This is a genomic window from Melissospora conviva, assembly GCF_049523535.1.
Lineage (GTDB): Bacteria > Actinomycetota > Actinomycetes > Mycobacteriales > Micromonosporaceae > Melissospora > Melissospora conviva.
The window spans coordinates 113,203-169,816 of the sequence record NZ_JBLLDT010000007.1; the positions used below are offsets into that span (position 1 = coordinate 113,203).

Consider the following 56,614-nt stretch of genomic DNA (forward strand, 5'->3'; position numbering starts at 1 on the left):
CCCCGGGCCCAGGCGACCGCACCGGTGGCGGCGACGGTACGTCCGCCCTGGGGGCCGTATTCGACGAAGGCCGTACCGATCGCGTCGGTGCTGACCTGGAGTACCTCGAGGAGCCGGCCGAGCACCGGTAGTCCCCATTCGCCGGCGTTGATCATATCGATCACCACGGTATGCCCGGCGATCAGCGAGTCGTAATCGGGGCGAGCGGCCACGGGTCGAGTCTGCCCTCTCGGTCGTGCTTTGGCATCAACCGGTCACGCCGCAACCGGTCACGCCGCAACCGGTCACGCCGCAACCGGTCGGCGGCCCAGCCGGTCGGCCCCGAGCCGGTCAGCGCCCCAGCCGGTCCAGGACCAGCCGCGGCCGGTCGGTGATGATCCCCTCGACGCCGCCGTCGAGGACCAGCTCCAGGTCGGCCGGGTCGTTGACGGTCCAGACGTAGACGTCGTTGCCGGCCTGCCGCACCGCGGGCAGCAGCTGCGGACGGGCGCGCAGCAGACCGATACCGGGTCCGGCGATGCGGGTGCCGAAGGGAAGCCGGCCCAGCTTGAGCCAGCGCGGCACGACCTCCAGCAGCAGCACCGTCGGCAGGGTGGGGGCCAGGGCGTGGACGCGGCGCAGGGCCAGCGGCGAGAAGGACATGACGGTGACGCGGAGCGGATCGCCGTCGCGCGGTTCGGCGAGTTCGTAGCGGCGCAGCAGCTTGACCAGTCGCTGCTCGACCTCGGCGCCGTACCGGGTGGGGTGTTTCGTCTCGATCAGCAGCCGCAGCGGGCGGTCGGCGGCGCGGACCGTGTCGAGCAGCCGGGCCAGGGTGAGCAGCCGGGTCCGGGCCGGGTCGACGGTGACGGGCACCTCGCCGCCGGCCTCCTCGGTGCAGCCGGGATGCCAGGAGCCGAAGTCGAGGGCGTCGAGTTCGGCGAGGGTACGGGCGCTGACCAGGCCCTGGCCGTTGCTGGTGCGGTTCAGGCGCCGGTCGTGGACGCAGACCAGGTGCCCGTCGCGGGTCAGCCGCACGTCGCACTCAAGCCCGTCGACGCCCTCGTCGAGGGCGCGTTCGTACGCGGCGAGGGTGTGCTCGGGCAGCGCCGCGGAGGAGCCGCGGTGTGCGAAGACCAGAGGTTCGGTCATGATCGGGTCGCGGTCAGAGCACGTGTGCGGGTTCGCCGCTCTCGCTGACCATCGGGCGTCCGGCGGCGGCCCAGGCGCGCATGCCACCGTCGACGTTGCGCACCTGCTCCCAGCCGTTGTTGAGCAGGTAGCCCACCACCTGTGCGGAGCGGCCGCCGGAGCGGCAGATGACCGCCACCTCGGCGTCGGCCGGCACTTCGGCGAGCCGGGCGGGCAGCTCCATCATCGGCAGGTGGTGCGCGCCGGGCGCGTGGCCGGCCGCCCACTCGTCGGGTTCGCGTACGTCGAGCAGGTACGCCTGGTCGTCAACGTCGGTGACGGCGATGCTGGGGATCTGGGGTCCGAACACGGTTACCAAGAGTAGAGCGTCGGCGGCGCGGTGGCGATCGACCCACCGTACGGGTCCAGAGACGATCGACCCACCGTGCGGGTTCAGAGGCGATTGACCCAGCGTGGGTTCGCCTCGGCCCATTCCCGCACCCGGTTCTCGCGCAGCGCCGCGAAGAGTCCGTCCCCGGACGGGTCCAGCCGCACGTACGAGATGCCGTACCCCTCCTCCGGGTAGGAGGGGAGCTGGACGCCGGAGATCTGGTCGGAGCGGAGTCCGCGCAGCGAGAAGGCGAGGCTCTCCACCGGTACGCCGTTGGTGTCGACGGTCAGCGCCGAGCCGGCGGCCCGGAGCACCTGGTCGAGCTTGACCGGGTTGCCGACCACGTCCGCGGCGCCGGCACGTTCCATGATCGCGCGGAGCAGCTGCTGCTGGTGGCGCTGGCGGTCGTAGTCGCCGCCGGGCAGGCCGTACCGCTGCCGGGCGAAGTCGAGCGCCTGGGCGCCGTTCATCTCGTGACAGCCGGGGGTGAAGACGGCGTTGGTGTGGATCGAGCGGACCTCGGTGTCGACGCACATCCGCACCCCGCCGAGGAGGTCGACGACCTTCTTGAAGCCCTCGAAGTTGATCAGAGCGGCGCCGTCGAAGCGGAGCCCGGTGAGGTTGGTCAGGGTGGCCGAGAGCAGCTGGGTGCCGCCCTGGTCGGTGCCGCCGGCCTGGAAGGCGGCGTTGATCTTGTCGGTGCCGCCGGGGTAGCCGTTCGGCGCCGAGGGGATCTGCACCAGCAGGTCGCGCGGCACCGAGACCAGGTACGCCCGGTCCATCCCCTTCGGTACGTGGGCGATGATGATCGTGTCGGAGCGCTGGTCGTCGCTGGTCTGACGGGGGCGCTCGTCGGAGCCGATCAGCAGGTAGTTGAGCGGCCCGGAGGCGGCGCTGGGCTTGCGGCGGGCCTCCGGGTTGAGCAGCTCCTCCTTGGTGAGGGCGCGGTCGTAGCGTTCGACGATCTGCCAGAAGCCGACCCCACCGAGCACGGCGAGAATCAGCAGGACGCCCCCGAGGCGGAGCAGTCGGCGCGGCCAGCGGGAACGCCGGTCCGGTGGCCCGGCGCCGGCCGGCGGACCGGCTGGGCCGGGCTGGCGCCCGCGTGCGGATCTGGACGTGGCGCACTCCCGAGGCCGGAGGGTGAGCACTTCTCACCTGAGGCTACGGGCGCGGCAGCCCGCACCGGCCCCGATCGCGCCGATTGGCGTCCGGGAACTGCCGCCTCGTGCACCGGCAGTGCAGTGGTGGACGCGGGCGGGGCGGTGCGTTATTTGCGGTCGGACAGCACGCTGGGGTTGTTGTAGACGTACTCGGCGAGGGTGTCGGACTTGATGGCCTGGAACATGCCCATGGTGGTCTCGTCCAGGAACTCGAAGGTGATGCCGTCGCCGTTGAAGTTGCCGCCGTTGGTGCGCAGCATGGTCATCTCGCCACCGCCGACGCCGCGCAGACCGTAGACGAAGTCCTCGATGGCGATGTTGCCGGTGTCGAGCACCAGGGACTCGCCGGCGGCCTTGAGTAGCGCCTGGACCTTCATCGGGTTGGAGACGACGCCGCTCTCGGTGGCCTTCTTGGCGATCGCCTTGATCACCTGCTGCTGGTTCTGCTGGCGGCCGTAGTCGGAGTTCTCCATTCCTTTGCGCTGCCGGGAGAAGTCCAGCGCCTGCCAGCCGTTCATCTTCTGGCAGCCCTTCTTGTAGCTCACCGGCTGGTAGGGCTTGCCGCTCTCCCGGGCCTTGGCCAGCGCCATGACGCCCTCGCCCTCCACCCGCATCATGTGCGCGGAGGTGATGGGCTGTTTGACGCAGACCTTGATCCCGTCGAGGGCGTTGACGATGCTGCGGAAGCCACCGAAGTTGATGATCGCGGCGCCGTCGAAGCTGACCCCGGTCAGACCCTTGATGGTCTTGGCCATCAGCTGGGCGCCCCCCTCCCAGCCGCCGCCGTTCTGGGCACCGAAGTGGAAGGCGGAGTTGATCTTGTCCGTGCCGTGGCCTGGGATGTCCGCCTTGGTGTCCCGCGGAATGGAGATCAGATACGCCGCGTCGTGGGTCGCCGGGATGTGCAGCACGATGATGGTGTCGGCCCGCACATCGGAGGCGTCCCAGTCGGCGCGGACATCGACGCCGAGCAGGAGCAGGTCGATCGGGCCCTTGAGGTCGTCACCGCCCTCGGCGCTGGACTTGCCGGCGTCGCCGATCAGGCTGCCGGTCTTGATGTCCTTGGTGGCCTGGTTGATCACCGTCTTGGCCCCGACGATGGAGGCGCCGCTGACCACCATCAGCACGGCGCCGAAGATCAGCAGGAGGCGGGCCCACATCGGGTCCTTGCCGCCCTTGGACTTCTTGCGCTTGCCACCGGCCGGGGGGCCGGGAGGGCCGCTCCGCTTCGATGCGGATCGCGGTTGCTGCGACACGCGGGCAGCGGCGGCCGTCGAGGTGCGCGACGAAGGGCGGGTCTGAACCGACATGCTGCTCCAGGGCGCGTTTGTCTTGGGGGGCGAACCAACCTTACGGAGCAGTCACACCAAATGGGAATTGTCCGGCCATCAACTGTTCGGACAGTTTTCCCCACCCTCCCCGGCAGTCTTTCTCAGGTTAACCACAGTCAGCGATGATGCCGCGACTAATTGGCGCCGGGGGTCGGGGACGACTTGGACTCTTCCTGACTGCGCATCCACTGCGCCATCTTGTCGCCGCCGATCGCCTGATACATGGTCAGGGCCTGTTCCCGGTCGGAGACCACCACCGATTCGCCATTGATCGTCTGACTGCCCAGGTGCGGGCTGGTGACGAAGTGCAGGTTGTCGCTGCGCAGATTGCGGAACTGCAGCGCCATGTCGGTCAGCGAGAAACCCTCGTCGACCGTCACCGCCGCCGTCACGGCCTTGAGGAACGAGTTCAGCCGGGCCGGGTTGGTCAGCGTGCCGGTGCTCGCCGCCTTGTCCATCAGCGCCTTGAGGAACTCCTGCTGGTGGCGCATCCGGGCGAAGTCGCCGTCCGGGAACTGCTTGCGCTGCCGGATCCAGTCCAGCGCCTCGGCGCCGTTCATGTTCCGGGTGCCCTTCTCGAAGGTGCGGTAGGGCTTGTGGATCGAGGTGATGGTCCGCTCGACCTTCAGCTCCACCCCGCCGAGCGCGTCGGTCACCTCCTTGAAGCCGCCGAAGTCGATCGCCGCGACGTGATCGATGCGCACGTCGGTGAAGCACTCGACGGTGCGTACCGCCAGCGGCAGGCCGCCCCACGCGAACGCCGCGTTGACCTTGGCCCGGTTGCCGGAGTCGCAGGTCGCGCCGGCATCGGCGGGAATCGGCACGTACAGGTCACGCGGGATCGAGACCAGGTACGCCGCCGAGTGGTCCGACGGGATGTGCATCAGGATGACGGTGTCGGCGCGCCACTGGCTCGACTCGTTGATCGGGGCGTCCGGGTCCCGCGAGTCGGTGCCGACCAGCAGGATGTTCAGCGAGCCCTCGACCGTTTTGGCGGGCCGCCCATCGGTGAGCCCGGCGAAGGGGTCGGTGCGGGCCAGATCGTCATTGAGACCCCGCGCGTAGAACCAGCCGCCGAGGCCGGCGACCAGCGCCAGCGCCAGCACGGCGACCAGGGCGATCCGCCCCCAGCGCGGCTTCGGGCCGCGGCGTCCGCCGTCCCCGGAGCCGCCCCGGCCACCGGGCCCGCCGGGGCCGCGGGGCCCACCGCCGTCGAAGTCCTCGTCGTACCGCTCGTCGGCGCGCTGGGCCGGCGCGGCGCCGCGGACGCGCCCGCGCCGCTCGTCGGCTCGCACGCTCGCCCGTCCGGCGGCGGCGTGGGGGCGCCGCCGGGAATCGTCGGCGTACGGCTGGTCGGACCTCGCGGCAGGCATGTCAATCAGGGTACGTAGCCCATGCCCGTCCCGCCTGTCGGCGAGGGTCGTGTCCGTTGCGGTTGTCGCGCCGCCCTGCTACGCCAAACGGGTACGGAAGTACTCGATGGTGCGGCGCAGGCCGTCTTCGGGCGCGACCTGCGGGGCGTATCCGAGCAGCTCACGGGCGAGAGTGAGATCCGGGCGACGCTTTTCGGGGTCGTCGGCGGTGCGGGTGACGAACTTAACCTCCGACGTGCTGCCGGTCAGCGACACGATCAGCTCGGCGAGCTCGCGCATGGTCAGCTCGTGCTCGGTGCCGCAGTTGACCGGTCCGGTCTCGCCGGAGTCGAGCAGCGCCAGGATGCCGCGGACCAGGTCGTCGACGTAGCAGATCGAGCGGGTCTGGGTGCCGGTGCCGTGCACGGTCAGCGGCTCGCCGCGCAGCGCCTGGCTGATGAAGGTCGGGATGGCCCGTCCGTCGTCGGGGCGCATCCGCGGGCCGTAGGTGTTGAAGATCCGCACGATGGCGGCGTCGAGGCCACGGTGGCGCTGGTACGCCATCGTCGCCGCCTCGGAGAAGCGCTTCGACTCGTCGTAGACGCTGCGGATGCCGATCGGGTTGACGTTGCCCCAGTAGCTCTCCGGCTGCGGGTGCACCAGCGGATCGCCGTACGCCTCGGAGGTCGAGGCCATCAGGAAGCGGGCGTTGTCGGCCAGTGCCCGGTCGAGCAGGTGGAGCGTGCCGAGCGAACCGACCCGCAGGATCTCGATCGGCAGCACGGCGAAGTCGGTGGGGCTGGCCGGGGAGGCCATGTGCAGGACGGCGTCGAAGCGCTCGGCGAGGGCCGGGTGGTGGACCGGCAGCCCTTCGGTGACGTCGGCCTCCACCAGCGTGAAGCGGGGGTTGTCGACGAGGTGGGCGACGTTCTCCTTCGAGCCGGTGACGAAGTTGTCGACCACCACGACGGTGCAGCCGCGTCCGATCAGTGAGTCCACCAGGTGTGAGGGGACGAAGCCGGCGCCGCCGGAGACCAGCACGCGGTGATCGGGACCGAATCGCGGGGTGACGTTCATGCCGTCAGCGTACCGAAGCGGGAGACCGGGACCGGCGGCACGACGGCCGCGGGCCCCCGATCGGCGGTACGCCGACGGGGGCCCGCGGTGACGCCGCGCGCGAGGAGTTCCCGCTCAGTGCGCTCCGGCGCCGGTCAGGGAGCGAACTTCCAGCTCGGCGTACTTGTCGGCGTCGTTCTCCTTGGAGATGATCGTGCCGATCCAGCCGCAGAGGAAGCCGACCGGGATCGAGATCAGACCGGGGTTCGACAGCGGGAACCACTGCCAGTCCGAGTCCGGGAACATGGACGTCGGCGCCCCGGAGACGACCGGGGAGAAGAAGACCAGGCCGACCGCGGCGATCAGGCCGCCGTAGATGGCCCAGACCGCGCCGCTGGTGTTGAACCGCCTCCAGAAGAGGCTGTAGAGGATCGCCGGCAGGTTGCCCGAGGCGGCGACCGCGAAGGCGAGCGCGACCAGGAACGCCACGTTCAGGCTCTGCGCGAAGATCGACAACACGATCGCGATCGCGCCGATGCCGAACGCCGAGATCCGGGCCACCCGGACCTCCTGCCGCTCCGAGGCCTGGCCCTTCTTGACCACGTTGGCGTAGAAGTCGTGCGCCAGGCTCGACGACGACGCCAGGGTCAGCCCGGCGACCACGGCGAGGATGGTGGCGAAGGCGACCGCGGCGATGATCGCCAGCATCGCGGCCCCGCCGATCTCCCCGCCGAAGAAGTCGAAGCCGAGCGCCTCGGCCAGCTGCGGGGCTGCGGTGTTGCCCGCCGTGTCCTGGGCGACGATCGCATCCCGTCCGACCAGCGCCGCCGCGCCGAAGCCCAGCGCCAGGGTGAAGAGGTAGAAGGTGCCGATGATGCCGATCGCCCAGAGCACGCTCTTGCGGGCGGCCTTCGCCGTGGGGACCGTGTAGAAGCGGATCAGGATGTGCGGCAGCCCGGCGGTGCCGAGCACCAGCGCGACACCGAGGGAGAGCAGGTCCATCTTGTTGTAGAAGGTCTGCTGGGCGTTGCCGGCGACCTCGACTCCGTACCGCAGCCCCGGCTCGAGGAAGGCGTCGCCCTTGCCGGAGGCGCCGGCGGCGTCGCCGAGCAGCGCCGAGAGGTTGAAGTCGTAGTGCGCCAGCACGAGCAGCGTCATCACCAGCGTGCCGCCCATCAGCAGCGCCGCCTTGATGATCTGCACGTAGGTGGTGCCCTTCATCCCGCCGACCGTGACGTAGATGATCATCAGGGCGCCGACCAGGATGATCGTGGCGACCTTGGCGGTGTCGGCGCTCATGCCGAGGAATGTGGTGTCGGGCTTGATGCCGAGCAGGAGCGCCACCAGCGCGCCCGCCCCCACCATCTGCGCCAGCAGATAGAAGATCGAAACGGTGATGGTGGAGACCGCCGCCGCTGTCCGCACCGGACGCTGCCGCATCCGGAACGCCAGCACGTCGGCCATCGTGTAGCGGCCCGAGTTGCGCAGCAGCTCCGCCACCAGCAGCAGCGCCACCAGCCAGGCGACCAGGAAGCCGATCGAGTAGAGGAAGCCGTCGTAACCGTAGAGGGCGATGATGCCGGCGATGCCGAGGAACGAGGCGGCCGACATGTAGTCGCCGCCGATCGCCATGCCGTTCTGGAAGCCGGAGAAGGAACGCCCGCCGGCGTAGAAGTCCGTCGCCGTCTTGGTCTGCCGGCTGGCCCAGATGGTCAGCCCGAGGGTGACGACGACCAGCAGGACGAAGAGGACGATCGTCAGCGTACGGGCGGTGTTGGCGTTCCCGGCCTCGGCCGCGAGCACCGCCGTGGCCTCAGCCGCGCGGACCGTGCTCATGGGTCACCTCCCCCATGTCGGCGCGGACCCGGTCCGCGAGCGGGTCGATCCTGCGCCCGGCGTAACGGGCGTAGACCCAGGCGATCAGGAAGGTGGAGACGAACTGCAGCAGCCCGAAGATCAGGGCCACGTTTATGTTGCCGATCAGCTTCGTGGCCATGAAGTCGCGCGCGTACGCCGACAGGATCACGTAGAGGGCGTACCAGCCGAAGAACGCCGCGGTCATCGGGAAGACGAACCGGCGCAGGGTACGGCGCAGCTGGACGAAGTCGTCCGAGCGTTGGGCGGCGACGTACCGCTGCGCGACCGACTCGGTCGGGGCGGGGGTATCCGTGGACATGCGTGAATCACCACCTTCATCTGGGAGGTGGGCGCACGGTATGGAGCCGCCGGGCCGGGCCGGAACGGGTGATCGCGCCCTCGGGCGGCAGCTGCGCCGAACGGCGTCCTGGCTGCGCCCACTGACGGCGCCCCGCCGTTCGGCGCATCGGTGGTGGCGGGACCGGGATGAGGGCGGGCCGGGGGTCGCGGCCGGGCCGGCCAGGACTCAGTCGGGCAGTTCCCGGTAACGGCCGCGGTGGTGCAGCAGCGGGACGGCCCGCTCCCCGACGGTGGCGTCGATGATGGTCGCCTCGACGAGCTGCGACCAGCCGAACTCGCGTACCGAGTCGAGGCGGCAGGCCGCCCAGGCGCTCGCGTCGGCGGGCACCGGCCCGTACGCGGTCTCGGTCCACTCGTCGAGGGCGAAGAGGCCGCCGGGCGAGGGGAAGAGCCCGGCGAACCGGTCGGCGAGCTGCCGGTGGGGCGGGCCGAGCACGCTCACCGCGAAGCAGCCGGCCGTGACCGCGGCGTCGAAGAAGTCCGACTCCGGGTCGACCAGGCCGAGCAACCGGTCCGGCTCACCCTGGGCGACCAGGGTGGATGAGACGGTCAGTCCGGCCGGGCCGGGTGCGGTCCAGAGCGTCACCGGGGCGGCGAGCCGCCCACGCAGCCGGCGGGCCGGGGAGCGCTCCTGCTGCGGCGTCGCGAAGGGATCGGTGTGATGGATCTGGGCGCCCGGCTCTGGATTCACGTGAAACATTGTGGCCCGCTCAGCGCCGGGGCGTCACGGCGTGCAGCAACTCCGGCATCCGCCGGTCCAGCCGGTCACCGGCGATGTACGCGCCGAGCAGCGCGCCCCCGACGCCGTACGTCAGCCCGGCCGGCAGGGCCAGCCAGAGCCAGAAGCCGGGGAGCAGGACATTCGCCAGCAGCAGCGGCACTGTGGCGACCACCGAGGCGAGCAGCGCCACGATGCTCAGCAGGCTGCGGGTCATTCCCGCGCCGGTGTTCATCGCGAACGGGTTGCTCGTCTCCGGCAGGTCGTACGCCCCGATCACCGAGACCAGCGCGTTGACCCCCAGACCGGCGCCGTACGAGGCGAGCAGGGTTCCGGCGGCGACCCCGGCCCAGGCCGGCTCGCCGAGCACGAAGGGCAGCAGCAGTGCGATGAGAACCAGCAGCGGCACCATGTAGAGCGAGTAGGCGACGAACCGGGCCCGCAGCTCGGTCTGCCCCGGCACCCCGGCGATGACGTTCGCCGCGTACGCGCTGCCGTCGTAGCCGAACTGATTCGCCAGGTTCAGTGCCGCCATCGTGCCGACGAAGACCATGGAGAGGCTGAAGAGCAGCGGTGAGACATCGACATCCGATCCGCTCAGCGCGTCGTTCATCCCCGAAGTGCCGCCGAGGTTGATCATCACCGGGACGAAGACGCCGATCACCGCGAGGGTGATCAGCCCGGAGCGGCGGCGGGCGTCCCGCCACCAGTACCGGGCTTCCCGGGCGACCAGCGCGCCGAACCGGTTGCGGGGCAGCCGGGCGAGCAGCCGGGGGAAGAGAGCGCCGACCGCGGAGCTGCCCGCCGACGCCGGCTTCGCGGCCGGGCCGGCCGAGGCGGTGCCGACCATCGCCGACTCCATCGTCCGGCTCCACCAGACCAGCAGCACCGCGATGGTGACGGCGGTGACGGCGAGCTTGAGCAGCGCCGCCCACCAGCGGCCCTGCGCGACCTCCAGCCCAGCGGTGTAGGGCGCCCCGATCGGGGTCCAGGAGACGATCCGGGCGACGTCGGCGACCCGGTCCCAGTCGGCGCCCTCGGCGCCGCGCATCAGCAGCAACTGCAGCGGAGCGAGCAGCGCCGCGAGCACGGCCAGCAGCACCGCGGCCAGGTCCCGGACCCGCCGGGAGCGGAGCATGCCGGCGAAGGCACTGGTCACCGCGCGGCTGGCCGCCACGCAGAGCAGCACCCCACCGACCACCCCGACCGCCGCGACGAGCGCCGCGCCGAGCCCGCCGAGCAGCCCGGCGGCGACCACCAGGCCGCCGGTGGCGAGGAGCGTCGCCAGCGCCGGCGCCCCGATCAGGGCGGCGGTGAGCAGGCCGGTCACCAGGGTGCGGCGGGTCAGCGGCAGGAGCGCGAACCGGGCCGGGTCGAGGGTCTCGTCCACCCCGAAGAAGACCAGCGGCAGCAGCACCCAGCCGAGCACGATCACGGCGCCGCCCAGCCCGGCGCCGATCACGGCCACGTTCGGGTTGTCGGTGGCGCCGGTGGCGAGCAGCAGGAAGAAGCCCATGGCGGCGAACCAGAGCCCGCCGATGAGACCCAGCACGAAGAGGACGACCTTCGCGGTCTGCCCGCGGAAGCCGTTCGCCATCACCCGCAGCTTCAACCGGGCGAAGTGCCGTGCCGAGACCGGCCGGGGTGCGGTCGCCGTCGTCGGGGCGGCCGAGGTGCTCACCGGGAGAGCCACGACAGCTCCTCGCCGGTCGCCGTCCGTCCGCCGACCACCTCGACGAAGACCTCCTCCAGCCGCCGCTGCCCGCGGACCTCGTCGAGGGTGCCGAAGCGCTGGATGCGGCCCTGGGCCAGGATCGCCACGTGGGTGCAGATCCGCTCCACCACCTCCATCACGTGGCTGGAGAAGACCACGGTGCCGCCGCCGGCGACGTAGCGGAGCAGGATGTCGCGGATCAGCGCGGCCGAGACCGGATCGACCGCCTCGAAGGGCTCGTCGAGCACCAGCAGCCGCGGCCCGTGCAGCAGCGCGCAGGCCAGCCCGATCTTCTTCTTCATCCCGGCCGAGTAGTCCACCACCAGGGTCCGCCCGGCGTCGCCGAGCGCGAGCACGTCCAGCAGCTCCGCCGCCCGCCGGTCCACCTCCGCCGGGTCCATCCCGCGCAACAGCCCCTGGTACGCCAGCAGCTCCGCGCCGCTGAGCCGGTCGAAGAGCCGTACGCCGTCGGGCATCACCCCGAAGAGCCGCTTCGCCTGCACCGGGTCGGCCCAGACGTCGTGCCCGAGCACGACCGCCTGGCCCATGTCGGGCCGCAGCAACCCGACCGCCATCGACAGCGTGGTGGTCTTGCCGGCGCCGTTGGGGCCGAGTAGCCCGTAGAAGGATCCGGCCGGCACGTCCAGGTCGACGCCGCCGACGGCGACCTTGCCGTCGAAGCTTTTCGCCAGACCCCGGAGCGTCAGGGCGGGGTGCTCACCAGTCATGCCTACGACCGTATCCGGTGGGGCGTCGGCGCAGCTCAGGCGAGGGGACGATCTTGTTCTCCTCCCCGCGACGGACCTCAGGACATCAGCCGCGGGTCCACCCGGTCACGCGTCGTCCGGCGCTGATCGTCACCGGCTGCGGCCGGCGCCGGATCGTCGCCGGCCGGCTGCTCACACCGTTGCCTTGCCGGGCAGGCGCAGGGCGTCGGGGGCGTGCAGGCGCAGCATTGTCGAGCCGACGTCGACCGGGACGCGGCGGCGGGTGGCCAGCGACACCGCGATCATCACGGTGAAGGCCAGCGGCACCGTCCAGGCGGCCGGTTGTGCGGTGAGCGCGGCCGGCCAGCCGGTCAGCGGCGGCCCGAGCACCGTCACCAGGACCGCGCCGACCGCGGCGCCGCCGCCGGCCAGCACGCCGGCGGCGGCCCCCAGGTCGGTCAGCCCGCGCCACCAGATGCCGAGCACCAGCAGCGGGCAGAAGCTGGAGGCGGCGACCGCGAACGCAAGCCCCACCACCTGCGAGATGTCCAGCCCGGAGACGTTCAGGGCCAGGACGGCCGGCACCACGCCGGCGATCACCGTGGCGAGCCGGAAACTCCGCACCGAGCCGTCGCCGAGGACATCGGTGGAGATCACCCCGGCGACGCTGGTGAGCAGCCCGGACGAGGTGGAGAGGAAGGCGGCGAAGGCGCCGGCCGACACCAGTGCGGTGAGCAGCCGGCCGGTGGTGCCGTCGCCGAGGGCCGCGCCGGGCAGCAGCACCACCACCGCGTCGGTCTGGCCGGTGACCAGCAGCTGCGGCGTGTAGATCCGCCCCAGCACCCCGTAGACGGTGGGGAGCAGATAGAAGGCGCCGACGAGGGCGAGCACCACCAGCGTGGTCCGGCGGGCCGCCGCGCCGTCGGGGTTGGTGTAGAAGCGCACGAGTACGTGCGGCAGCCCCATCGTGCCGAGGAACGTCGCCAGGATCAGCGAGTACGTGCCGAAGATCGCCCCGTCGCCGTCACCGGCGCCGTTCGGCAGCAGCCAGCCGGCCGCGTCGGTCGCCGCCCCGGAGACCCCGGGCACCGGGTCACCCGCGGCGAAGGAGAGTTCGTCGCCGGGGTGTACCTCCCGGGTCCGGCCGTCGGGGAGGGTGAGGGTCGCGGCGTCGGAGACCACGACGGTGGTCTCGGTCCGGAAGACCGGTCCGTCGAGCGGGGTCACCGGCGGGCGGGCGTCGGCCTGCCACTGCAGCGCCAGGAAGATCGCCGGTACGGCCAGCGCGGTCAGCTTCAGCCAGTACTGGAACGCCTGGACCAGGGTGATCGCCCGCATCCCGCCGAGCGCCACGTTCGCGATGACCACCCCGGCGACCACCAGGGCCCCGACCGGGTACGCCGCCCCGGTCACCGTCTGCAGCGTCAGCCCCGCCCCCTGCAGCTGCGGCACCAGATAGAACCAGCCGATGAAGATGACGAAGACGGTGGCCAGGGCACGCAGCCGCCGCGAACCGAGCCGGACCTCGCAGAAGTCGGGGAGGGTGAACGCGCCGGAGCGGCGCAGCGGCGCGGCGACGAAGAGCAGCAGCGCCAGGTAGCCGGCGGCGAACCCGACCGGGTACCAGAGCATGTCGACGCCGTCACGCAGGATCAGGCCGGCGATGCCGAGAAAGGACGCCGCGGAGAGGTACTCCCCGCCGATCGCCGCCGCGTTCCAGGTGGGGCTGACCGTACGGGAGGCGACCAGGAAGTCCGAGGTGGTCCGGGCCAGTTTGAGCCCGTAGAAGCCGATGGCGACGGTCAGCAGGGTGACGGCCACGATCGCCGGGACGACGTACTGGTTGGGCATCTAACGTTCCGGTCGCGCGACCAGGTCGGTGAAGTCCTGCTCGTTGCGCTGGGCGAGGTGCACGTACGCCCAGCCGACGGCGACCAGGAACGGGAAGGCGCCGACGCCGAGCAGCAGCCACGGCAGGTGGATCCCGAGCAGCTGCGCCCGGCCGACGGCCGGGGCGGCGGTGAAGAGCAGCGGCAGCCCGCCGAGGCCGATCGCCACCACCAGCGACAGCCGCAGGGCGAGCGTCAGCTGGGCGCGGACCAGGCCGCGCACCAGCGCCTCGCCGACGCGGGTCTGCTGGGTCAGCTCCGTGTGGGCCTGCGCGCGGGCGGCACCGCGGCCGGCTTCGGCGAGCACCACCCGGGTACGCGGTGGCAGCGCCTCGGTGCGGTCTGGCGGATCGCTGTGGGCGGCCACCCCGCCAGTCTCGGGTGTGGCGGGCGTCACTGTCCAGTGCCCGGGTGTGGCGATGTGGAGGTCGGCGGCGACCTGGCACGGGGATGCTCGTGGACGTCCCCCCTTCTCACCTGGTCATTGTTAAATACCTATATGTAGGGCCTTCCCTATTTCGATCTTCCGCGTATTGTGCGAAACCGTGCCATCGACCAAGCGCAGCGGCGAGACTGCCGAGGGTGATGCCGTCCGCCCGGGCGGCGATCTCCTCGCGGACCCGCCCGCCCCCTCCACCGACGCCGGAGACCCGCCCGCGGCGACCAGCGGCGTGCACCGGATCAGCGGCGAGACCGTCGACGCCGCCGTCCGCGAGAGCCAGGAACTCGCCGCGCAGTTCGAGGAGGAGAAGCCCGGCCGGGTGCTGACCGGCCCGCTTGGCCTGTTGGTCACGGGGTTGGCGACGGCTGTCGCCCTGCTCGCCCTCTGGCAGGTCTTCGACCCGCTCTCGCAGGGCAGCAAGTACTACCTGATCTTCTTCCTGGCGGGAGTGCTGCCGCTGGCGTTCCTGGCGTACCCGGCGGGGCTGGCCGCCCCCGGCTGGCTGCACCGGCTCCTGCCCGCCCGGCTGACCCGGCCGCCGGCCGAGGCGCGTGCCAACCGGCCGTCGGTGCTGGACTGGGTCTTCGCGGCGTTCGCCCTGGTGGTCTGCCTCTACCCGGTGCTGCCGGTGACGCTCGGCTCCGGCGGCGGCGGGTACACCGCCTTCCTCGACCGGCAGGGACTGCTGGCGCCGCTTGACGTGGCGATGGGCACGATCCTGCTGCTGCTCCTGCTCGAGGTCTGCCGGCGCACCACCGGCTGGGTGCTGCCCGTGGTCTGCCTGGTCTTCCTCGGCTACGGCTACTACGGCGGCATGCTGCCGCAGAACTGGGACGTGGCCCACTCCGGTCTCGACTTCGAGCAGCTCATCGACGCCTTCTACAACTCCGACAGCGGCTTCTACGGCACGCCGCTGGACGTCGCCGCGACGTACATCGTGCTCTTCACCATCTACGGGGCGGTGCTGGACCTCTCCGGCGCGGGCCGGTTCTTCGTGGAGCTGTCGGTGGCGGCCTTCCGGCGGTCCCGGTCGGGTGCCGGGCGGACCGCGGTCGCCTCCGGGTTCCTGCTCGGCACGGTCTCCGGGTCGGGCGCGGCGACCACGGTCAGCATCGGCGCGGTGACCTGGCCGATCCTGCGCCAGGCCGGCTACCCGGCCGAACGCGCCGGCGGCATGCTCGCCGCCGCGGGTGTCGGCGCGATCCTCTCCCCGCCGACACTGGGCGCGGCGGCCTTCATCATCGCCGAGTACCTCGGGGTCTCCTATCTGGCGGTGCTCGGCTGGGCGCTGGTGCCGACGCTCCTCTACTACCTCGGCATCCTGCTCTCGGTGGAGATCGACTCCCGGCGCTTCGGTGCCCGCGCGGTCGCCGTCGAGGCGGCCTCACCGTGGCGGCTGCTGCTGCGCTTCGGCTACCACTTCAGCTCGCTGCTGGTCATCGTGCTCTTCCTGGCGCTGGGGCAGACCCCGTTCCGGGCGGTGGTCTACGCGACCCTGCTGGCGGCGCTGCTCTCCTTCCTGGACCGGCGCTACCGGCTGACGCCGACGCGGCTGGTGGAGGCGCTCGCCGCCGGCACCCGCGGGGTCCTCGGTGTCGCGGCGGTCTGCGCGGCCGCGGGCATCATCACCGCCACCACCACCAAGACCGGGCTGGGACCGCAGACCGCCGCGCTGCTGATCGACGCCGCCGCCGCCGTCTCGGACCACCCCGCGGTGGTCATCGCGCTCACCGCGCTGCTCGCCGCGTTCGCCCTGACCCTGCTCGGGCTCGCCGTGCCGGTGACCGCCTCCTTCGTCATCGGCTGGGTGATCGTCGGCCCGGCGCTGCTTGACCTGGGGGTGGCGGCGCCGGCCGCCGCGATGTTCGTCTTCTACTTCGCTGTGCTCTCGGAGGCATCGCCGCCGACCGCGCTCGCGGCGGTCGCCGCCGCCGCCGTCACGGGCGGCCGGGTGGTCCCGACGATGTGGCAGACCATGCGCTACGCCCTCCCGGCCTACCTGGCCCCGATCGCCTTCGTGGTCACCCCCGCCGGGCTGGGGCTGCTCGGCATCGGCGGCGCCGGGCAGATCCTCTTCGCCGGGCTTGTCTCGGCGGTCAGTGTCGCCGTGCTCGCCGCGGCCGCCGGTGGCTGGCTGCTCGGCGCCGGGCCGATCGGCGCCCTGCCCCGGACCCTGCTGGCGCTGGCCGGCGTCGTCCTGCTGTGGCTGGAGCCGCTGCCGGTCACCGTCGGCCTCACCCTGGCCGCGGCCGTGGTCGTCACCTGTCTGATTCGGCATCGCGTGGCCGGAGAGTCCGGTCCGCTGCCTGCCGGGAAACCGGCAGTTGTAGAGGGAGGAACCAAGTGAGGCCAGGTAACGTACGGCTCGTCGCCGGAGTGGGAATGCTGACGCTGCTGGGGACGGCACTCGCCGGCTGCGGCGGCCGGCAGGACAACGTCGCCACCGACGACACGTCCACCGAGGTCACCTGCGAGGTGACCGCCGATACCCGCCTCGGCATCGCCACCGGTAACGCCACCGGCGTCTACTACGTCGTCGGCAACGCGCTCGCCACCCAGCTGCCGGGCGCCACCGGCGGCAAGGTCACGGCGACCGCCGCGGAGACCGGCGCCTCGGTGCAGAACATCGAGCAGCTGGTGGCCGGCAAGTACGACATCGCCTTCTCGCTCTTCGACACCGCCACGGACGCGGCGCAGGGCAAGGGCTCGTTCGGCAGCCCGCAGCCGGTGCAGGCGCTGGCCCGCATTTACGACAACTACACGCAGGTCATCGTGCGTGCCGACGCCGGCATCGAGTCGGTGGCCGATATGAAGGGCAAGCGCATCTCCACGGGCTCGCCGAAGTCCGGCACCGAGGTGATCGCCAACCGGCTGCTGCAGGCGGCAGGCCTGGACCCGGCCGCCGACATCAAGGCCCAGCGGCTGGACCTCACCAAGACCGTCGACGGGATGAAGGACGGCACGATCGACGGTTTCTTCTGGTCCGGCGGCATCCCGACCGGTGGTGTCACCGACCTGTTCACCACCCAGGGTGACAAGGTCAAGTTCATCGACATCACGCCGCTGCTGCCTAAGATGAACGAGATCAACACGGCGTACCAGACCGGCACGATCGGCAAGGACGTCTACGGCACCCCGGCCGACGTTGCCACCATCGTGGTCCCGAACGTGCTGCTGGTGCGGGAGAACCTCGACGCCAACGTCGCCTGCGCGGTCACCAAGGCCATCTTCGAGAAGAAGGACGAGCTGGCCAAGGCGAACGCCGCCGCCGGTGGGATCAGCCTGGAGACCGCCGACAAGACCGATCCCGTGGCCGTGCACCGGGGCGCCCGCAAGGCGCTCGACGACCTGTTCGCCGGCTGACCCGGCAACCGTACGGGCCGGCGGGACACCCTCGCCGGCCCGCCCGGCGCCATCAATCGAAGCTTTGGAGGCTCGGGTGCCCATCATCGGGGCAGGCCGGCACACGCGATCCGCGGCGTGGCTGCGGTCGGTACGGACCCAGCTGATCGTTCCGATCGTGGTGGCGACGGCCGGTCTGCTGTTGCTCGGCGCGGTGCAGACTTCCCGCGCGGTCGGCACCGCCGGCGACGCCGGCCGTGCCCGGGTGCTCGCCGGCACGGCGACCGCGACCGTGCGGCTGGTGCACGAGCTGGAACGGGAGTACGCCGAGACGGCCGCGCTGCGTGCCCGGGGCGGCACCGCGGGCCGCCAGCTGGTCACCGCCCAGCGTGAGCGGGTGGACCAGGAACTCGTGCGCTACCGCGAGGCGCGGCTGGCCGCCGGCAAGGAGGTTCCCGAGCTGACCGCGGTCCTCGAGGCTGCCGACGTCGAACTGGGCCGCCTCGGTCTCGCTCGCAAGACGGCGACCGGCAGCTCCGCCAGCGGATTCTCCGACACGGCCTACCGGGACGTCGCTGAGGCGCTGCTGGCCGTGGCCGACGCGCTGCCGGCTCAGCTGCGCGACGCCGACCTGGCCGGTGCGGCCCGGGAGGTGGCCGTCGGTGCGGCCCGGGAGCACCTGGCCGCCCTGGAGCGGGACCTGGTCGGCGGGGTGCTCGTGCGGGGAAGGGCGACCACCGCGGAGCTGACCGCGCTGGCGCGGCTGCGCGGCGCGCAGGACCAGCGGCAGGCCGAGTTCGCCCAGATCGCCAGCGCCGACGGGCGGCGCTTCGCGTCCGAGTTGCTGACCGGTCCGGACCTGGGAACAGCGGAGCGGATGAGCGACGCGATTCTCGCGGTCGACCCGGGACGGCGGGTCGACGCCGGGGACGCCGACGCCTGGTACGTCGCCCAGAGCGGCACGATCCGCGGCTATCACCGGCTCGGCCTCGAACTCTCCGAACGCCTTGACCGGCTCGCGGCCGAACAGGCAGGTCAGGCCGCGCGGCAGGCGTGGCTCACGGGTCTGGGCAGCGCCCTGGTCGCCCTGACCGCCCTCGGCGCCGCGGTGCTGCTCGCCCTGCGGATCAGCCGGCGGTTGAACCTGCTCCAGTCGGCGGCGCTCACCGTCGCCGACACCGAACTGCCCGAGCGCATCGCCGCCGTGAGTGGCGGACGTGCCGCCACCGGCGAGGACACCGCGGCCGCCACGACGGCCCGGATCGCGCAGGGGCGCGACGAGATCGCCCAGCTGGCCCAGGCGTTCGCCTCGGTGCACCAGGTGGCGGTCGACCTGGCCGTGCGCCAGGCGGAGCTGCGGCTGGACCTGCGGGAGACCGCCGAGGCGCTGGCCCGCCGCATCCGCACCCTGGTCACCCGGCAGCTGCGCCTGCTCGAGGAGTACGAGCAGGCCGAGACGGACCCGCAGGCGCTGGCCCGGCTCTTCGCCCTCGACCATCTCGCCGCCCGGTTGCGGCGCAACGGCGACAACCTGCTGGTGCTCGCCGGGGCCGACCCGGCACGCAGCCAGCCTGGCGGCCACCACCTCTCCGAAGTGGTGGCCGCGGCGGCCTCCGAGATCGAGAATTTCGACCGGGTCGCCGTGGAGCTGCCGGACGTGGCGGTCAGCGGCCGGGTCGTCGGCAGCCTGGTGCACCTGCTGGCCGAGCTGCTGGAGAACGCGACGAGCTTCTCGCCGCCGGCCGCGGCGGTGCAGGTGCAGGCCCGGGTCTCCGACGGCGCGTTGCTGATCCGGGTCTGCGACCAGGGCATCGGGATCGGGCCCGAACGCCTCTCCGAGATCAACAGTCTGCTCGCGGCGCCGGCCGGGCTCTCCAGCCGGTCAGCCGGGCACATGGGCCTGCACGTGGTGGCCCACCTCGCCGCCCGCAACGGTTTCCAGGTGGAGCTGGAGTCGACCGGCGCGGGCGTCATCGCGTACGTGGGGGTGCCCGCCGAGGCGCTCGCCCCGCTGGATTCGATCCGCCCGGCGGACGAGCGCGCGATCATCGTGCGGCCGGTCGGCACGCCCCCGGCCGCCCTTGCCGCCGCGGGCCGCGGGGCGGTCACCAGCGGTCGCTCCCCGGCTGCCGCCAGCCTGCCCGCCTGGCCGACATCGGTGCGGGGCGCCACCGCCCCCGCGGTTGCCGGGCAGCGGCCGGTGCTGCCCCGGCGCAACCGCGGCGAGCAGCTCGCACCCGAGCCGGCGCCGGCCACCACGTCCCGCGTCGATCCGCTCGACCCGGAGCTGGTACGCAGCCGGCTCTCCGCGCTGGCCGCAGGTGTCTCCGCCGCCCTACGCCGTGATCCACCGCCGAACCAACGGGAGAGATCGGAATGAATCAGCAGTTGCAAGGCCGTCTGGACTGGCTGCTCACCAGCTTCGCCGATCAGGTGCCGGACGTCGCGCACGCCGTGGCGCTCTCCGGCGACGGGCTGCGGCTCGCCTCCTCGGCACACCTTTCGCACGACCAGGCCGACCAGCTCTCCGCGGTGATCAGCGGCCTGGCGAGCCTGACGATCGGCGCGGCCCGGCTGATGTCGGCCGGGCGGGTACGGCAACAGATCATCGACATGGACGGTGGCGTGATGCTGGTGATGTCGGTCGGCGACCGGGCGCTGCTCGGGGTGCTCGCTGCTCCCGGCTGCGACCTGGGGCAGGTCGGGTACGAGACGGCGATGCTGGTGCAGCGCGTGGCGGAGGCGCTGGAGCCGGCGGCGCGGCGATGAGGCGGGCGCGACGCGGGAGCGCCCTGGCCCTGGTCGTGGCCCTGCTGCTGACGGCAGGCTGCGCCGACAGCGGCAAGGACGAGGCCGCCGAACGGTGGCACGGTGGACAGATCTACCTGGGCACCGGCAACACCACGGGTGTCTACTACCAGCTCGGCGGCGGGCTCGCCGACATCATCACCCGTCATCTCGACGGCTACCAGGCGCGCGCCGAACCGACCGGGGCCTCCGGCGACAACGTCGTACGGATCGCCAATGGCGACATGGACATCGGCTTCAGCCTCGCCGACACCGCGGCCGACGGATACGAGGGGCGGGCCTCCTTCACCGGACGCCCACAGCGGGTGCAGGCAATCGCCCGCATCTACCGCAACTACACGCACGTGATCGTGCGCAAGGCGGCCGGCATCGGCTCCTTCGCCGACCTGCGCGGCAAGCGCGTCTCCACCGGATCGGCGAACTCCGGCACCGACGTGATCGCCGGCCGGTTGCTCACCGTCGCCGGGATCGACCCGGACGCCGGCATCACCCGGCTGCGGCTCTCCCTGCCGGAGACGGTCAAGCGGATGCGGGCCGGCGAGGTGGACGCCCTGTTCTGGTCCGGCGGCCTGCCCACCCCGGGTATCACCGATCTCTTCGCCGCCGCGGGCGACACTGTCACCTTCCTGCCGATCGCCGACCTCACCGAGCGGCTCAACCAGCGCTTCGGTCCGGTCTACTCGGCGGCGGAGCTGCCGCGCAGCGCGTACGGCACGGCGCGGGACGTGCCGACGGTGGCGGTGGCGAACCTGATCCTGGTCTCCCCGGAGCTGCCGGACGACCTGGTCGAGTCGCTGACCCGGCTGATTTTCATGTATCAGGCGGAGCTCGGCGAGGTCCATCCGGAGGGGCGCAACTTCGACCGGGCCAGTGCCGCCGACACCGATCCGGTGCCGCTGCATCCCGGTGCGAAGCGCTTCTACCGCAGCGGCTGAGCGCCGCGCCGCATCTCGCCGTCAGGCTGTGGACAACCTGTGGACAATCAGCGGCCGGAGTTGCCTGCGAGCTGCCTTCCTGGCCCGCCCCGACGGGCTCGGTGACGGCGTTCGGCGTTACAGGGCCCCAGTTAGCCGTCGATTCGTACGATTTCGTGGCGATGGCGGGCCGGCCTGGCGAGCGTCGCCGGGGGAGTTCACCGCTGTGGATAACGTGTGGACGCCGGTTCGGTGACGGGGCGCGGATCGGGTGTCGCCAGAACACCTGCCGGGGCCGGCCGCCGGGAACGCAGTAGCACCAGCAGCCCGGTGGCGGCCGTCATCGCCGCCGCGGTGACCAGGGCGCTCACGGCGATGCCGGCGAGCGTCTGCGGAACGACCGTCGCCACAGCCACGGTGTAACCGGCGGTGCCGGCCCACAGCGGCGCCGAGGGCCAGCGCGCCCCGGCGGCGACCTGCGCGTTCACCAGCACGAAGACGAGCGCGTAGAGCGCCCCGGTCGCCGCGAAGATCGGGGCGTACCCGCCGAACCCCGTGTAGGCCGCGCCCCCGGCGATCCCGAAGGCGAGTTCCCCGGCGAGCGCCGACGCCGTCACCAGCAGCACACCGAAACCGGCGACCAGTGCCAGCGCGGTGGTGAGGCTGCGCCGGTCACCTTTCGCCAGGCGGGGCAGGACGAGCACGGTGACCACCTGCGGCGCCCAGAGCGCCCCCTTTGTCAGGACGGTGCCGACGGCGTACGCCGCCGAAACGTCCGCTTCGAGGAACCGCCGGGCGAGCAGCAGATCGGCGTAGGAGACCACCAGCATGGCCAGGGTCGCCCCGCCGGCGGTGAAGACCGCCCGGACCGGCACCGCTGCCGCACTCCCCGGCCCGGTGCTCCCCGCCGCGCCGCCGTTGCGGGCCAGCTGTGCCAGCAACGGCAGGACCAGCGCGGACGCCGCCGCCCCGGCGAGCAGTGCCCCGGTCAGTCCGGCCCCGGCGAGCAGCCCCACGGCGACGCCGCCGTACCGGCCGGCGGCCAGCACCGCCATCCCCGCGGCCAGCCGCAGGAACCGCTGGTCACCCTGGAGTTCCCCGACCCACCGGCCGGCCACCACGACGCAGCATGTGATGACGCCCAATAGAGCTGTCGCGTGCGCGGGGAGCCGCAGCAGGACCGTCGCGACCGGAAGGACCACGGCGAGCGTGCCGACGGTGACGGCGACGGTGAGGCGGGTGGAGGTGGCGGCCGAGGCCGCGCCGTGTCGGGCCCGGTGCACCGCGACCGCCATCTGCAGCCCGGTGGCGGGCACGCCCAGGATGGCCCCGAGGGCCAGCAGGGTCGCCAGTGCGCTCAGCGAAGCGGGCTCCAGTTGCCGGGCGCCGATGACCGGCAGCACATACGCCAGCGCGTTGACCACCACGCCGGCCGCGGTGACGGCGAGCCCCGCCGTGCCCAGCGCCGCGAGGCGCCGGCGGCGCACCGCTTCACTCATCTTCGCCCCACGTCTGCGCTGCCGCGCCGTCTGGCCCCCGCGTACAGTCGATGCGCCGGGCTCCGCCCGGTCAGCGTAATGAGGAGGTCAACCCTGCGAGATCGGCTGTGGCTGTACGGCACCGGGCTCCTGGTCGCCGTCGCGGTCCTCGCTCCGCTGGCCGGTCCCGGCTACGTGCTCGGTTACGACATGGTCTTCGTGCCGCGGCAGCCGCTGCGCGCCGAGCTGATCGCCCCGGGGGACTCACTGCCGAGGGCGGTGCCACTCGACGCGCTGGTCTCCCTCGCCACCCAGGTCGTACCGGGCTGGCTGCTGCAACGCCTGCTCCTCGCCGGGATCCTCCTCTTCGCCGCCGTCGGCGCCGGCCGGCTGGTGCCCGGGCGACGGCGGTTGACGGTCCTTGTCGCCGCGGTCGGGTACGCCTGGACGCCCTACCTCGCCGAGCGGCTGCTGATCGGCCAGTGGGGACTGCTGCTGGCGTACGCGGCGCTGCCCTGGCTGGTGCGGGCGGCGATCGCGCTGCGGGCGGGGCAGCCGGGCGCCCTGCCCAGGCTGGTCCTCGCGGCCGTGCCCGCGGCCGTCACCCCGACCGGCGGGGTGATCGCCGCCGGGCTGACCGCGGCGCTGCTGCTGGGCCGGACCCGCCGGAGGGCGGCCGCGCTGGCGTGCGGGGCGGTGCTGCTGCTGAACGCCCCGTGGCTGGTGGCCGCGCTGGTGACCAGCGCCGACGGGCGCAGTGATCCGGCGGGGGTGCTCGCCTTCGCGGCGCGCGGTTCGGACTGGAGCGGTGTCCTCGGTTCGCTGGCGGGCACCGGTGGCATCTGGAACGCCGAGACGACCCTGCCGAGCCGGGCGTCGCTCCTGACGCCGATCGGGACGCTGGTCATCGTCGTGCTGGCGGCGTACGGCGCGCGGTTGCTGCACCGTCGCTGGCCGGGCGGGGTGGCGCTGCGGCTGGCCGGGGCGGCGGCGGCCGGGTTCCTGCTGGCCTGCGCGCCGGTGCTTCCCGGCGGTGTCGCGGCGCTGGAGTGGCTGGTGTCCGCCGTCCCCGGCGGCGGGCTGCTTCGCGACGGGCAGAAGTTCCTGATGCCGTACGCCCTGCTGCTCGCCGTCGCGGCCGCGCTCGGTGCCGAACGCCTCGCCGACCGACTGGACGCCGCGCTGCAGCGGTCACCGGCCGGGGCCTCCGACGACCGCCTCGCCGGCCGGTCGGTGCTGCTCGGCGCGTTGCTGCTGCCGGTGCTGCTGATGCCGGATCTGGCGTACGGGGCAGGCGGTCGGTTGCGTCCGGCGCAGTACCCCGCGGATTGGGATGTGGTGGCCGCGCGGGTGGCCGCGGATCCGGGTGAGGTGCTCTCCCTGCCGCTGAGCGCCTACCGGGCGTACGACTGGAACCATGGCCGCACCGTGCTGGATCCGCTGCCCCGGTACCTTGACGCGGATGTGCTCGTCGACGACACCCTGATGGTCGGGGAGTACGTCGTCAGCGGCGAGAATCCGCGGATGGCGGCGCTGCGGGCCGGGTTGGCGGCGGGGGAGCCGGTAGCGGCGACCGGGGTGCGCTGGGTGGTGGTGCAGCGGGCGTACGGCGCGGGTGTGCCGCCGGAGCAGCTCGCCGGATTGCGGACCGTGCACGCCGGACCGGATCTGATTCTGCTGTCCAACGACGCCGTGCCGGCCATCGACGGCGGTGATACGTTCTGGCCGGTGACCGGTGCGTGTGCACTGGCGCTGGCGGTTGCCCTGGTCGCAATTTCAGGTCTTCGCTGGAAGCCTACTGCGTGGTAACGTCCGCGCACCTACCCAGGAGGAGGAAGTCCCCCATGCGCAAAGCACTTCCGTTGGTTGTCGCTGGTGCGGTTGCGGTCGCGCTTGGTCTTGTCGGCTCGGCCGCGCTCGCGAACAGCTTCGGCGGCCCCACCCCCACCGAGGCCGTCAAGCAGGCCACCAAGGACGGCAGCCAGCCCTTCACCGACGAGGCCGGCAACCGTATGCTCCCCACGTTCTACGGCAGCAAGTAGGAAGCCTCCGGCACGAGGGCCGGTGCGGTCCGCGTCTGCCTCGCCACGAGGCTCGCGAACGCCGCGCCGGCCGCTGCCCAGGTGAACCGCCCCGCGTGTTGCCGAGCCGCGGCCGCCATGGTCGTCCGCAGCGCATCATCGGTCAGCAGTAGCCGCACCTTGGCGACGTAGTCGTCGAGATCCTCGGCGAGAAATCCAGTTTCGGAGTCCACGAGGGATTCCTCCACCCCGCCGGCGCCGCGGAACGCCACCGTCGGGGTTCCCAGCGCACCCGCCTCGACGATGGTCAGCCCCCAGCCCTCTTTGAGTGACGGCGTCAGGGCCACCCAGCACTCCGCGAGCAGCCGGGCCTTCTCCTCATCGGTGACGAATCCGGCGAATTCCACCTGGGCGCTGATGCCCAGTTCGGTGGCGAGTTCGCGTAGCTGCGGCTCCCACCAGCCCTGGCCGACGATCGTCATCCGCAGGCCGGGCAGCTCCTCGCTCAGGGCGGCGACCGTCTGCAGTGCCACCTCCACCTGCTTGTGCGGGACGAGGCGCCCGAGGACGACCAGGGACGGCTGCGGGGTCCGCGGCACCGGGGCGTGCAGGGCCATCTCCGGAGTGCCGTTGTGCACGACCGTCACCCGCGCCGGATCGATGCCGAGCGTCGCCAGCTCGTCCCGGGTCGCGCCGGAGACCGTCACGTACTGACAGCGGCGATAGACGCGGGGAGCGAGCCAGGACTCCACCCACCAGCCGAACCGCGCCAGCCACGGGCCGAGAACGACCGGCCACTGCTCACGGTGCACGTGGTGGACCAGCGCGATGACCGGGCACCGGGCGTAGAGGGGCGAGAGGAACGGAAGCCCGTTGCCGACGTCGACGATGAGGTCCGGCCGGCCGAGGCGCGTACGGCTCAGCGGCCCGAAGCCCAGGAAGCCGAGCAGGTAGGTCAGGGCCGCCCGGAAATAGACGGTGTGCCGGCCCCCGCCGCGCAGCACGGTGATGCCGGCGGCCGTGGTCTCCCGCGCCGGCCCGGCGGAGTGCGTCGCGCAGAAGAGCGTGGACCGGTACCCGAGGCGGACGAGTTCGGCGGCGACCCGTTCGATGTACACCTCGGACCCACCGCCCTCGGGGTTCCGCGTGTCCCGCCAGTTGAGGAACAGCACGTGCGGGTGCGGCCCAAGTGTGTCCATGTTCACCCCTACTCGCGAGTACGCTTCGCGGTCGCGTCACACTATGGGCTCGCCGTGGCGGGTGGCAATGGTTGAACGGAGACGATATGCAGCAGGAACCCGGAACCGAGGGCACCGTCGCCGGGTCCGGGGACGTCCCTCGGGTCGTCTGGCGGCTGCGCATCGTGGCGATCTGCGCCGCACTGACCGCGCTGGCGTTCCTGCAGGATCCGGGTCTGACCGCCATCGATACCAAGGTCGACCTGGCCGAGGATCCGCTGGGCTGGCTGGAGCGGGCCCTGCAGATCTGGGACCCGACCGGCACCTTCGGGCAGTTGCAGAATCAGGCGTACGGCTATCTGTGGCCGATGGGACCGTTCTTCCTGCTCGGTGACCTGATCGGCGTGCCGTCCTGGGTGGTGCAGCGGCTCTGGTGGGCGCTGGTGATGATCGTGGCCTTCACCGGTGTGGTCCGGCTCAGCGGCCGGCTCGGCATCGGCAGCCCGTGGGCCCGCCTGATCGCCGGGGTGGCTTTCGCCCTCTCACCCCGCATGCTCACCGAGCTCGGCCCGATCTCCGTCGAGGCGTGGCCCAGCGCGGTCGCGCCCTGGGTGCTGGTGCCGCTGATCGGCCTCGCCCACGGCGCCGCCATCCGACCGGCCGTGACCCGGTCGGCGATCGCGGTCGCCTGCGCCGGTGGCGTGAACGCCACCGCGGTCTTCGCCGTGGTGCCGCTCGCCGGGCTCTGGCTGCTCAGCCTGCAACCGATGCGACGGCGGCTGCAGGCACTGCTGGCCTGGGCTTTCGCCGTCCTCTGCGCCACCGCCTGGTGGCTGGTGCCGCTCTTCGTGCTCGGCCGGTACAGCCCGCCGTTCCTCGACTACATCGAGACCGCGGCCAGCACCACGGCGCCGACCGACCTGGTCAGCGTCCTGCGCGGCGCGTCGCACTGGCACGCCTACCTCAGTGGCCCGTACGGCGCCTCGTGGTCGGCGGGCTGGGAGCTGGCCACCTCCAAGATGCTGATCGCGGCGACGGTGGCCGTCGCCTGTCTCGGCCTCGCCGGACTGTCCCGTCGCGGCCTGCCCCACCGCCGGTTCCTCGTCACCGGGCTGCTGGTCGGCCTGGCCATGGTCGGGTTCGGCTACACCGGCGCTGTCAGCGGGCTCTTCAGCGGCCAGCTGCACGCCTTCCTGGACGCCGCCGGCGCGCCGCTGCGCAACGTCCACAAGTTCGACGTGGTCCTGCGCCTGCCGCTGGCCCTCGGGCTCGCGTACCTGCTGGGCCTGCTCGGGCGGGCAGCTACCGTCGGCGACGGCGACCCAAGCCGTACGCCCGCGGCCCGCTGGGTGCACCCCGCCCGGCTGCGGGCGGCGCTGGTGACCGGCACCGCGCTGATCGCCGTCGGGGTGGTGGCGACACCGGCCCTGGCCGGCGGGATGGCGGCCCAGGGCAGCTACAGCGAGGTCCCCGGCTACTGGCGGGAAGCGTCGGACTGGCTGGACGACAACCTGGAGAACGAGCACGTGCTGGTCGTCCCGGCGGCCCGGTTCCCCCGCTACCTCTGGGGCAGCCCGAGCGACGAGATCACCCAGCCGCTCCTGGAGAGCCGATGGGGCGTCCGCAGCTCCATCCCGCTGACCCCGCCGGCGACGATCCGGCTGCTCGACTCCATCGACTCGGTGCTCTCCAGCGGCACCGGATCTGCGGGCCTGGCCGACGTGCTCGCCCGCTCCGGTGTGCGCTACCTGCTGCTCCGTTCGGACCTCGACTACGGCCGCTCCGGCGCCACCCCGCCGATGGTGGCCCGGCAGGCGCTGCAGCGTTCACCCGGTCTGCGCCGCGTCACTGCGTTCGGGCCGGAAATCGGCGGTGGAAGGTTGCCGGGAGTCTTCGCCGACAATGGCTTCGACGTGCCGGTGCAGGCGCTCGAGGTCTGGGGGGTGACCCCGAAGGCGGAAGCGGTGGCCGCCTACGACGCCGCGTCGCTGACCACTGTGATCGGCGGGCCGGAGTCGATGATGTCGCTGGCCGCGGCCGGGCAGCTCCCCGCCGGGCCGACGATTCTGGCCGGCGACCGGCCGGACGGGCTGCCCGCCGGTCCGGTGACGCTCACCGACGGCTTGCGCCGCCGGGAGGTCTCCTTCGGGCTGCTGCGGGACAACGCCTCCGCGACCATGACCGCCGAGGAGGAGGGCTGGCTGGCCGCGCCGGCCCGGGACTATCTGCCCGACTGGGGAGACGAGCACAGCACCACCGCCCGGTACCTCGGCGTGCAGCGCATCCGGGCGTCCAGTTCGTGGAGCGAGGCGGAGCCGATGAGCGGCGCCCGGCCGGCCCACCAGCCGTACGCCGCGATGGACCGCGACCTGAACACCTCCTGGCGCTCCGCGCCCGGAACCAGCGCGGTGGGCCAGTGGCTGGAACTGGAGCTGACCGACCGGGAACGCATCGACACGGTGGTGGTCACCTTCGACCGGGGAACCGACTCCATCCCGACCGCGATCACCGTGGCCACCGACCGGGAGCAGGTGCGCGTCACCGAGGTCGACCAGACCGTCGAGGTGGCACTGACCGACCCGTCCCCGATCAACCGGCTGCGGATCTCCATCGACGCCGTCGTCGACGTGCGGATGGGTTTCGGCGGGGTCGGCATCGCCGAACTCTCCGTCGGGGACGTCCGGGCCGCGCGCACCCTGCTGGTGCCCCCGTCGCCGATCGTCAACCGGGCCGCCTCGGTGGTGCTCGAGGCGGCGCCGGCAAAGCCCGCCTGCTACTTCCACGACGACCGGCCGGTCTGCTCGGGCGAGCTGACGCGTCACTCCGAGGACGCCGGCCGGATCGACCGGACCCTCGATCTGCCCGGCGCCGCGCAGTACCGGCTGCGGATGTGGGCCCGGGCCTCGCCGGGCGGACCGTTGAACGCCCTGCTGGACCCCACAGGCGCGGCGGCGGTGACGCGGGGCATCGTGCCGACGGTCGTCGCCTCCAGCGAGGCGGTGCCGGACCCGGCCGCCCGCGCCGGGGTCGTCGTGGACGGCGATCCGGAAACCACCTGGTACGCCGCGAGCGACGACGCGCATCCCTGGCTGCAGCTGACCTGGCCCACCGAGCAGACGATCAGAGGGCTGCGCCTGGCCCTCTCCGACGACGCCGCGGCCGCGCGTCCGCTGGCGGTGACCGTCCTGTCCGACCAGGGCTCACGCAGCGGCATTCTCGACGAGGGTGGCAGCATCGTCTTCGAAGACCCGATGCGCGCGACCGGCATCACCGTGCTGATCACCGAGACTCAGGGCGCGCTCTCCCATGACCCGTACGTCAACCTGCCGGAGCCGCTGACGGTCGGTGTCAGCGAGGTCGCCGTCCTGCCCGAGGGCAAGGTGCGGCCGGCCGATCAGCACCAGCGGGTGCAGTTGCCCTGCGGCACCGGCCCGACCGTGAACGTCGACGGGCAGACCCGCACGACCGCGCTGGTGGCGAGCCGTCGCGAGCTGCTCGAACTGCGGGAGGTTGAGGTCGCGCTCTGTGGCGCGGACGCCGCCCGGCCGGTTCCGGCCACCTCCGGCGAGGTACGCGTCGTCGCCGTGGCGAGCACCGTCTCCGAGCCGACCCGACTGGCGCTGATCCCCCGCGGCAACAGCGACGGCACCGTCGCGGATGCCGCCGCCGAGCGTCCGGTCGAGGTGCGGCAGTGGCAGAACGCCCGGCGGCTGCTGACGCTGCAGCCCAGCACCGCCGACCAGATCGTGGTGCTGCGGGAGAACGTCAATGAAGGCTGGGAGGCGATCGCCGACGGCGTCACGCTGACGCCGTTGACCATCGACGGCTGGCAGCAGGGCTGGCTGGTGCCGGCCGGAGTCACCGAACTGGAGCTGCGGTTCGCGCCGAACAACGCGTACGTGACCGCGTTGGCCGGCGGCGCGGTGCTGCTGGGCGGCACCGGCCTGCTGGCGATGGTGCCGGGCCGCGCCAAGGCCGGGGCCATGGCGGTGAGCGTGCCGGCCCGACGGCGGCGCCCGGTGGCGGCCGCTGTCATCGGCGCGATCGCACTGCTGACGGTGGGTGGGCTGACCGCTGCGGGAGTGGCGCTGCTGGCCGCGGCGGTGTTCGTGGTCTTCGCCGCGGTGGCGCCGATTCTCGCCGAGGAGGATCGCAGGCAGCTGCGCCAGGGCCTGCGGATGGCCGGAAACTGGCTGCCACCGGCCTGTCTGGTGCTCGCCGGCTGGCTGGCGATCCGGGTCGACGACTTCCCCGGTCGCTGGGCTCAGCTCGCCGCGCTGGCCGGTATCACCGTGCTCTGGCTCTCGGTCGTGGCCGGGCGCCGTCGTGGCCAGTAGTCGTTCCACCGCTGGAAGGGACGCTCGACGAGGTAGTAGCTGAGCGCGCCGAGGATGGTCCCGCCGGCGGTGGTGAGCAGGAAGATGGTGGCCAGGCTGCCGGAGAACTCGGGCAGGTCGCCGATGAGGTAGATGCCCTCCAGCACGAAGGGGTGCCAGAGGAACATGCCGTAGGAGACGAGCCCCAGCCACCGCAGCGACCCGGCGGAGAGCACCGTCTTGGTGACGGTGGTGCGCCCGAACGCGGCCGGCAGGAAGATCAGCACCGCGATGACGGTGTAGAGCACCACCTTGAATCCGAACTGGGCGGCGGTGGGCTCGGCGAGGTCGCGGGGGCCGGCGAGCGGCGTGGTGGCCACCGCGAAGAGGGCGAGCGCCAGCGCCCAGCAGGCCAGCGGCGCGGATGCCAGGTCGTCGAGCACCCGCAACCGGGGCTGGGCGCCGGTGCTCAGCGCGACATGGGCGACCGCCATGACCATGCCCGCGCCGAACCAGAGCGCGTAGGAGGGCAGCCACATGGTGTGCAGCCCGGTGAAGAGCACGCCGAGCCCCATCAGAGTGACCCAGGCGCCGGTAGTCAGGGCCGCGCCGGCGGCGATCGCCACCGCTCGGCGTGGCTGCCAGCGCCGGCCGAGGGCCGCCCAGGCCAGCAGCGGCAGCACCGCGTAGAAGAGCACCTCGGTGGCGAGGCTCCAGGTCTGGCCGGTGCCGGCACGCAGCTGGGACGGCTGGTAGATCTGGGTGAAGGTCAGGTGCCGCACCCAGTCGCCGATCGGCGCCACCCCGTTGGGCTGCAGCACGGTCAGGCAGACCACCACCATCAACCAGTACGCGGGCAGGATCCGCAACCCCCGGCGCCAGAGATAGGCGCGGGCATCGGGACGGGGACCCCCGGTGGCGAGCTGGTACGCGTGTGGCCGGAACAGCAGGAATCCGGAGAGCACGAAGAAGATCGCGACACCGGCGTCGAGCCGGGCGAGCCAGCCGCCCCAGAACGGATCTCCCATTGTCACGCCGGTCGCGAAACCGACGTGGTGACCCACGACGGCCAGGGCGCCGACAGCGCGCAAAGAGTCCAGAGCGGGGAGTCGGTTCATGGTCCGACTCCCTATAGCTACATTCATCATCCGTCCAGGGGTCGCTTTCTTGGTTTACCAGGTAGTAACCTCCGCCACACAAGTGTAGGCATCGGACCCTTCCTGGGATACCTGCCACCTGTCGTTGGGGAGGATGAGTGAAGGCTCGTATTGGTGCCGTGCTTTTCGGCATCGGCATCGTGGCCCTGGTGCTCGCAGCCGGGCTGTACTTCTACGTGGCGCCTTCGGTGACGGCGCTGCCGTACGACCTGAAGGCATGTCCCGAGGCGCCGGCCGAACTCGGCCCTGACGACGAGGGATGCCTCAAGCCGAGCGTTGCCGAGGCCAAGGACGCCAAGTTCCTTTACACCGACGGCACGGTGGAGATCAAGACCGGTCGTCTCCTGTCGACGACCAAGGTCGTGCCGCGTCCGGATCTCACCGCGGAGCTTGAGGGCGACCTCGCCGACAAGGCCGTCGTCTGGGACGTCTGGAGCAACGGCGTGGCCCCGGACCTGGAGCCGGACGACGCGTTCCCCAACCTCGACGGGTGGCTGGCCAGCAGCTACAGCGCGTCGCTCGCACTGGACCGCAAGACCGCCGAGGCGGTCGAGTGGAACGACCAGTTCCTCGACGCGTCGGCGGCGACGTTCCCGAGCGACGAGGCAGCGGCGGCCCAGCCGGCCAGCACGGAGGTGGCGTTCAAGGGGCTGACCTACAAGTTCCCCTTCAACACTGAGAAGAAGAGCTACGAGTACTACGACCGGGACCTCGGCGCCGCGACGGAGATCAAGTACGACGGCACCGACAAGGTCGCCGGGCTCGACGTCTACCGGTTCAAGCAGGTGATCGAGAACCAGCAGCTGGTCTTCCCCGCCGACAGGCTCGCCGCACTGGCCGGCACCTTCGGTGGCGAGGGCGCGACCACCGGTGCGGTCACCTACAGCAACACCCGCACCATCTGGGTCGAGCCGGTGACCGGCAACTTCATCCGGGTCCAGGAGCAGCAGAACAAGACCTTCACCCCGGACGTCGGCGAGCCGACCGCGTTGCTCGACGGCACCTTCGTCTACACCGAGGAGACCGAGAAGAACAGCGCCGAGTCGGCCAAGGCCAGCCGTGACAAGCTGCTCCTCGTCGGCCGCACCCTGCCGATCGCCCTGACGGTGCTCGGTGCGCTGCTGGTCCTCGGCGGTCTGCTGATTGCGATGAAGCGGAGCCCCGCTCCGGCCACCAACTCCTCACGGCACCGCGCCGACCAGGACGAGACCCTCGTCAGCTGAGGCAGTAGCAGAACTTTTCCGGGACGGTCGGCGCTGCCGGCCGTCCCGGAATGCTCAGCGGTTCCAGTCCTGCTTGGCGGCGCGGACCAGCCGGTCCTTGAGCTCCCGGGTGTGCCGGCGGCTCACCGGCAGCTCCGTCTCGTCGACGAAGACGACATAGCCGGCGTTCACCAGCCGCAGTTCGGTGATCAGCCGCAGCTGGACCAGGTAGGAGCGGTGGATGCGGACGAACCCCGCGTCCCCCCACTGCTCGGCGAGCGTGGCGAGCGAGACCCGCACCAGATGGGAGCCGTCCGCGGTGTGCAGCCGGGCGTAGTCCCCCTGCGCCTCCACCCAGCGCACCGCCGAACGGGGCAGCATCCGGGTGCTCCCGGCCAGCTCCACCGGGATCGCCGGGTCCGGTTCGGCGTGCGCCGCCGCGCCCGGATGACCGGGCACCACCCGGGAACCCAGCACCCGGCGCAGCGACTCGGCGAGCCGTTCGGCGCGGACCGGTTTGCGGACGTAGTCGGTGGCCCCCAGGTCGAAGGCGTCGGCGGCGCCGTCGTCATAGGCGGTGACGAAGACGATCGCCGGCGGCCGGGCGAAGCGCCGCAGCACCCGGGCCAGCTCCATCCCGTCCAGGCCGGGCATCCGGATGTCGAGGAAGACGACGTCGACGTCGCCGTCGCGCAGCAGCCGCAGCGCCTCGGTGGCGTCCGACGCGGTGTGCAACCGGGCCACCCGGGGATCGGCCCGCAGGTGGTACGCGAGCTCGTCGAGCGCCGGCGGCTCGTCGTCGACGGCGAGCACCCGCAGAAACGGTCCGCCGGCGGTCATGCGCCGGCCCGTACGTGCGGGTGGAACTTCGGAATCCGCATGCTCACCTTCGTCCCCGATCCGATCCCGGTCTCGACCACCAGCCCGAACTGGTCACCGAAGACCGACCGTAGCCGCTCGTCGACATTGGAGAGTCCCACGTGCTGGGCGTACTCCTCCCGCTCGGCGTCGCCGGCCCGGACCCCGGCTACGCCGCTGGCCAGCGTGGCCGGATCCATGCCGACCCCGTCGTCCTCGACGGTCAGCCGGCACTCGGCGCCCTCGTCGCGCGCCGAGATGCTCACCGTGCCGACCCCCGGCTTGCGGGACAACCCGTGCCGTACGGCGTTCTCGACCAGCGGCTGCAGGCAGAGGAACGGCAGGCTCACCGGCAGCACCTCGGGGGCGATCTGCAACCGCACCTGGAGCCGGTCGCCGAACCGGGCCCGCTCGATGGTCAGGTAGCGGTCGATGGAGCGCAACTCCTCGGCGAGCGTGGTGAACTCGCCGTGGGCCCGGAACGAGTAGCGGGTGAACTCGGCGAACTCCAGGATCAGGTCCCGGGCCCGTTCGGGGTCGGTCCGCACGAACGAGGCGATCGCGGTGAGCGCGTTGTAGATGAAGTGCGGGCTGATCTGCGCTCTCAGCGCCCGGACCTCGGCGCGGGCCAGCCGTTCCCGGGAGGAGTCGAGTTCGGCGAGCGCGAGCTGCGCCCCGGCCCAGTGGGCGGTCTCCAGGGTGGCCTGCACCAGTCCGGGTGCCGGGACCTGCTCGGTGATGGCGGCGAGCGCCCCGGCCGGGGTGCCGTCCGGTCCGGCCAGCGGCGCGAGCACGGCCCCGCGGACCAGGCAGTCGACGCGGTCGCAGCGCAGCTCGGCCAGGCCGAGCACGGTGGAGCGGCCGGTGCGGATGACCCGGTCGGCGGCGGTACGCAGCTGTGCGGCGTGGTGTGCGCCGTTGCCGTCCAGGGCCAGCAGCTCCTCGCGGCCGAGGACGGCCAGCCCGGCGGCGCCGGTGAGTGCCCGCAGGTGCCGGGCGGCCTTGCCGGCCGTGGCGGGGGTCAGGCCGGTGCGCAGCGGCTCCATGGCGAGCCCGGCGGTGTGCAGGACCTCGTAGGCGGCCCGCTGTCCGGCGGTGGCGATTCCGCGCCGGCCGCGCAGCCGCAGTACCGCCCAGAGCGCGGCGGCGAGCGCCGTCACCAGCGCGGTGACCGCGACGACCGACGATCCGTTGCCCGCCACGCACCGATCATCGTCGCTGCGCCGGGCCGCGCCAAGCCCCGCCCCCGCGAGCTGTGCTCACCGGAGTGTTCGCGGGTGCCGAATCCACCCCGGCGAACCGCCCTCACCGGAGGTGTTCGCGGCGCCGAACCCGCGCCCGCGAACCGCGTCAGTAGGCGCCCTTGCGGGCCAGGACGACCCCGACGGTGCGCCAGAGAATGCTCAGGTCGTAGGCGAGCGACCAGTTGTCGACGTAGTAGAGGTCGAGCCGGACCGCCTCGTCCCAGGAGAGGTCGGAGCGTCCGGAGACCTGCCAGAGCCCGGTCATGCCGGGGCGGACCAGCAGCCGGCGGCGGACGTCGCCGAGGAAGTCGCCGTCGTCGGCGGGCAGCGGACGGGGTCCGACCAGCGACATCTCGCCGAGGAGCACGTTGATCAGCTGGGGGAGCTCGTCGAGCGAGGTGGCGCGCAGGAACCGGCCGACCGGGAAGACCCGTGGATCTTCCTTGATCTTGAAGAGCATGCCGTCGCTCTCGTTCTGGTCCACCAGTCCGGCGAGCCGTTCCTCGGCGTCGACGTACATGGTCCGGAACTTCCAGACCCGGAACGTGTGCCCCTCGTGCCCGACCCGCTTCTGCCGGAAGAAGACCGGCCCGGGGTCGGAGATCCGGATGGCGATGGCGATGGCCGCGAAGAGCGGTGCGAGCAGCAGCAGCCCCAGGCCGGCCCCGACCCGGTCCATCAGGTTCTTCATCAGCAGCGCCGGACCGGAGAGCGTCGGCTCTTCCACGTGCAGCAGCGGCAGCCCTTCGATGGGGCGGATGTGCACCCGGGGGCCGGCGATGTCGGTCAGTTGCGGGGCCACCACCAGGTCCACGCCACTGCCTTCGAGCTGCCAGGCGAGCCGGCGCAGCTCACCCGGTTCGGCGCTGGCCGAGCCGCAGACCGCGATGGTGTCGCCGCCGACCTCGCGCACCAGCGTCAGCACGTCGTGCCCGGCGTAGACCGGCACGGGCGTCTCGATCCCGCGCGCGGCCGAGTAGCCGTCGGTCAGCGCGATGGCGACCGGGATCAGGCCGGCGGAGGGGTGGCGGGTGACGGTGTTGTAGACCTCCAGCGTCTCCGGCAGCGTGCCGACCAGCACCATCCGGTGGGCGGCGTACCCGCTGCGCCGGCGCATCGAGTGCAGGACGAGCCGGGCGAACATCCGCCCGATCAGGATCAGCAGCGTGGTGCCGACCAGGGCGGTGCCGACGGTGTACCGGGAGAGCTGGGTGACGGTGGCGAAGGCGAGGAAGGAGACGCTCGCCGCGACCGTCACCGAGGCGCGGATCACCCGTTTGAACTCGTCGGGCCCCAGCCCCAGGTAGCGTCGGTCGTAGGCGCGGTTGCTCCAGAGGATCAGCACCCAGCCCAGCGGCAGCAGCAGGTACGCCACCGTGTGGAAGAAGGCCGGGTCCTCCTTGACGTCGTAGAAGCCCGAGGCCGCCTGGTCGAAGAGCGAGATGGCGATCCAGCTGCCGAGCGCCGCGGCGGCGAAGTCGAGGAAGAGCAGGACCAGGATGTACGGCCGGTGCCAGCGGGACACCCGCCGGCGGGCACGGGCCCAGACCGAACGGGGCACACCGCTGGTGGCTGACGACGGCGGCTGGATCTCGAAGCTGTCGACATGCCGCACGGTTTGGCTCCGGCCTCTGTTGGTTCCGGGGCGCTGGAGGCTAGTTGTCACCTCACCTACGTCCTCCCGCATGACACGTTCCGCTCACTGGGGGTGAGGGCCGCAACCCGAACAAGTCTTCCATGCGGGTCCCGGCACCAGCGGGACCCGAGGACAGTACGCCCTCTCGCTCCGGTCGGGATCCGGCCGGTTTCACTCCTGAAACCGGGGACCGAGCCACTATACCGATGGATTACCCGGCGGCCAGTCTCCTGTGTCGGGCGCTTCCGCCCCGGATGGCCGCTTTGGCCCAATGCAGCGAGATGGTTACTCAGCGTATCAACTTCGAGAGGCGGCGATCCGCCAGCGGCTTGCCGCCGGTCTGACAACCGGGGCAGTACTGCAGGCTGCTGTCGGCAAAGGAGACTTCGCGCACACTCTCGCCGCAGACCGGGCAGGGCAGCCCGGTACGGCCGTGCACGACCAGTCCTGACCGCTTCTCCCCCTTGAGTTCGGCGGCCCGCTGCCCCACCGAGCGGGTCACCGCGTCGGTGAGCACCCGGCGGGTCGCGGCGTACAGGGCGGCGAGCTGCTCCTCGGTGAGCCGGTCGGTGCGGGCGAACGGGGAGAGCCGCGCCGCATGCAGGATCTCGTCGGAGTAGGCGTTGCCAATGCCGGCCAGCACCTGCTGATCGGTGAGCACCCCCTTGACCTGTCCGCGGCGGGCGCGCAGCCGGTCGGCGAAGGTCGCGGCGTCCACGTCGAGCGCATCCGGCCCGAGCTTCGCCACCCCCGGAACCTGGGCCGGATCGCCCACCAGGTGGATCGCGAGTTTCTTCTGGGTGCCGGCCTCGGTCAGGTCGAAGCCGGAGCCGTCGTCGAGGCGTACCCGCAGGGCGATCGGCCCCTTGCCGGGCTTGAGCGGCGCCGCCGAGGTGAACCGCTCGCGGTAGTGCAGCCAGCCGGCCCGGGCCAGGTGCACCACCAGGTGCAGCCCGTCCAGCTCCACGTCGAGGTGCTTGCCGTGCCGCGACGCCCCGGTCACGGCGCGCCCCGCCGCGGCCGACGGCGACGGGTCGTACGTCTTCAGGGCGTTGATCGCGGCGACCTCGATCCGGTCGACACGCCGCCCGGCAGCGCGCTCGCGCAGGTAGACCGCGAGCGCTTCGACCTCCGGTAGTTCCGGCATTCACCAAAGGTAGCCTCTGCAGGCGTGAGAGTCGTGGTGGCGCACAACCGGTACCGGCAGGCCCAGCCTTCCGGTGAGAACCGCATCGTCGATGTCGAGATCGCCCAGCTGAGCGCCGCCGGGGTGGAGGTGCTGCCGTTCCTGCGCAACTCCGACGACATCACCGCCATGTCGGCGGGGGCGAAGGCGCTGCTGCCGATCTCGCCGATCTACGCCCCGGGGGCGCAGCGCGACCTGGAGCGGTTGATCATCGAGCAGCGGCCGGACGTGCTGCACCTGCACAACCCGTACCCGCTGCTCTCGCCGTGGGTGGTACGGACCGCGCACAAGCACGGCGTGCCGGTGGTGCAGACGGTGCACAACTACCGGCAGGTCTGTTCCTCCGGTCTCTACTTCCGTGACGGCGGCATCTGTCAGGACTGCCGGGGCAAGGTGCTCGGGGTGCCGGCGATCCGGCACGCCTGTTACCGCGACTCGCGGCTGCAGAGCGCCCTGATGGCGACCACCCTCGCCGTGCACCGGGGCACCTGGCGCTCGGTCGACCGCTACATCGCGCTCACCTCGGCCGTCGCCGACCACCTGCGCGACTACGGCATCCCCGGCGACCGGATCGTGGTCAAGCCGAACGCCATCCCCGACCCCGGCGCGCCCGAGCCGCTCGGCGACGGGTTCCTCTTCCTCGGCCGGCTCTCCCCGGAGAAGGGGCTCGGCCTGCTGCTGGACGCCTGGCAGCGGCACCCCGACGGCGCGCTGGGCCGGCTGCGCATCGGCGGCGACGGCGAGCTGCGCCCGCTGGTGGAGGAGGCGGCCGCGCAGCGCGGCGACGTGGAGTTCCTCGGGCCGCTGGACCCGGCCGGGGTACGCGCCGCCATCGACGCCAGCGCCGTGATCATCGCCGCCTCGACCTGGCACGACGTGCTCCCGACTGTGATCATCGAGGCGCTCGCGAGTGGTCGGCCGGTGCTCGGCACCGCACTCGGCGGCATCCCGTACCTGATCGGCGCCGACGACCCGGCCGGCGCCGCCGGCTGGGTGGTGCCGCCGGACCCGGCGGCGATGGCCGCCGCGCTCCCGGTCGCCCGGGCCGGCGCCGCCGCCCTCGCCGGGGCGGCCCGCGCCCGCTACGAACGCATCTTCCACCCCGACGTGGTCACCAGCCAGCTCCTCGACATCTACACATCCCTCACACCTCTCCGCTGACCTGCCCCGCCCCCGCCCCCGCCCCTTCCGCGCGTGATCATGGCGTTATGTCCACGACACGCCGAGGCGAGTGGTCATAACGCCATGATCAACGGCGGCGGGGTGGGGGTGGGGGGGTGGGGGGTCAGTGCAGGGAGGAGCGGGCGGAGAAGGCGATGCTGGCCAGCAGGAAGCCGCCGTTGACAACCGAGAAGGCGACCATCACCCAGACCGTCAGGGCGGGGGCGAAGAGCAGCACCAGCGCCGCCACGAAGATCACCGCGCCGTAGTCGCGGACCAGCTTCACCAGCCGCACCGGCAGCGACGTCGAGGTGACCATGCTCGCGGCGTTCGGGCCGGCCTGCATCACCGAGGTCACCAGGTTGACCATCCAGGTGCCGGCGAAGACCGCCACCAGCCAGACCGGGGTCTGCGGGCGCTGCGCCACGGCCACCGCCCCGATCGCCGTGACCAGCGCGATCTGCGCGGCCACGTCGCAGAGGATGTCCACCCGGGCGCCCGCCGCGCTGCCCTGCCCGGTCACCCGCGCCAGCTGACCGTCGGCACAGTCCAGCGAGTACGCCACCTGCCAGCCGACCAGCGCCACCAGCCCGATGACCCAGGCCGGTACGTCCCCGTCGGCAACCGGCCCGGCGAAGGCCACCACGATCACCGAGGTGGCGAGCCCGAGCACCAGGTTCGCCAGGGTCAGCGCCGTGGGGCGCAGCCGCAGCCGGGCGGCCCCGGCGGCGAAGACCGCCCCGAGCCACTGGCTGATCGACTCGCTGAAGAGCCCACCGCCCCGGTTGGTGCGGTAGAAGTCGGTGACCGTCGGGCGGCCGGATTCAGTCAAGGTCGCTGATCGCACCGGCGTAGTCTGCCAGCCGCTGCCGCGTCTGCGCGGGCGACATCGCCAGATGCTCCAGAATGGTGTACCGGTCCGGCCGGGTGGTCGGAGCGAACTGCACCGCCTCGACGAACTGCTCGTCGCTGAGCCCCACGTCGGAGGGGAGCCGGGGCAGGTCGTGCCGGGCCAGACAGGCCGACATCTGCCGCAGCCGGACGGTGTCCCCGCGCAGGAACGTGCAGAAGAGCGCGCCGAGGCCGGCGAGTTCCCCGTGCGAGGCGGTGCCCGGGAAGATCGCGTCGATGGCGTGCATGATCTCGTGGCAGCCGCCGCTGGAGGGGCGGCTGGTGCCGCAGACCGCCATCGCCAGGCCGCTGGAGATCAGCCCTTCGGCGAGGACCGTGACGAAGGCGTCGTCGCTCATGTCCCCGGGGTGGCAGATCAGCGCCTCGGCCGCCATCCGGGACAGCGAGGCGGCCAGCCCGTCGACCGGCTCGCCGCGGACCTCGCGGGCCAGCTCCCAGTCGGCGAGGGCACTGATGTTGCTCACCACGTCGCCGATGCCGCCCCGGTTGTACCGGTCCGGTCCGCTCTCCACGAAGTCCAGGTCGACGATGACCGCGATCGGGATGTGCACGCCGTACGAGCCCTTGATGCCGCCGGTGATGAGGCTGGCGACCGGGGAGGCGATGCCGTCGTTGGCGAGGCTGGTCGCCACCGACACCATCGGCAGGCCGCGGCGGGTTGCCGCGTACTTGGCGACGTCGATGGTCTTGCCGCCGCCGATGCCGACCACCGCGTCGTACGAGCGGGCCCGCAGCTTGCTCCCCAGGTCGTCGGCGGCCTCGAGGGTGCCGCCGGTGACGGTGAAGATGTCGGCCGAGCGCAGGGTCGGCCGGATCAGCTCGACGATCTTCTCGGCCTGCCCCGGGCCGACCACCACCGCCACGTCACCGCCGGCGGAGATCCGTCCGTCGGCGAGGATGGCGGCCAGGTCGGCCACCGCGCCCCGCCGCACGTCGATGGCGAGCGGGGTCATGATGGTGCGGGCTAGTAACGGCACGCGATCTCCCGCGCCCGGACCAGGTCGTCGTGGTTGTCGACCTCGACCCAGGGGAGGTCGCCGATCGCCGCCGCGCGTACCTCGCCGCCGGCCTCGGCGAACTCCTGGTAGCCGTCCTCGTAGTAGAGGTTCGGGTCGCGCCGCCAGGTCTTCTCGAGCGCGTCGGCCAGGTCCGCGGCGACGTGCGGCGCGATCAGGGTGGCGCCGATGTACTCGCCGTACGCCTGCGCCGGGTCCATCAGCTTGGTGATGCGGGTGAGCCGGCCGGCGTCGTCGAAGACGGTCTTCATCTCCTCCTCGGCGAGCTTCTTGACCGTGTCGACGGCGAGCAGGACGCCCGGGCCCTGCTCGGCCAGGAGGATCCGTTCCACGTCGACGGGGTGCACGGTGTCACCGTTGAGCAGCAGCACGCCGCGGTCGAAGTACTCGCGGGCCAGCCAGAGCGAGTAGGCGTTGTTCCACTCCTCGGCCTTGTCGTTGAAGACCAGGGTCAGCGTCACGCCGTGCCGCTGCTCCAGCTCGGCCTGGCGGACGCGGACCGCCTCGGCGGCGTACCCGACGACCACGACCACCTCGGTGAGACCCACCGCGGCCAGGTTGCGCAGCGCGATGTCCAGGATCGTCGTCTCACCGTCCACCGGCACCAGGGCCTTCGGCAGCGTGTCCGTGTACGGGCGCAGCCGGCGCCCCGCTCCGGCAGCGAGCACCATACCGATCATCGACGACATCCTCCTTGGTGGCACGGGGTTCCCGCTGGAGGATATCGAGACCGCCGCGCGCCGGGGCCGCCAGGCGGAACCTGCCGGGCCGGGGGGCTTGTCCGGACATCGATGCGTCTCGCACCATGTCGGTACCGATTCGTTCCAGGAAGGGGTGATGACCCGTGCAGGTACGCGATGCGATGTCCAGTGAGGTGCTGGTGGTCGGGCCGGAGCACACGCTGCGGCAGGCGGCCCAGATGATGTCCGAGCGCCGGATCGGCTCGGCGGTGGTCGTCGATCCCGACTCCCAGGGCATCGGGATCATGACCGAACGGGATGTGCTGTACGCCATCGGCGCCGGCCTGGACTGCGACACCGAACGCACCGCGGCGCACCTGACCTGGGACGTCGTCTACGCCGGCCCGGACTGGACGCTGACCGACGCGGCGGCGGCGATGGCCCGCGGTGGCTTCCGGCACCTGGTGGTGATCGAGGAGGGCGAGGTGCTCGGCGTCATCTCGGTGCGCGACATCATGCGGGTCTGGGCGCAGCAGCGGGTGCCGATCGGCCGGACCGCGTCCGAGCAGGGCACCGAGGCGCAGGTGTGACGCGTCCGCATGCTGAAAACACCCCGGATGGCCATGGATCCACCCGGCCCAGGGAATACTCTGCTGCCATGAGTGCCGAGCAGCTGATCTCGTTCGCCCGCGGGGCCCCGTCGCTGGACATCGTCGACATCGAAGGGCTCAAGGCGGCCGCCGTACGCGCCTTCGACGCCGACCCGGCGGGGGTGACCGCGTACGGCACCTCGGTCGGTTACCTGCCGCTGCGCCAGTGGATCGCCGACAAGCACGGGGTGACCCCGGAGCAGGTGCTGATCACCAACGGGTCGCTGCAGGCCGACGCATTCCTCTTCGACCACCTGGTGCAGCCCGGCGACGCCGTGGTGGTGGAGCGCCCGACCTACGACCGGACGCTGCTGAACCTGCGCAGCCAGGGTGCCGAGGTGCACGCGGTGACCGTGCAGTCCGACGGGGTGGACACCGCCGAGCTGCGCAAGCTGCTCGAGAGCGGGGTACGCCCCAAGCTCGCCCACATCATCCCGAACTACCAGAACCCGGCGGGCGTGACGCTGTCGGAGGCCAAGCGCCGCGAGCTGCTGGACCTGGCCGCCGAGTACGGCTTCACGATCTTCGAGGACGACCCGTACGCCGACATCCGCTTCCGCGGCTCGGCGCTGCCGTCGATGCTGTCGCTGGACACCGCCGGCGTGGTGGTGCACGCCTCCAGCTTCACCAAGACCGTCTGCCCGGGCGTCCGGGTCGGCTACCTGGTGGGGCCGCGGGATCTGATCGCCGACATCGCCAAGCGGGCGACGAACCTCTACATCTCGCCCGGCATGGTCGCGCAGGCGATCGTGCACCAGTTCTGCGTCAACGGCGACCTCGACCGGTCGATCGCCACGGTCTGCACGGCGCTCGGCGAGCGCGCCCGGGTACTGGCCGAGTCGCTGCGCCGGCACATCCCGCAGGCGAGCTTCGTCGAGCCCGACGGCGGCTACTTCCTCTGGGTGGACCTGCCGGAGTGGGTGTCGGTGGAGAAGCTGGCCCCGGCGGCGGCCGAGCGGGGCGTGGCCGTGGTCAAGGGCAGCGACTTCGTCACCGCCGGCGGCGAGCACTCGCTGCGCCTGGCCTTCTCGGCGGTGACGGTGGACCAGATCGACGAGGGCGTGCGGCGCATCGCCGACGCGATGGAGTCGATCCGCCCCTGAGCTTCGCCGGGCTTCCCGGCATGTTCGATGACGCACGACGCGGGTGGGGCCAAGTCGCCCCACCCGCGTCGTGCGATCCGGCCGATGCGCCCCGTGCGGCGTAACCTGCTCGCAGATCGATGGCGAGGGAGGTGGGGCATGGCCGGACAGACCGACCGTGGACGACTGGCGACCGGCGCGGGCCGTACCCGGCCGTGGACGGCGGTCCGCGCGATCAGCCGGATCCGCCAGCCCGAAGCCGATGGCCACGACATCGCCGGCCCGCCCAGCGCCGTCATCGACTGCGCCGTCTACCTGGAGGGCGTACGGCAGCCGGAGAGCACCGACTACGTCGAGGCGCTGGCGGCAGCGCGCGCGCACGAGCAGGGCTTCGTCTGGGTCGGGCTGCACGAGCCGGGGCTGGCCGAGATGACCCGCATCGCCGAGGCGTACGGGCTGCACGAGCTCGCCGTCGAGGACGCCGTCAAGGCCCGGCAGCGCCCCAAGCTCGAACACTTCGGCGACGTCAGCTTCCTGGCGCTGCGCACCGCCCGCTACGTCGAGCACGGCGAGCTCACCGAGAACTCCGAGGTGGTGCAGACCGGCCAGGTGATGCTCTTCATCGGGCCGCAGTTCGTGATCACCGTTCGGCACGGTGACGCCTGGCACCTCTCCCCGGTGCGCGCGGAGCTGGAGACCCGCCGGGAACTGCTGGCCCAGGGGCCGTGGGCGGTGGCGTACGCCGTCACCGACCGGGTGGTCGACCGCTACCTGGAGGTCGCCGACCAGATCGAGGACGACCTCGACAGCCTGGAGTCGGAGGTCTTCGGGCGCCAGGGCAGTGGCCGCATCCAGCGGATCTACCAGATGAAGCGGGAACTGGTGGAGTTCAAGCGGGCGGTGGCGCCGCTGCAACGGCCGCTGATGACGCTCACCGCGCAGATCAACCAGGATGTGCCGACCGAGGTGCAGCGCTACTTCCGCGACGTGCAGGACCACCTGACCCGCACCGTCGAGCAGGTCAACTCCTACGACGACCTGCTCAACTCGATCCTGCAGGCACGGCTGGCGCAGGTCAGCGTCGAACAGAACAACGACATGCGCAAGATCGCGGCCTGGGCGGCCATCGCCGCGGTCTGGACGGCGATCGCCGGGGTCTACGGGATGAACTTCGAGTTCATGCCGGAGCTGGCCTGGCCGTACAGCTATCCGATGGTGCTGCTGGTGATGCTCGCCAGCTCGCTGGGGCTCTACCGCTTGTTCCGCCGCAACGGCTGGCTCTGAAGCGGACGCGGCGGCGCGGCGACCTGGGCCGCCGCACCGCCGGTGTCGCGTCGCGGCCTCCCGGCCGCCGGGCCGCTCAAAGGCGGCCGTTGCGCAGCGCGCTCGCGCCGACGCCGCGGTCGGCCTCCTCGGCCGTCTCCAGGGTCACCGCGGGCTCGTTGGACGTCGCGACCACCACGGTCTCCACGTCGTCGTGGGGGCCGCTGGTCTCGGCCGGCTCGTACGCCTCCCACATGAGCTGCTGCTCACGCCGGCGGCGCAGCGCCAGGGCGCCGGCCACGCCGGCCACCGCGCCCGCGGCGAGCATGCCGGTGGTCAGCGCACGGCGACGGGCCTTCTGCTTCTTCTGCTTGCGTGCCATGGGCAGGTTCTTTCCCTTCACCTTCTCCAACGCCGTCCCGGTCCCCGCCGAGGCGGCGGCGGCCAGAGGTGCGACCGTGGCGAGGGTCGATGCCCATCCCGTGGCAGCGCTGCTGCGCACCTTCGAGGCGGCCGGAGCCACCTGGCGGCGAGCGGCGTCGAACTGCGGCCGGACCGAGGTCTCCAGACCCTTCGCCGCATGCGTCGCCGCGTGCCGTAGATGACCGAGGCCCTCATTCCATTCGACCTTGGCGAGCTGGCTGTGCGACTTGCGCCGCAGGCTTGCAAACACGGTTCCACCTCCTGGCTGCTGTTACCTTCGTCATCCTCCACCGTCGGACACCTCCGCATGGCCAGATCGGGCACATGGGAGGATCCGCATGGATACTGACCACCGATTAAGGAGTACCCGTGGCCGAGACCATTTACGCCACTCTGCACACCAACCATGGCCCGATCCGGCTTCAGCTCTTCCCGGATCACGCCCCGAAGACCGTGCGCAACTTCGTCGAACTCGCCGAAGGGACCAAGGAGTACACCGACCCGCGTACGGGTCAGCCGGGTAGCGGCCCCTACTACGACAACACCATTTCGCACCGGGTGATCGCCGGCTTCATGGTCCAGATGGGTGACCCGACCGGCACCGGCCGCGGCGGCCCGGGCTTCAAGTTCGGCGACGAGTTCCACCCCGAGCTGCGCTTCGACCGCCCGTACCTGCTGGCGATGGCGAACGCCGGGCCGGGCACCAACGGTTCGCAGTTCTTCATCACCGTGGAGCCGACTCCGCACCTGAACAACCGTCACACCATCTTCGGTCAGGTCGCCGACCAGGACTCGGTCAAGGTCGTCGACTCCATCGCCGCCACCCCGACCGGCCCGAACGACCGGCCGCGCGAGGACGTGGTGATCGAGCGCGTCACGATCGAGCGCCAGGAGTCCTGAGCGCGGCAAGGTACCTTTGCTCGCATGACTGAGCGCCCGGGCCGGCCCGTCCACCGCTGTGAGGTGGACGCGTGAGTGAGTCACCGCAGACCGTTCCGGTCTGCTACCGCCACCCCGGCCGGGAGACGTACGTCCGCTGCACCCGCTGTGACCGGCCGATCTGTCCGGACTGCATGCGCGACGCCGCCGTCGGGCACCAGTGCCCGGAGTGCGTCGCCGAAGGGCTGCGGACCCAGCGGCCGGCGCGCACCGCCTTCGGTGGCGGTGCCGCCGGCCGGGCCGGCTACGTCACCAAGACGCTCATCGGGCTGAACGTGCTGATGATGCTCCTCTCCATCGCCTCGGCCGGGGGTGGGGGCATCGCCGGTGGCGGCCTGGGCGGGTTGATGGGCGGCCAGACGCCGCTCACCCTCTGGGGTTCGGTGCTGCCGTACGCGATCTACGACGGCGCGCTGCACGGTGTGGCCGACGGCGAGTACTACCGCCTGGTCACCGCGATGTTCCTGCACTACGGCGTGCTGCATCTGCTGCTGAACATGTGGGCGCTCTGGGTGCTGGGCCGCTCGCTGGAGACGGCGCTCGGGCCGCTGCGGTTCGCCGCGCTCTACCTGGTCGCCGGGCTCGGCGGCAACGTGGCTGCGTACTGGCTCAGCGCGGAGAACACCACCAGCGCCGGTGCGTCGACGGCCATCTTCGGTCTCTTCGCTGCGCTCTTCGTCATCATGCGCCGGCTGGGACGGGACACCTCCGCGGTCATCCCCATCCTGGTGATCAACCTGATCTTCACCTTCACCGTGCCGAGCATCTCGATCGCCGGGCACCTCGGCGGCATGGTGACCGGTGGCGCGCTGGCCCTGGTCCTGGCGTACGCCCCGCGGACCCGGCGCACCCTGGTGCAGTCGGTCGGGATCGGGGCGATCGTCGTGCTGCTGCTCGCCCTGGTGGTGGCCCGTACGGTCGCGCTGCTCGTCGGCTGAGCGTCCCACCTGGTGCCACCCGTGGGCCGGTGTCGTCTCACCTGGTGCCCGCACCCCGGACCCACCCGGAAACGCGACGTAGGATCGCAGACAGGCAAGTTACCGGGGAGTAAAGATGCGGGACGCGGTCATCGTCGGGGCGGTACGCACGCCGGTCGGACGCCGGAAGGGCAGCCTCGCCGAGGTGCATCCGGTGGATCTCTCGGCGCACGCGCTGCGTGCCCTGGCCGAGCGGAGCGGGTTCGACCCCGCCCTGGTCGACGACGTCATCTGGGGTTGCGTGTCGCAGGTCGGCGAGCAGTCCTGGAACATCGCCCGTAACGCGGTCCTCGCCGCCGGCTGGCCCGAGTCGGTGCCCGGCACCACCCTGGACCGCCAGTGCGGCTCCAGCCAGCAGGCCCTGCACTTCGCCGCCGCCGCGGTCAGCGCCGGCCAGGCCGACCTGGTGATCGCCGGTGGCGTCGAGTCGATGACCCGGGTGCCGATGGGCTCCAGCGCCACCGGCGGCATTCCCTACGGCACGCTCGTGCGCGAGCGGTACCGCGGGGTGCGCGGCTTCGCCGAGGAGGAGCCGGTCCCGTTCAACCAGGGCGTCGGCGCCGAGCTGATCGCCGAGAAGTGGGGCCTGTCCCGTACGGCTCTCGACGAGTTCGCCCTCGCCAGTCACGCCAAGGCCGCCGCCGCCCAGGACGCCGGTCTCTTCGCCGCCGAGATCGCCCCGGTCCGGCTCGCCGACGGCAGCCTCTTCGCCGCCGACGAGGGCATCCGCCGCGAGACGAGCCTGGAGAAGCTCGCCGGGCTCAAGACCCCGTTCGCCGCCGACGGCGTGGTGACGGCCGGCTCCGCGTCGCAGATCTCCGACGGCGCCGCCGCGCTCGCGGTCAGCACCGCCGAGTGGGCGATCAGCCACGGCCTGCGGCCGCTGGCCCGGGTGCACACCGCGGTCGTCGCCGCCGACGATCCGGTCATGATGCTCACCGCGCCGATCCCCGCCACCGCCAAGGCGCTGCGCCGCGCCGGGCTGGGCATCGAGGACATCGGCGTCTACGAGGTCAACGAGGCGTTCGCGCCGGTGGTGCTCGCCTGGCTGCAGGAGACCGGGGCGGACCCGGAGCGGCTCAACCCGCGCGGCGGGGCGATCGCGCTCGGCCACCCGCTCGGCGGTTCCGGCGCCCGGATCATGACCACCATGCTGCAGCACATGCGGGACAACGACATCCGCTACGGCCTGCAGACCATGTGTGAGGGCGGCGGCATGGCCAACGCGACCATCGTGGAACTTCTGTAATTCACACCCACTGATGCCGCGTCACTGTCCGTAACCTGTCGTTGCACAGTGTATGGACGTGTTCTCCCGTACGTTCCTTCCCGCGGCCGTCGACGCCGGGGTGGCGGTACCCACGCTCTCCCGGCACATGCCTGTCTTCCGCCGCTGCGTCGGACCGGCGGACACCTCCCTGCTGGTTGCCCGCTGCGCGCTTCCGGCGCGCAGCGGCTCCGCCGACCACCTGCTGCTGCTGACCGCGCGCCGGCTGGTGGTCACCCATCAGACGCGGCTGACGCACCGGCTGCGCCTGCACCTGAACACCGAACTGCGGCAGCTCAGCGACATCACCTGGAACCCGGACCCGCGGCTGAGCACCATCGAACTCGCCGCCACCGCCGTCGACGGCGTACGGGAGCGGTTCCTGATCCGGACCCGTACGCCGGAGCAGGTGTGGCGGATGGACGGCCTCTTCGCCCGCGCCTTCCGCGCCGAGCCGGTGCTGGGCGCCGCGCGCGGCACCGCAAACCGCCGGTCCCGCACGGCGCACCCGGGTGGCGCGGCGGCGCGCCGTCCGGCCGCCGACCGCCCCGGCACCTACCGCCCGGCTCTCGGCTGACCGCCCGGCTCTCGGCTGATCGCCCGGCTCTCGGCTGGTCGCGCGCCGGGGTCAGCCGGGTGGGAGGGCGTAGCCGACGTGGTCGCGGTGCTCCAGCCGCCAGCCGGCCGGGGTCAGCCGTTCGCACTCACGCCGGGCGCCGGCGCAGACGATGGCGTCGACCGTGGCCGGGTCGGCGGCCGGGCGTTCCGGCAGCGTCGAACGGAGCGACACGATCTGCGGTGAGCCGCCGTCCGGGTCGCGCAGCAGCAGCCACCAGGGATACTCCCAGTCGTCGTTGAGCTGCACCAGGCCGATGCGGCGCGCACCGGAGTCGCGTACGGCGTCGGCGGCCCACCGGTACTCGTCGGCCCACTGCGGACGGCGGATGAAGCGGGTCTCCCAGTCGTCGTTGGTCAGCACCGACTCCGCGCCGACGAGCCGGCGCGGGTAGCCGTAGACGACCGAGAGCAGCCCCGCGACCGCGGCGACCGCCAGCACCGCGCTGATCACCACGGTGGCGACGGGCCGCCGTCCGCTTGCGGCCCGCCGGCGCAGCAGCGTGTCCAGCCAGAGCCCCACCAGCGGCACCGCGAGCACCAGGGCGTAGAGCAGCAGCCGGTTTCCCCAGGTCTGCCACTTGATCATCACGATGTGCAGGATTCCGGAGGCGAGCACCGCCAGGGCGTACCCGCGCAGTTCGTTGCGGCGGTCGTCGGTGATGAGCCGGGCGGGGCGGATCAGCGCCAGCGCGAGGGCGATCAGCGCCAGTGTGCCGGTGATCGGGAAGGCTGCCCGGTCCTCGTCCGGATACCAGGCCGGCACCGGGAAGGTCTCCTTGCCGAAGGTGATGGCCCGGTCCTGCGGGTCGACGCCGATCGCCTCGGCGAAGGCGACGATGCCGGCGGCGGTGGCGGCGGTCAGCGGCGGCACCGGCACGTCCAGCGCGGTGTGCGCGATCCGTACGCCGTTGACCAGGATGGACGCCGGGTCGTGGCGCTGCATCGGGATTGACTCCCGCAGCCGCGGCGGGCCGAGCGGGTGGTCGAATTCGACGGTCATCCGGGCCATGAACGGCCCGGTCACCACCGCGGCGGCGGCGAGCACCAGCACCGAGGCGCCGATCACCCTGGCGGCCTTGACCGCCCGGCGGTCACCGGCGAACGCCGTCCGCAGCTGGACCACGCCCCAGAAGAGCAGCATCGGCCCGACGCCGAGCAGGCCGCTGGTCTTGGTGAGCGCGGTGAGCCCGGTGGCGGCGCCGAGGCCGAGGACCATCGTCGCGTTCGCCGGGCGGCGCAGGCCGTCGAGGACCAGGGTCGCCACGACGCCGACCCAGGCGGCGACGACCAGGTCGGTCTGGGTGCTGGTGGCCTGCAGCACCACCATCGGGGTGCAGGCGAGCACGAACGCGCTGAGCAGCTGCGCGCGCCGGCCGCCGCCGAGCTGGGCGGTGATCCGGCTGACCAGCAGTACCGCGCCGAGCCCGGCACCCCACTGGATCAGGTGGTGGAGCCCGTCGCCGCCGGTGAGCAGCCGCAGGTGCAGCAGCAGGTACTCCGCGCCCGGCGGGATCGTCACCTGCCGGTGGATGGCGGTGGGCCAGAGCTCCAGGCTGCCCTGGGCGACCCAGTGTTCGACCTTCGGCAGGTGGTAGGTCTGCGAGTCGAAGTTGTTCGGTTCGGCCAGCAGGGCCACCAGCAGCTCCAGCAGGAGCAGCCCGCCAACCGTGCCGGCCAGCAGCCGCTCCGCCAGGCCCGCCTCGCGCCACCAGTGCCGCGGTCGCAGCCGCGGTCGCCAGGGGGCGCGGCGGTGGCGCAGCGCGGCGGCGGCGAGCGCCGCGACGACGAAGACCAGCCAGGCCGTCGCGACGGGAACCAGGCTGAGCCGGCCGATCGCGCCGAGTCCCTCGACGGTGAGTACCGCGAAAACCGCCGTTATCAGCGCCGCCCGCACCACCGCGAGCCGCCCGGGCGCCACCACTTCCGGTCCTGCCGGCCGTACGGCATATGTCAGCCCGCAGAAGGCGATGGCGAGACAGAGAAGGAGAAGCAGACCGGCTACCGGCATGGCGGGAAGTTACACCATGAGGGACAGCGGGGCGCGCGCGCCATTCTGGCCGTTCACACGACCCGTGCCGTTCTGCTGCAAGCTAGGCTATGCCCGACTTAACGTAGCCACCGTGGAGATTTCCGTGAAGCTCTCGATCCTCATGCCGGTCTACAACGAGGAAGAACGCGTGGCGGATGCCCTGAAGCAGGCACTCGCGGTGGACTATCCGTGTGAAATCGAGCTTGTCGTGGTCGATGACGGCAGCCGGGACAACACCGGCTCGATCCTCGCCGCCGCCGACGATCCGCGCATCCGGGTGATCACGCATCCACGCAACGCCGGCAAGGGCGCCGCCATCAAGACGGCCGTCGACAGCGCGCACGGTGAGTACATGGTCATCCTCGACGCCGACCTGGAGTACGACCCGCAGGACATCCCGAAGCTGCTCACCCCGGTGCTCGACGGGCACGCCACGGTCGTCTACGGCAACCGGACCTTCGGCAGTCACAGCGCGTACAGCTTCTGGTACGTGATGGGGAACAAGGCCGTGACAACGGCGGCGAACGTGCTCTTCAACTCCTACATCGGTGACCTGGAGACCTGCTTCAAGCTGCTGCCGGTGGAGCTCTACCGCTCGCTCGACGTGCACTCGCGCGGTTTCGGCATGGAGGCCGAGGTGACCGGCAAGCTGCTGCGTCGCAAGATCCGCCCCTTCGAGGTGCCGATCAGCTACCGGGCCCGCGGCCGCGAGGAGGGCAAGAAGATCACCTGGAAGGACGGCGTCGAGGCGATCTTCATCCTCGGCCGCGAGCGGGTCCGCCGCAGCCCCAAGGTCGCCGCCTCCTGACATCGGGCGTCCGCCTGACTGCCCGCTCCGGCTGAGTGGCTGGTCGGACCGGCTGGTCCGGCGGCCCCGAGCCCGCCGGACCAGAGCCGTTCAGCGCCCGAGGAACCCGGTGATCGAGGCGCGCAGCCCGGCCGCGTCCAGCCCGTGCCCGCGGGCGTGGTCGGCCGCCGTGCCGTAGCGCCGCAGATCCGTCCGGCCCACGCCCAGCGCCAGCAGCCGGTGCGGCCGGTCGGCGAGCGCCTCGCCGACGACCCGGCTGGAGGTCCCCGCCAGGTACGGCTCCACCAGGATCACCTCGCTGTCGGCCAGCGCCCGGAGCCCGGCGGTGTCGAAGGGGCGCGGCCGGTTGGTGTAGGCGACGTTGACGTCCAGGTCGGCGACGGCGGCCAGCACGTCGTCGAGGACCGGCCCGACCGCGATCACCAGCGGCCGGGGTGTGTGGTCGCCGCGCAGCAGTCGCAGGTCGCCGGCGTCGCGCTGCGGCCAGGCGTTGCTGATGGTGGAGAGCCGCAGATAGACCCGGTTGTCGGCGCGTACCGCAGCCCGCAGGGCCGGGGTGACCTCGTGGGCGTGGCCGGGGACGTGGATGGTCCAGTTCTCCAGGGTGTCGATGAGCGCCACGTCCTGCGGGGACATGTGGGTGCGCCCGGATTCCGGCCGGTCGTAGGAGGCGCCGACGCTGACCAGGACCGCGCCGACGTCCTGATGGTCGAGGTCGAGCTTGATCTGCTCGTACGCCCGGTCCACCAGGAACGGCGCGTAGCTGTGCACGATGGGCCGCATCCCGGTCAGGGCGAGCCCGCCCGCGACGCCGATCATCAACTGCTCCCGGATCCCGACGTTGATCACCCGGTCGGGGTGCTGCGCGGCGGCCGGGTCGAAGGCGGAGGCGGAGATGTCGGCGAGGACCACGGCGCTGCGCGGCTCCTCGGCGAGCAGGTCGGTGGCGGTGCTGATGAACGTGTCCCGCATGGTCATTCCTTGGGTTCGACGACCGCGACGACGACGTGCGGCCGGTGGATGTCGGTACGGCGCAGCGCCGTCTCCAGCGCCTCGTGATCGCGGCCGTCGACGGTGTCGGCGCTCCAGCCGTGCACGGTGAAGCGGCTCGCGATCCCGCCGGGCCAGCCGTGGGTGGCGGACTGGTTGTCGATGACGACGGCGGTGACGCTGCCGAGCCGGGTCGCCCCGGCGTAGGCGATCGCCTCGTGGTTGGAGCCTTCGTCGAGTTCGGCGTCGCCGAGCAGGACGTACACCCGGGGGTTGAGCAGGCCCTGGGCGCGCAGGCCCAGGGCGGTGCCGACGCCGAGCCCGAGCCCGTGGCCCAGCGAGCCGGAACCGATCTCCACGCCGGGTACGAGTCGCCGGTCGGGGTGGTCACCGAGGCGGCTGCCGGCGGCGCCGATGGTGTCGAGCCAGTGCGCGGGGAAGAAGCCGCGCTCGGCGAGCACCCGGTAGTACGCCGAGGGGGCGTGCCCCTTCGAGAGGAGGAACCGGTCCCGCTCCGGATCGTCGGGATGTTCGGGGTCGACGCGCAGAATGCGCTGGTAGAGGACCTGGAGTACGTCGAGCGTGGAAGGGCGCGGCAGCACTGCGGCCGGTGCCGGGCCAGCGGCGGTCATCGTCATGCCGCTAGCCTGCAACTTAAAGTTGACTTCACCTCAAGCAGATGATCGAGGACTGGGATGCAGGAGTCGATGACGATCGGGGAGCTCGCCGCGCGCAGCGGCGTGGCAGCCTCGGCGCTGCGCTACTACGAGCGGCTCGGCCTGATCCGGGCCGGCCGCACCAGCGGCAACCAGCGCCGCTACGAACGCGCCGAACTGCGCCGGGTGGCGTTCATTCGCGTCGCCCAGCAGGTCGGCGTCTCCCTGGAGGAGATCCGCGCCGCCCTCGACGGACTCCCCGATTCCCGTACGCCGAGCGCCAAGGACTGGGAGCGGCTCTCGGCGGCCTGGCGCAGCCGGCTCGACGAGCGGATCCGCCTGCTGACGAAGCTCCGCGACGACCTGGACGGCTGCATCGGCTGTGGCTGCCTGTCGCTGCAGCGCTGCAAGCTCTACAACCCGGGTGACGTGCTCGGCGCGCAGGGTCCGGGGGCACGGCTGATGCTCCCGCCCGCGCCGCCGGCCTGATTGTCGTCACGGCTTCCGGCGGCCCGGCCGGCCGACTGTGCCGACGGCCGCCGACCGCACCGTCGGCTCGCCGGCACAGTCGGCTCCGTCAGGTGGTGACGAGGAGGACCTTGCCGAGGTGGGCGTTGGAGTCCACCAGCCGGTGCGCGTCGGCGGCCTCGGTCATGGGGAGCCGCCGGTCGATCACCGTGCGGATCTTTCCGGCGGCGATCAGCGGCCAGACCTCGTCGCGGACCCCGGCCACGATGGCGGCCTTCTGCGCGGCCGGACGCGACCGCAGCGCGGTGGCGGAGACCGAGCCACGCTTGGCGAGGAGCTTGGAGATGTCCAACTCGGCCTTGCGCCCACCCTGCATGCCGATGATCACCAGTCGGCCGCCGTCGGCGAGCGCGTCCACGTTCTGCGCGAGGTACCTGCCGCCGATGATGTCGAGGATGACGTCCGCGCCGCGCCCGCCGGTCTGCTCGCGTACGGCGGCGACGAAGTCCTCGCTGGTGTAGTCGACGACGCCGACCGCCCCCAGCTCCCGCAGCCGCTCGTGCTTGGCGGCCCGGGCGGTGGTCAGCACCTGCGCGCCGATCGCCGTGCCGTACTGGATGGCGAGGGTGCCGATGCCGCTGCCGCCGCCGTGCACCAGCAGCGTCTGCCCCGCGTCGAGCCGGGCCAGCTGCCGTACGTTCGACCAGACGGTGCAGGCCACCTCCGGGAGCCCGGCCGCGTCGACCAGGTCGACGCCGGCCGGCACCGGCAGGAGCTGCCCGGCGGGGACGGCGACCTTCTCGGCGTACCCGCCACCGGTGAGCAGCGCGCAGACCTCGTCGCCGACCTGCCAGCCTGTCACGTCCGGCCCGAGGGCGCTGATCACGCCCGAGCACTCCAGCCCCGGGTACGGCGACGCGCCCTTCGGCGGCGGGTAGTAACCCTGCCGCTGCAGCAGGTCGGCGCGGTTCACCGCGCTCGCCGCCACGTCGATCAGCACCTCGCCGGGGCCGGGCTCCGGGTCGGGAACCTCCGCCCAGGTGAGTACGTCGGGTCCGCCGGCTTCAGTGATCGTGATCGCGCGCATGGCAACAGTCATACCCCACCCGCCCCGTGTCGTGCCCGGCAGCCGTGATCCCGTCCAAGGCCGGTTGCGGTGCCAGTGCGCTGCGGTTCCTGCGGCGGAGCGCGGTCGGGTGCGGTGCCCGACGGCCGCGATCCGGGTCCAATGGCCGGATTCCGCCCACCGGTACGGCCCCCGCGTCACTCTGCGTGCCGTGGCACACTAGGCACGGTCGCGAAGCCGGTGGTTTCGCGCCCCGGGAGGGCTCGCCTAGTGGCCGATGGCGCTGGTCTTGAAAACCGGTAAGAGGAGCGATCCTCTTCGTGGGTTCGAATCCCACGCCCTCCGCCGTACGTTTCCCTCCACCCTCAACCCTTGTGGTGGCCCGAGGCGTTTCCCTCCTCGAGGGGGTGGGCATGACGGATTCCTTCCACGATTTCGTGGTGCACCGTTCACCGGCGCTGTCACGGAGGGCCTTTCTGCTCACCGGCGATCACCAGCTCGCCGAGGACCTGCTGCAGAGCGCGCTGGCGAAGACGTACCGGCACTGGCTGCGCATCCGCGACGGTGACCCGGAGGCGTACGTCCGGCGGGTCATGTACCACCAGCAGGTCTCCTGGTGGCGGCGGCGCCGGGTCGCCGAGCGGCTGGAGTCCGAGCCCACCGACCAGCCCGGCGGCGACCACTCAGACGCGACCGCCCTGCGGCTGACCATGTCGGCTGCGTTGCGTCGGCTCAGCCCGCGTCAGCGTGCCGTGATCGTGCTGCGCTTCTACGAGGACCTCACCGAGGCGGAAGCCGCCGAGGTGCTGGGCTGCTCGGTCGGCACGGTCAAACGGCACGGACACGACGCGATCCGCCGGCTGCGTGCCGTCGCCCCCGACCTGGTCGACCGTACGGAGCAGAGGAGCCTGCGATGACCGCCCGACTGCGCGAGTCGCTCCACACCGCGGCTGCCGACGTTCCCGCGTACCCGGTCTACAAGCGGGCGCTCGCCACCGCCCGCCGCTCCCGCCGCCGTACGGCGCTCGGGGCGGCCGCCGGGCTGGCGCTGGTCGTGACGGCCGGGCTGTTCCTGCCCCCGGCCGGGACCGATTTTGTTGGCCCGGCTTCCATCGAGGCCGAAGCCGCGCTGCCTGACCGGGTCGGCCTGCCGCCCTTCGGCAGCCTGCGCGCCGGCGACTGGCCCCGCCTCGGCCCCGCCTCGGTGATCTTCACCGGGCAGGCGCCGCGCCTGACGTACGGCGACGAGGGGAGCGTCATCGCTGTCGTCGGTGCCGACGACCGCTACCGGATCATCAAGGGCGGCATCGAAGACCAGGCCGGCGAGGACACTCTCCTCTCCCCGGACGGCCGGCAGATCGCCTTCGGCCCGGGCGCGTTCTGGGATGCCGACGTGAAGGTCATCGATTTGGTCACCGGTGCCAGCCGTACGGTGACCGGCGGGGTCCCGGACACGGTTATGGCCGAGCCCGCGGGCTGGTCACCGGATGGGCAGGCACTGGTCGTCCGCGACACCGTCCGCGTCGACCCGCAGGGCAGCAACTATCTGCAGGTGCTGACCCTGGTCCGGCTCGACGACAACCGCCGGATCACGCTCTTGGACGGCGACGAGGAGCGCAGCATCCCGGTCGCGTTCGCCCCGGACGGCGCGCGGGTGGCGATCCAGACCGGACGGACGGTCACGGTCACCGACCTGGACGGGCGGCAGGTCGCGTCGTTCGCCCTCGAACCGGAGACGGAACTGGCGGGGAAGGGCGCCTGGAGCCCCGATGGCCGGACGCTGACCGTGACCCGCCGGGACGGCGACCGCTGGAGCCTGCGCCAGGTCGACCCCGGCACCGGCCGGGACCTCGGCGCGCTGGATCTGCCCGCCGTCACCGGTGTGACGGCGATCCGCCTGCTCGGGTGGGCGACCGACGGCTCGGCCCGGGTCGTTGCCTACCGGCCCGCGCCCGGCGCGCGTGCGTTCGACGTGCCGCTCGCCATGGACGAGCGGCTGGCGTACGGCAACGTCGGCACCGTCGAGGTGCTGGCCCTGCACAGTGGGACGGAGCAGCCCGCCACGCTGCTCACGGCCCCGCGCGACGTTGTCGCGATCGACGTCGCCGACTCCGTGGTCCGCAGCGGCCAGACGCGTACGGCGGACCCGCCCCTCGGCGTCGGCCCGCGGTTCTGGTTC

Annotated in this window: 50 protein-coding genes and 1 tRNA gene (2 of these 51 running past the window's edge); 22 read left to right on the top strand and 29 right to left on the bottom strand. The window is 72.1% G+C overall.

Annotation, left to right across the window (positions count from 1 at the left end; genetic code table 11):
* From ACK8GG_RS16745 to ACK8GG_RS16810, 14 genes are all read right to left on the bottom strand, one after another.
* A protein-coding gene (locus tag ACK8GG_RS16745) for a sensor histidine kinase (protein WP_440356749.1) crosses the window boundary here: on the bottom strand, positions 1-212 show its 5' end (the start). 1,249 nt of this gene lie to the left of the window's left edge; only the first 212 of its 1,461 coding nucleotides appear in the window; the start codon lies at positions 210-212; its stop codon lies beyond the left edge, outside the window.
* Positions 213-330: 118 nt separating this feature from the next.
* The gene (locus ACK8GG_RS16750) at positions 331-1,131 is read right to left on the bottom strand and encodes a glycerophosphodiester phosphodiesterase (RefSeq protein ID WP_440351224.1); all 801 of its coding nucleotides are present in this window, start codon (positions 1,129-1,131) and stop codon (positions 331-333) included.
* Positions 1,132-1,144: 13 nt separating this feature from the next.
* A complete protein-coding gene (locus ACK8GG_RS16755) occupies positions 1,145-1,480 on the bottom strand; it encodes a rhodanese-like domain-containing protein (protein ID WP_440351223.1) in 336 nt (111 codons plus the stop codon).
* Between the two features lie 83 nt (positions 1,481-1,563).
* Positions 1,564-2,493, bottom strand: a complete 930-nt coding sequence (locus ACK8GG_RS16760; protein WP_440351222.1) for an LCP family protein — start codon at positions 2,491-2,493, stop codon at positions 1,564-1,566.
* 278 nt (positions 2,494-2,771) lie between these two features.
* A complete protein-coding gene (locus ACK8GG_RS16765) occupies positions 2,772-3,974 on the bottom strand; it encodes an LCP family protein (RefSeq protein ID WP_440356750.1) in 1,203 nt (400 codons plus the stop codon).
* A 155-nt stretch (positions 3,975-4,129) separates the two neighbouring features.
* Positions 4,130-5,368, bottom strand: coding sequence for an LCP family protein (locus ACK8GG_RS16770; RefSeq protein ID WP_440356751.1), 1,239 nt, complete (start codon positions 5,366-5,368; stop codon positions 4,130-4,132).
* Positions 5,369-5,446: 78 nt separating this feature from the next.
* On the bottom strand, positions 5,447-6,424 hold the full coding sequence (locus tag ACK8GG_RS16775) for a UDP-glucuronic acid decarboxylase family protein (protein WP_440356752.1): 978 nt from the start codon (positions 6,422-6,424) through the stop codon (positions 5,447-5,449).
* A gap of 114 nt (positions 6,425-6,538) precedes the next feature.
* Complete coding sequence (locus ACK8GG_RS16780) at positions 6,539-8,239, bottom strand: monocarboxylic acid transporter (RefSeq protein WP_440354628.1); 1,701 nt, start codon at positions 8,237-8,239, stop codon at positions 6,539-6,541.
* A complete protein-coding gene (locus ACK8GG_RS16785) occupies positions 8,217-8,579 on the bottom strand; it encodes a DUF485 domain-containing protein (RefSeq protein WP_440351217.1) in 363 nt (120 codons plus the stop codon). The genes ACK8GG_RS16780 and ACK8GG_RS16785 overlap by 23 nt, the downstream gene beginning before the upstream one ends.
* A 207-nt stretch (positions 8,580-8,786) precedes the next feature.
* Positions 8,787-9,320, bottom strand: coding sequence for a flavin reductase family protein (locus tag ACK8GG_RS16790; protein ID WP_440356753.1), 534 nt, complete (start codon positions 9,318-9,320; stop codon positions 8,787-8,789).
* Between the two features lie 10 nt (positions 9,321-9,330).
* Complete coding sequence (locus ACK8GG_RS16795) at positions 9,331-11,031, bottom strand: ABC transporter permease (protein ID WP_440356754.1); 1,701 nt, start codon at positions 11,029-11,031, stop codon at positions 9,331-9,333.
* The gene (locus tag ACK8GG_RS16800) at positions 11,016-11,780 is read right to left on the bottom strand and encodes an ABC transporter ATP-binding protein (RefSeq protein ID WP_440351214.1); all 765 of its coding nucleotides are present in this window, start codon (positions 11,778-11,780) and stop codon (positions 11,016-11,018) included. The genes ACK8GG_RS16795 and ACK8GG_RS16800 overlap by 16 nt, the downstream gene beginning before the upstream one ends.
* A 171-nt stretch (positions 11,781-11,951) precedes the next feature.
* Entirely contained in the window at positions 11,952-13,610 is a 1,659-nt protein-coding gene (locus ACK8GG_RS16805; protein ID WP_440354631.1) for a sodium/solute symporter, read from the bottom strand.
* Complete coding sequence (locus ACK8GG_RS16810; RefSeq protein WP_440354632.1) at positions 13,611-14,015, bottom strand: DUF485 domain-containing protein; 405 nt, start codon at positions 14,013-14,015, stop codon at positions 13,611-13,613.
* 313 nt (positions 14,016-14,328) lie between these two features.
* Between ACK8GG_RS16810 and ACK8GG_RS16815 the strand changes: the two genes are divergently transcribed.
* The 5 genes from ACK8GG_RS16815 (at position 14,329) to ACK8GG_RS16835 (ending at position 21,175) form a co-directional block, all read left to right on the top strand.
* A complete protein-coding gene (locus ACK8GG_RS16815; RefSeq protein WP_440356809.1) occupies positions 14,329-16,437 on the top strand; it encodes a TRAP transporter permease in 2,109 nt (702 codons plus the stop codon).
* Entirely contained in the window at positions 16,434-17,453 is a 1,020-nt protein-coding gene (locus ACK8GG_RS16820; RefSeq protein ID WP_440354634.1) for a TAXI family TRAP transporter solute-binding subunit, read from the top strand. Before ACK8GG_RS16815 ends, ACK8GG_RS16820 begins: the two co-directional genes overlap by 4 nt.
* Positions 17,454-17,529: 76 nt before the next feature.
* Positions 17,530-19,812 (top strand): sensor histidine kinase, encoded by a 2,283-nt coding sequence (locus ACK8GG_RS16825; protein ID WP_440354635.1) that lies wholly within the window; start codon positions 17,530-17,532, stop codon positions 19,810-19,812.
* Positions 19,809-20,201, top strand: a complete 393-nt coding sequence (locus ACK8GG_RS16830; RefSeq protein WP_440354636.1) for a roadblock/LC7 domain-containing protein — start codon at positions 19,809-19,811, stop codon at positions 20,199-20,201. The genes ACK8GG_RS16825 and ACK8GG_RS16830 overlap by 4 nt, the downstream gene beginning before the upstream one ends.
* Positions 20,198-21,175 (top strand): TAXI family TRAP transporter solute-binding subunit, encoded by a 978-nt coding sequence (locus ACK8GG_RS16835; RefSeq protein WP_440356755.1) that lies wholly within the window; start codon positions 20,198-20,200, stop codon positions 21,173-21,175. Before ACK8GG_RS16830 ends, ACK8GG_RS16835 begins: the two co-directional genes overlap by 4 nt.
* A gap of 197 nt (positions 21,176-21,372) precedes the next feature.
* Here ACK8GG_RS16835 and ACK8GG_RS16840 read toward each other — a convergent pair whose 3' ends face one another.
* On the bottom strand, positions 21,373-22,653 hold the full coding sequence (locus ACK8GG_RS16840) for a polysaccharide biosynthesis protein (protein WP_440356756.1): 1,281 nt from the start codon (positions 22,651-22,653) through the stop codon (positions 21,373-21,375).
* Positions 22,654-22,731: 78 nt separating this feature from the next.
* On the opposite strand from ACK8GG_RS16840, the gene ACK8GG_RS16845 reads away from it, so the two are divergent.
* Both ACK8GG_RS16845 and ACK8GG_RS16850 read left to right on the top strand, forming a co-directional pair.
* Positions 22,732-24,441 (top strand): MmpA family trehalose lipid delivery protein, encoded by a 1,710-nt coding sequence (locus tag ACK8GG_RS16845; protein WP_440356757.1) that lies wholly within the window; start codon positions 22,732-22,734, stop codon positions 24,439-24,441.
* Between the two features lie 35 nt (positions 24,442-24,476).
* A complete protein-coding gene (locus tag ACK8GG_RS16850) occupies positions 24,477-24,674 on the top strand; it encodes a hypothetical protein (protein ID WP_440354640.1) in 198 nt (65 codons plus the stop codon).
* Here ACK8GG_RS16850 and ACK8GG_RS16855 read toward each other — a convergent pair.
* Positions 24,659-25,852: a glycosyltransferase family 4 protein gene (locus tag ACK8GG_RS16855; RefSeq protein WP_440354641.1), complete on the bottom strand. Its 1,194-nt coding sequence runs from the start codon at positions 25,850-25,852 to the stop codon at positions 24,659-24,661. The genes ACK8GG_RS16850 and ACK8GG_RS16855 overlap by 16 nt on opposite strands.
* 86 nt (positions 25,853-25,938) lie before the next feature.
* Between ACK8GG_RS16855 and ACK8GG_RS16860 the strand changes: the two genes are divergently transcribed.
* Positions 25,939-30,168, top strand: a complete 4,230-nt coding sequence (locus ACK8GG_RS16860; protein WP_440354642.1) for an alpha-(1->3)-arabinofuranosyltransferase domain-containing protein — start codon at positions 25,939-25,941, stop codon at positions 30,166-30,168.
* Here the strand turns inward: ACK8GG_RS16860 and ACK8GG_RS16865 are convergent.
* A complete protein-coding gene (locus ACK8GG_RS16865) occupies positions 30,096-31,265 on the bottom strand; it encodes an acyltransferase family protein (protein ID WP_440354643.1) in 1,170 nt (389 codons plus the stop codon). The two genes, ACK8GG_RS16860 and ACK8GG_RS16865, sit on opposite strands and share 73 nt — an antisense overlap.
* A 137-nt stretch (positions 31,266-31,402) precedes the next feature.
* On the opposite strand from ACK8GG_RS16865, the gene pgfA reads away from it, so the two are divergent.
* Entirely contained in the window at positions 31,403-32,527 is a 1,125-nt protein-coding gene (gene pgfA, locus ACK8GG_RS16870; RefSeq protein WP_440354644.1) for a cell envelope lipid trafficking protein PgfA, read from the top strand.
* 54 nt (positions 32,528-32,581) lie between these two features.
* Here the strand turns inward: pgfA and ACK8GG_RS16875 are convergent, their stop codons facing one another.
* The 4 genes from ACK8GG_RS16875 to ACK8GG_RS16890 all read right to left on the bottom strand — a co-directional run bounded on the left by ACK8GG_RS16875 (position 32,582) and on the right by ACK8GG_RS16890 (position 37,391).
* Positions 32,582-33,346: a LytR/AlgR family response regulator transcription factor gene (locus tag ACK8GG_RS16875; RefSeq protein ID WP_440351208.1), complete on the bottom strand. Its 765-nt coding sequence runs from the start codon at positions 33,344-33,346 to the stop codon at positions 32,582-32,584.
* Positions 33,343-34,566 (bottom strand): sensor histidine kinase, encoded by a 1,224-nt coding sequence (locus ACK8GG_RS16880; protein ID WP_440356758.1) that lies wholly within the window; start codon positions 34,564-34,566, stop codon positions 33,343-33,345. The genes ACK8GG_RS16875 and ACK8GG_RS16880 overlap by 4 nt, the downstream gene beginning before the upstream one ends.
* A gap of 148 nt (positions 34,567-34,714) precedes the next feature.
* Positions 34,715-36,223: a sugar transferase gene (locus ACK8GG_RS16885; protein WP_440356759.1), complete on the bottom strand. Its 1,509-nt coding sequence runs from the start codon at positions 36,221-36,223 to the stop codon at positions 34,715-34,717.
* A gap of 310 nt (positions 36,224-36,533) precedes the next feature.
* Positions 36,534-37,391 (bottom strand): Fpg/Nei family DNA glycosylase, encoded by an 858-nt coding sequence (locus ACK8GG_RS16890; RefSeq protein ID WP_440356760.1) that lies wholly within the window; start codon positions 37,389-37,391, stop codon positions 36,534-36,536.
* A 24-nt stretch (positions 37,392-37,415) separates the two neighbouring features.
* On the opposite strand from ACK8GG_RS16890, the gene ACK8GG_RS16895 reads away from it, so the two are divergent.
* Positions 37,416-38,591, top strand: coding sequence for a glycosyltransferase (locus ACK8GG_RS16895; RefSeq protein WP_440354647.1), 1,176 nt, complete (start codon positions 37,416-37,418; stop codon positions 38,589-38,591).
* 124 nt (positions 38,592-38,715) lie between these two features.
* Here ACK8GG_RS16895 and ACK8GG_RS16900 read toward each other — a convergent pair whose 3' ends face one another.
* Genes ACK8GG_RS16900 through ACK8GG_RS16910 form a run of 3 tightly spaced genes read right to left on the bottom strand, consistent with a single transcriptional unit; the run spans position 38,716 to position 41,199 of the window.
* On the bottom strand, positions 38,716-39,438 hold the full coding sequence (locus tag ACK8GG_RS16900) for a CDP-alcohol phosphatidyltransferase family protein (protein WP_440354648.1): 723 nt from the start codon (positions 39,436-39,438) through the stop codon (positions 38,716-38,718).
* Positions 39,416-40,480, bottom strand: a complete 1,065-nt coding sequence (locus ACK8GG_RS16905; protein WP_440351202.1) for an iron-containing alcohol dehydrogenase family protein — start codon at positions 40,478-40,480, stop codon at positions 39,416-39,418. Before ACK8GG_RS16905 ends, ACK8GG_RS16900 begins: the two co-directional genes overlap by 23 nt.
* Positions 40,468-41,199 carry a phosphocholine cytidylyltransferase family protein gene (locus ACK8GG_RS16910; RefSeq protein WP_440354649.1) on the bottom strand — a complete coding sequence of 244 codons (732 nt, stop codon included), beginning with the start codon at positions 41,197-41,199 and terminating at the stop codon, positions 40,468-40,470. The genes ACK8GG_RS16905 and ACK8GG_RS16910 overlap by 13 nt, the downstream gene beginning before the upstream one ends.
* Positions 41,200-41,363: 164 nt before the next feature.
* Between ACK8GG_RS16910 and ACK8GG_RS16915 the strand changes: the two genes are divergently transcribed.
* From ACK8GG_RS16915 to corA, 3 genes are all read left to right on the top strand, one after another.
* The gene (locus tag ACK8GG_RS16915; RefSeq protein ID WP_440354650.1) at positions 41,364-41,789 is read left to right on the top strand and encodes a CBS domain-containing protein; all 426 of its coding nucleotides are present in this window, start codon (positions 41,364-41,366) and stop codon (positions 41,787-41,789) included.
* 68 nt (positions 41,790-41,857) lie between these two features.
* Positions 41,858-42,952: an aminotransferase-like domain-containing protein gene (locus ACK8GG_RS16920; RefSeq protein ID WP_440351199.1), complete on the top strand. Its 1,095-nt coding sequence runs from the start codon at positions 41,858-41,860 to the stop codon at positions 42,950-42,952.
* A gap of 138 nt (positions 42,953-43,090) precedes the next feature.
* On the top strand, positions 43,091-44,215 hold the full coding sequence (gene corA, locus ACK8GG_RS16925; RefSeq protein ID WP_440354651.1) for a magnesium/cobalt transporter CorA: 1,125 nt from the start codon (positions 43,091-43,093) through the stop codon (positions 44,213-44,215).
* Between the two features lie 76 nt (positions 44,216-44,291).
* On the opposite strand, the gene ACK8GG_RS16930 is transcribed toward corA, so the two are convergent.
* Positions 44,292-44,867 carry a hypothetical protein gene (locus tag ACK8GG_RS16930; protein ID WP_440351197.1) on the bottom strand — a complete coding sequence of 192 codons (576 nt, stop codon included), beginning with the start codon at positions 44,865-44,867 and terminating at the stop codon, positions 44,292-44,294.
* A 119-nt stretch (positions 44,868-44,986) separates the two neighbouring features.
* Here ACK8GG_RS16930 and ACK8GG_RS16935 point away from each other — a divergent pair, with 119 nt between their 5' ends.
* From ACK8GG_RS16935 to ACK8GG_RS16950, 4 genes are all read left to right on the top strand, one after another.
* Entirely contained in the window at positions 44,987-45,517 is a 531-nt protein-coding gene (locus ACK8GG_RS16935) for a peptidylprolyl isomerase (protein WP_440351196.1), read from the top strand.
* A gap of 71 nt (positions 45,518-45,588) precedes the next feature.
* Positions 45,589-46,494: a rhomboid family intramembrane serine protease gene (locus ACK8GG_RS16940; protein WP_440351195.1), complete on the top strand. Its 906-nt coding sequence runs from the start codon at positions 45,589-45,591 to the stop codon at positions 46,492-46,494.
* 115 nt (positions 46,495-46,609) lie between these two features.
* Complete coding sequence (locus tag ACK8GG_RS16945) at positions 46,610-47,782, top strand: thiolase family protein (protein ID WP_440351194.1); 1,173 nt, start codon at positions 46,610-46,612, stop codon at positions 47,780-47,782.
* A gap of 52 nt (positions 47,783-47,834) precedes the next feature.
* On the top strand, positions 47,835-48,377 hold the full coding sequence (locus ACK8GG_RS16950; protein ID WP_440354652.1) for a hypothetical protein: 543 nt from the start codon (positions 47,835-47,837) through the stop codon (positions 48,375-48,377).
* Between the two features lie 51 nt (positions 48,378-48,428).
* Here the strand turns inward: ACK8GG_RS16950 and ACK8GG_RS16955 are convergent, their stop codons facing one another.
* Positions 48,429-50,426: a glycosyltransferase family protein gene (locus ACK8GG_RS16955; RefSeq protein ID WP_440356761.1), complete on the bottom strand. Its 1,998-nt coding sequence runs from the start codon at positions 50,424-50,426 to the stop codon at positions 48,429-48,431.
* Positions 50,427-50,550: 124 nt separating this feature from the next.
* Here ACK8GG_RS16955 and ACK8GG_RS16960 point away from each other — a divergent pair, with 124 nt between their 5' ends.
* The gene (locus ACK8GG_RS16960; RefSeq protein ID WP_440351482.1) at positions 50,551-51,255 is read left to right on the top strand and encodes a glycosyltransferase family 2 protein; all 705 of its coding nucleotides are present in this window, start codon (positions 50,551-50,553) and stop codon (positions 51,253-51,255) included.
* A gap of 90 nt (positions 51,256-51,345) precedes the next feature.
* Here ACK8GG_RS16960 and ACK8GG_RS16965 read toward each other — a convergent pair whose 3' ends face one another.
* Together ACK8GG_RS16965 and ACK8GG_RS16970 are read right to left on the bottom strand one after the other, a co-directional pair.
* On the bottom strand, positions 51,346-52,227 hold the full coding sequence (locus tag ACK8GG_RS16965) for a transketolase family protein (RefSeq protein ID WP_440356762.1): 882 nt from the start codon (positions 52,225-52,227) through the stop codon (positions 51,346-51,348).
* Positions 52,228-52,229: 2 nt separating this feature from the next.
* A complete protein-coding gene (locus tag ACK8GG_RS16970; protein WP_440354655.1) occupies positions 52,230-52,883 on the bottom strand; it encodes a thiamine pyrophosphate-binding protein in 654 nt (217 codons plus the stop codon).
* A 57-nt stretch (positions 52,884-52,940) separates the two neighbouring features.
* On the opposite strand from ACK8GG_RS16970, the gene soxR reads away from it, so the two are divergent.
* Entirely contained in the window at positions 52,941-53,390 is a 450-nt protein-coding gene (soxR, locus tag ACK8GG_RS16975; protein WP_440356763.1) for a redox-sensitive transcriptional activator SoxR, read from the top strand.
* 88 nt (positions 53,391-53,478) lie between these two features.
* Here soxR and ACK8GG_RS16980 read toward each other — a convergent pair whose 3' ends face one another.
* A complete protein-coding gene (locus tag ACK8GG_RS16980; protein ID WP_440356764.1) occupies positions 53,479-54,456 on the bottom strand; it encodes an NAD(P)H-quinone oxidoreductase in 978 nt (325 codons plus the stop codon).
* A 235-nt stretch (positions 54,457-54,691) separates the two neighbouring features.
* Between ACK8GG_RS16980 and ACK8GG_RS16985 the strand changes: the two genes are divergently transcribed.
* The 3 genes from ACK8GG_RS16985 to ACK8GG_RS16995 all read left to right on the top strand — a co-directional run.
* Positions 54,692-54,780 (top strand) — tRNA-Ser (locus ACK8GG_RS16985).
* Between the two features lie 68 nt (positions 54,781-54,848).
* On the top strand, positions 54,849-55,352 hold the full coding sequence (locus ACK8GG_RS16990; RefSeq protein WP_440356765.1) for a SigE family RNA polymerase sigma factor: 504 nt from the start codon (positions 54,849-54,851) through the stop codon (positions 55,350-55,352).
* Positions 55,349-56,614: the 5' portion of a WD40 repeat domain-containing protein gene (locus ACK8GG_RS16995; RefSeq protein WP_440356766.1), read on the top strand. It continues 108 nt past the right edge of the window; 1,266 of the gene's 1,374 nt are visible here — the first part of the coding sequence; its start codon is at positions 55,349-55,351; its stop codon lies beyond the right edge, outside the window. The genes ACK8GG_RS16990 and ACK8GG_RS16995 overlap by 4 nt, the downstream gene beginning before the upstream one ends.

Bases quoted from the DNA above. Each gene is read 5' to 3' on its own strand.
- ACK8GG_RS16860 (WP_440354642.1), top strand. From the start codon at position 25,939: ATGCAGCAGGAACCCGGAACCGAGGGCACCGTCGCCGGGTCCGGGGAC.
- ACK8GG_RS16780 (WP_440354628.1), bottom strand. From the start codon at position 8,239: ATGAGCACGGTCCGCGCGGCTGAGGCCACGGCGGTGCTCGCGGCCGAG.
- ACK8GG_RS16785 (WP_440351217.1), bottom strand. From the start codon at position 8,579: ATGTCCACGGATACCCCCGCCCCGACCGAGTCGGTCGCGCAGCGGTAC.
- ACK8GG_RS16850 (WP_440354640.1), top strand. From the start codon at position 24,477: ATGCGCAAAGCACTTCCGTTGGTTGTCGCTGGTGCGGTTGCGGTCGCG.
- ACK8GG_RS16835 (WP_440356755.1), top strand. From the start codon at position 20,198: ATGAGGCGGGCGCGACGCGGGAGCGCCCTGGCCCTGGTCGTGGCCCTG.
- ACK8GG_RS16840 (WP_440356756.1), bottom strand. From the start codon at position 22,653: ATGAGTGAAGCGGTGCGCCGCCGGCGCCTCGCGGCGCTGGGCACGGCG.
- ACK8GG_RS16865 (WP_440354643.1), bottom strand. From the start codon at position 31,265: ATGAACCGACTCCCCGCTCTGGACTCTTTGCGCGCTGTCGGCGCCCTG.
- ACK8GG_RS16805 (WP_440354631.1), bottom strand. From the start codon at position 13,610: ATGCCCAACCAGTACGTCGTCCCGGCGATCGTGGCCGTCACCCTGCTG.
- corA (WP_440354651.1), top strand. From the start codon at position 43,091: ATGGCCGGACAGACCGACCGTGGACGACTGGCGACCGGCGCGGGCCGT.
- ACK8GG_RS16830 (WP_440354636.1), top strand. From the start codon at position 19,809: ATGAATCAGCAGTTGCAAGGCCGTCTGGACTGGCTGCTCACCAGCTTC.
- soxR (WP_440356763.1), top strand. From the start codon at position 52,941: ATGCAGGAGTCGATGACGATCGGGGAGCTCGCCGCGCGCAGCGGCGTG.
- ACK8GG_RS16800 (WP_440351214.1), bottom strand. From the start codon at position 11,780: ATGACTGGTGAGCACCCCGCCCTGACGCTCCGGGGTCTGGCGAAAAGC.
- ACK8GG_RS16990 (WP_440356765.1), top strand. From the start codon at position 54,849: ATGACGGATTCCTTCCACGATTTCGTGGTGCACCGTTCACCGGCGCTG.
- ACK8GG_RS16955 (WP_440356761.1), bottom strand. From the start codon at position 50,426: ATGCCGGTAGCCGGTCTGCTTCTCCTTCTCTGTCTCGCCATCGCCTTC.
- ACK8GG_RS16970 (WP_440354655.1), bottom strand. From the start codon at position 52,883: ATGACGATGACCGCCGCTGGCCCGGCACCGGCCGCAGTGCTGCCGCGC.
- ACK8GG_RS16980 (WP_440356764.1), bottom strand. From the start codon at position 54,456: ATGCGCGCGATCACGATCACTGAAGCCGGCGGACCCGACGTACTCACC.
- ACK8GG_RS16775 (WP_440356752.1), bottom strand. From the start codon at position 6,424: ATGAACGTCACCCCGCGATTCGGTCCCGATCACCGCGTGCTGGTCTCC.
- ACK8GG_RS16875 (WP_440351208.1), bottom strand. From the start codon at position 33,346: ATGACCGCCGGCGGACCGTTTCTGCGGGTGCTCGCCGTCGACGACGAG.
- ACK8GG_RS16965 (WP_440356762.1), bottom strand. From the start codon at position 52,227: ATGCGGGACACGTTCATCAGCACCGCCACCGACCTGCTCGCCGAGGAG.
- ACK8GG_RS16950 (WP_440354652.1), top strand. From the start codon at position 47,835: ATGGACGTGTTCTCCCGTACGTTCCTTCCCGCGGCCGTCGACGCCGGG.
- ACK8GG_RS16920 (WP_440351199.1), top strand. From the start codon at position 41,858: ATGAGTGCCGAGCAGCTGATCTCGTTCGCCCGCGGGGCCCCGTCGCTG.
- ACK8GG_RS16770 (WP_440356751.1), bottom strand. From the start codon at position 5,368: ATGCCTGCCGCGAGGTCCGACCAGCCGTACGCCGACGATTCCCGGCGG.
- ACK8GG_RS16890 (WP_440356760.1), bottom strand. From the start codon at position 37,391: ATGCCGGAACTACCGGAGGTCGAAGCGCTCGCGGTCTACCTGCGCGAG.
- ACK8GG_RS16765 (WP_440356750.1), bottom strand. From the start codon at position 3,974: ATGTCGGTTCAGACCCGCCCTTCGTCGCGCACCTCGACGGCCGCCGCT.
- ACK8GG_RS16750 (WP_440351224.1), bottom strand. From the start codon at position 1,131: ATGACCGAACCTCTGGTCTTCGCACACCGCGGCTCCTCCGCGGCGCTG.
- ACK8GG_RS16790 (WP_440356753.1), bottom strand. From the start codon at position 9,320: ATGTTTCACGTGAATCCAGAGCCGGGCGCCCAGATCCATCACACCGAT.
- ACK8GG_RS16845 (WP_440356757.1), top strand. From the start codon at position 22,732: ATGAGGAGGTCAACCCTGCGAGATCGGCTGTGGCTGTACGGCACCGGG.
- ACK8GG_RS16945 (WP_440351194.1), top strand. From the start codon at position 46,610: ATGCGGGACGCGGTCATCGTCGGGGCGGTACGCACGCCGGTCGGACGC.
- ACK8GG_RS16910 (WP_440354649.1), bottom strand. From the start codon at position 41,199: ATGATCGGTATGGTGCTCGCTGCCGGAGCGGGGCGCCGGCTGCGCCCG.
- ACK8GG_RS16855 (WP_440354641.1), bottom strand. From the start codon at position 25,852: ATGGACACACTTGGGCCGCACCCGCACGTGCTGTTCCTCAACTGGCGG.